The organism is Nitrospiraceae bacterium (assembly GCA_019637075.1).
Lineage (GTDB): Bacteria > Nitrospirota > Nitrospiria > Nitrospirales > Nitrospiraceae > JAHBWI01.
In genome coordinates, this window is the sequence record JAHBWI010000001.1 from 749,731 (window position 1) to 807,401 (window position 57,671).

Annotated in this window: 53 protein-coding genes (2 of these 53 only partly in view); 10 read left to right on the top strand and 43 right to left on the bottom strand. The window is 60.4% G+C overall.

The window, feature by feature from the left end; all coding sequences use genetic code 11:
- The 5 genes in view from KF814_03560 to KF814_03580 are tightly spaced (at most 21 nt apart) and all read right to left on the bottom strand, a layout consistent with a single transcriptional unit that may run on beyond the window.
- Nucleotides 1-244, bottom strand: partial view of a hypothetical protein gene (locus tag KF814_03560; protein ID MBX3235206.1) — the 5' portion only. It extends 1,466 nt beyond the left edge of the window; only the first 244 of its 1,710 coding nucleotides appear in the window; the start codon lies at nucleotides 242-244; the stop codon falls past the left edge of the window.
- A gap of 21 nt (nucleotides 245-265) precedes the next feature.
- Nucleotides 266-1,720 (bottom strand): O-antigen ligase family protein, encoded by a 1,455-nt coding sequence (locus KF814_03565; GenBank protein MBX3235207.1) that lies wholly within the window; start codon nucleotides 1,718-1,720, stop codon nucleotides 266-268.
- 15 nt (nucleotides 1,721-1,735) lie between these two features.
- Nucleotides 1,736-3,691, bottom strand: coding sequence for a hypothetical protein (locus KF814_03570; GenBank protein MBX3235208.1), 1,956 nt, complete (start codon nucleotides 3,689-3,691; stop codon nucleotides 1,736-1,738).
- Nucleotides 3,681-4,832, bottom strand: a complete 1,152-nt coding sequence (locus tag KF814_03575) for a glycosyltransferase family 4 protein (protein MBX3235209.1) — start codon at nucleotides 4,830-4,832, stop codon at nucleotides 3,681-3,683. The genes KF814_03570 and KF814_03575 overlap by 11 nt, the downstream gene beginning before the upstream one ends.
- Nucleotides 4,829-5,947, bottom strand: coding sequence for a glycosyltransferase family 4 protein (locus tag KF814_03580; protein MBX3235210.1), 1,119 nt, complete (start codon nucleotides 5,945-5,947; stop codon nucleotides 4,829-4,831). Before KF814_03580 ends, KF814_03575 begins: the two co-directional genes overlap by 4 nt.
- 69 nt (nucleotides 5,948-6,016) lie before the next feature.
- Here KF814_03580 and KF814_03585 point away from each other — a divergent pair, with 69 nt between their 5' ends.
- A complete protein-coding gene (locus tag KF814_03585) occupies nucleotides 6,017-7,180 on the top strand; it encodes a glycosyltransferase family 9 protein (GenBank protein ID MBX3235211.1) in 1,164 nt (387 codons plus the stop codon).
- On the opposite strand, the gene KF814_03590 is transcribed toward KF814_03585, so the two are convergent.
- From KF814_03590 to KF814_03710, 25 genes are all read right to left on the bottom strand, one after another.
- Nucleotides 7,105-8,388: a glycosyltransferase family 4 protein gene (locus tag KF814_03590; GenBank protein ID MBX3235212.1), complete on the bottom strand. Its 1,284-nt coding sequence runs from the start codon at nucleotides 8,386-8,388 to the stop codon at nucleotides 7,105-7,107. The two genes, KF814_03585 and KF814_03590, sit on opposite strands and share 76 nt — an antisense overlap.
- On the bottom strand, nucleotides 8,385-9,533 hold the full coding sequence (locus tag KF814_03595; GenBank protein ID MBX3235213.1) for a glycosyltransferase family 4 protein: 1,149 nt from the start codon (nucleotides 9,531-9,533) through the stop codon (nucleotides 8,385-8,387). Before KF814_03595 ends, KF814_03590 begins: the two co-directional genes overlap by 4 nt.
- Nucleotides 9,517-10,653: a glycosyltransferase family 4 protein gene (locus KF814_03600; protein ID MBX3235214.1), complete on the bottom strand. Its 1,137-nt coding sequence runs from the start codon at nucleotides 10,651-10,653 to the stop codon at nucleotides 9,517-9,519. Before KF814_03600 ends, KF814_03595 begins: the two co-directional genes overlap by 17 nt.
- Nucleotides 10,631-11,521: a PIG-L family deacetylase gene (locus tag KF814_03605; protein ID MBX3235215.1), complete on the bottom strand. Its 891-nt coding sequence runs from the start codon at nucleotides 11,519-11,521 to the stop codon at nucleotides 10,631-10,633. Before KF814_03605 ends, KF814_03600 begins: the two co-directional genes overlap by 23 nt.
- Nucleotides 11,522-11,535: 14 nt before the next feature.
- Nucleotides 11,536-12,339, bottom strand: a complete 804-nt coding sequence (locus KF814_03610; protein ID MBX3235216.1) for an ABC transporter permease — start codon at nucleotides 12,337-12,339, stop codon at nucleotides 11,536-11,538.
- Nucleotides 12,332-13,348, bottom strand: a complete 1,017-nt coding sequence (locus tag KF814_03615; protein ID MBX3235217.1) for an ABC transporter ATP-binding protein — start codon at nucleotides 13,346-13,348, stop codon at nucleotides 12,332-12,334. The genes KF814_03610 and KF814_03615 overlap by 8 nt, the downstream gene beginning before the upstream one ends.
- Nucleotides 13,345-14,445: a GNAT family N-acetyltransferase gene (locus KF814_03620; GenBank protein MBX3235218.1), complete on the bottom strand. Its 1,101-nt coding sequence runs from the start codon at nucleotides 14,443-14,445 to the stop codon at nucleotides 13,345-13,347. Before KF814_03620 ends, KF814_03615 begins: the two co-directional genes overlap by 4 nt.
- Entirely contained in the window at nucleotides 14,427-15,578 is a 1,152-nt protein-coding gene (locus tag KF814_03625) for a DegT/DnrJ/EryC1/StrS family aminotransferase (protein MBX3235219.1), read from the bottom strand. The genes KF814_03620 and KF814_03625 overlap by 19 nt, the downstream gene beginning before the upstream one ends.
- Entirely contained in the window at nucleotides 15,575-16,690 is a 1,116-nt protein-coding gene (locus KF814_03630) for a GNAT family N-acetyltransferase (GenBank protein ID MBX3235220.1), read from the bottom strand. The genes KF814_03625 and KF814_03630 overlap by 4 nt, the downstream gene beginning before the upstream one ends.
- A gap of 21 nt (nucleotides 16,691-16,711) precedes the next feature.
- The gene (locus KF814_03635; protein MBX3235221.1) at nucleotides 16,712-17,449 is read right to left on the bottom strand and encodes a GNAT family N-acetyltransferase; all 738 of its coding nucleotides are present in this window, start codon (nucleotides 17,447-17,449) and stop codon (nucleotides 16,712-16,714) included.
- Complete coding sequence (locus KF814_03640; protein MBX3235222.1) at nucleotides 17,443-18,006, bottom strand: VOC family protein; 564 nt, start codon at nucleotides 18,004-18,006, stop codon at nucleotides 17,443-17,445. The genes KF814_03635 and KF814_03640 overlap by 7 nt, the downstream gene beginning before the upstream one ends.
- Nucleotides 18,003-19,226 carry a DegT/DnrJ/EryC1/StrS family aminotransferase gene (locus KF814_03645; GenBank protein MBX3235223.1) on the bottom strand — a complete coding sequence of 408 codons (1,224 nt, stop codon included), beginning with the start codon at nucleotides 19,224-19,226 and terminating at the stop codon, nucleotides 18,003-18,005. Before KF814_03645 ends, KF814_03640 begins: the two co-directional genes overlap by 4 nt.
- A complete protein-coding gene (locus tag KF814_03650) occupies nucleotides 19,219-20,337 on the bottom strand; it encodes a GNAT family N-acetyltransferase (GenBank protein ID MBX3235224.1) in 1,119 nt (372 codons plus the stop codon). The genes KF814_03645 and KF814_03650 overlap by 8 nt, the downstream gene beginning before the upstream one ends.
- A 35-nt stretch (nucleotides 20,338-20,372) precedes the next feature.
- Nucleotides 20,373-21,029 (bottom strand): hypothetical protein, encoded by a 657-nt coding sequence (locus tag KF814_03655; protein ID MBX3235225.1) that lies wholly within the window; start codon nucleotides 21,027-21,029, stop codon nucleotides 20,373-20,375.
- Nucleotides 21,030-21,055: 26 nt separating this feature from the next.
- Nucleotides 21,056-21,853 (bottom strand): polysaccharide export protein, encoded by a 798-nt coding sequence (locus KF814_03660; protein ID MBX3235226.1) that lies wholly within the window; start codon nucleotides 21,851-21,853, stop codon nucleotides 21,056-21,058.
- Nucleotides 21,853-23,544, bottom strand: coding sequence for an alkaline phosphatase family protein (locus KF814_03665; protein ID MBX3235227.1), 1,692 nt, complete (start codon nucleotides 23,542-23,544; stop codon nucleotides 21,853-21,855). Before KF814_03665 ends, KF814_03660 begins: the two co-directional genes overlap by 1 nt.
- 60 nt (nucleotides 23,545-23,604) lie before the next feature.
- Complete coding sequence (locus tag KF814_03670; GenBank protein MBX3235228.1) at nucleotides 23,605-24,867, bottom strand: 50S ribosome-binding GTPase; 1,263 nt, start codon at nucleotides 24,865-24,867, stop codon at nucleotides 23,605-23,607.
- Nucleotides 24,864-25,667 (bottom strand): sulfate adenylyltransferase subunit 2, encoded by an 804-nt coding sequence (locus KF814_03675; protein ID MBX3235229.1) that lies wholly within the window; start codon nucleotides 25,665-25,667, stop codon nucleotides 24,864-24,866. Before KF814_03675 ends, KF814_03670 begins: the two co-directional genes overlap by 4 nt.
- An 8-nt stretch (nucleotides 25,668-25,675) precedes the next feature.
- Nucleotides 25,676-27,052 carry an alkaline phosphatase family protein gene (locus KF814_03680; protein ID MBX3235230.1) on the bottom strand — a complete coding sequence of 459 codons (1,377 nt, stop codon included), beginning with the start codon at nucleotides 27,050-27,052 and terminating at the stop codon, nucleotides 25,676-25,678.
- Between the two features lie 121 nt (nucleotides 27,053-27,173).
- Nucleotides 27,174-28,211 (bottom strand): ketopantoate reductase family protein, encoded by a 1,038-nt coding sequence (locus tag KF814_03685; protein ID MBX3235231.1) that lies wholly within the window; start codon nucleotides 28,209-28,211, stop codon nucleotides 27,174-27,176.
- A gap of 20 nt (nucleotides 28,212-28,231) precedes the next feature.
- Nucleotides 28,232-29,851, bottom strand: coding sequence for a long-chain-fatty-acid--CoA ligase (locus tag KF814_03690; GenBank protein MBX3235232.1), 1,620 nt, complete (start codon nucleotides 29,849-29,851; stop codon nucleotides 28,232-28,234).
- Nucleotides 29,852-29,857: 6 nt separating this feature from the next.
- Nucleotides 29,858-31,579, bottom strand: coding sequence for a sugar transferase (locus KF814_03695; GenBank protein MBX3235233.1), 1,722 nt, complete (start codon nucleotides 31,577-31,579; stop codon nucleotides 29,858-29,860).
- 646 nt (nucleotides 31,580-32,225) lie between these two features.
- Nucleotides 32,226-34,613 carry an RNA-binding transcriptional accessory protein gene (locus KF814_03700; GenBank protein ID MBX3235234.1) on the bottom strand — a complete coding sequence of 796 codons (2,388 nt, stop codon included), beginning with the start codon at nucleotides 34,611-34,613 and terminating at the stop codon, nucleotides 32,226-32,228.
- A 170-nt stretch (nucleotides 34,614-34,783) separates the two neighbouring features.
- Nucleotides 34,784-35,248: a tRNA (cytidine(34)-2'-O)-methyltransferase gene (locus tag KF814_03705; GenBank protein ID MBX3235235.1), complete on the bottom strand. Its 465-nt coding sequence runs from the start codon at nucleotides 35,246-35,248 to the stop codon at nucleotides 34,784-34,786.
- Nucleotides 35,249-35,300: 52 nt separating this feature from the next.
- Nucleotides 35,301-35,876, bottom strand: coding sequence for a hypothetical protein (locus KF814_03710; GenBank protein ID MBX3235236.1), 576 nt, complete (start codon nucleotides 35,874-35,876; stop codon nucleotides 35,301-35,303).
- A 130-nt stretch (nucleotides 35,877-36,006) separates the two neighbouring features.
- Between KF814_03710 and KF814_03715 the strand changes: the two genes are divergently transcribed.
- Complete coding sequence (locus tag KF814_03715) at nucleotides 36,007-36,330, top strand: antibiotic biosynthesis monooxygenase (GenBank protein MBX3235237.1); 324 nt, start codon at nucleotides 36,007-36,009, stop codon at nucleotides 36,328-36,330.
- On the opposite strand, the gene KF814_03720 is transcribed toward KF814_03715, so the two are convergent.
- Both KF814_03720 and KF814_03725 read right to left on the bottom strand, forming a co-directional pair.
- Nucleotides 36,327-37,406 carry a glycosyltransferase family 1 protein gene (locus KF814_03720; protein ID MBX3235238.1) on the bottom strand — a complete coding sequence of 360 codons (1,080 nt, stop codon included), beginning with the start codon at nucleotides 37,404-37,406 and terminating at the stop codon, nucleotides 36,327-36,329. The two genes, KF814_03715 and KF814_03720, sit on opposite strands and share 4 nt — an antisense overlap.
- Before the next feature lie 267 nt (nucleotides 37,407-37,673).
- Nucleotides 37,674-38,837 (bottom strand): hypothetical protein, encoded by a 1,164-nt coding sequence (locus tag KF814_03725; GenBank protein ID MBX3235239.1) that lies wholly within the window; start codon nucleotides 38,835-38,837, stop codon nucleotides 37,674-37,676.
- Between the two features lie 136 nt (nucleotides 38,838-38,973).
- Here KF814_03725 and KF814_03730 point away from each other — a divergent pair, with 136 nt between their 5' ends.
- The gene (locus KF814_03730) at nucleotides 38,974-40,653 is read left to right on the top strand and encodes a tetratricopeptide repeat protein (GenBank protein ID MBX3235240.1); all 1,680 of its coding nucleotides are present in this window, start codon (nucleotides 38,974-38,976) and stop codon (nucleotides 40,651-40,653) included.
- An 86-nt stretch (nucleotides 40,654-40,739) separates the two neighbouring features.
- Nucleotides 40,740-41,285, top strand: a complete 546-nt coding sequence (locus tag KF814_03735; protein ID MBX3235241.1) for a GNAT family N-acetyltransferase — start codon at nucleotides 40,740-40,742, stop codon at nucleotides 41,283-41,285.
- 31 nt (nucleotides 41,286-41,316) lie between these two features.
- On the opposite strand, the gene KF814_03740 is transcribed toward KF814_03735, so the two are convergent.
- The 3 genes from KF814_03740 to KF814_03750 all read right to left on the bottom strand — a co-directional run bounded on the left by KF814_03740 (nucleotide 41,317) and on the right by KF814_03750 (nucleotide 43,600).
- The gene (locus KF814_03740) at nucleotides 41,317-41,778 is read right to left on the bottom strand and encodes a DUF2127 domain-containing protein (protein ID MBX3235242.1); all 462 of its coding nucleotides are present in this window, start codon (nucleotides 41,776-41,778) and stop codon (nucleotides 41,317-41,319) included.
- Nucleotides 41,779-41,864: 86 nt separating this feature from the next.
- A complete protein-coding gene (locus tag KF814_03745) occupies nucleotides 41,865-42,842 on the bottom strand; it encodes a hypothetical protein (GenBank protein ID MBX3235243.1) in 978 nt (325 codons plus the stop codon).
- Nucleotides 42,843-42,853: 11 nt separating this feature from the next.
- Nucleotides 42,854-43,600 (bottom strand): hypothetical protein, encoded by a 747-nt coding sequence (locus KF814_03750; GenBank protein ID MBX3235244.1) that lies wholly within the window; start codon nucleotides 43,598-43,600, stop codon nucleotides 42,854-42,856.
- Nucleotides 43,601-43,943: 343 nt separating this feature from the next.
- On the opposite strand from KF814_03750, the gene KF814_03755 reads away from it, so the two are divergent.
- The gene (locus KF814_03755; GenBank protein ID MBX3235245.1) at nucleotides 43,944-44,291 is read left to right on the top strand and encodes a hypothetical protein; all 348 of its coding nucleotides are present in this window, start codon (nucleotides 43,944-43,946) and stop codon (nucleotides 44,289-44,291) included.
- A gap of 77 nt (nucleotides 44,292-44,368) precedes the next feature.
- Here the strand turns inward: KF814_03755 and KF814_03760 are convergent, their stop codons facing one another.
- Complete coding sequence (locus tag KF814_03760) at nucleotides 44,369-44,764, bottom strand: PilZ domain-containing protein (GenBank protein ID MBX3235246.1); 396 nt, start codon at nucleotides 44,762-44,764, stop codon at nucleotides 44,369-44,371.
- Between the two features lie 751 nt (nucleotides 44,765-45,515).
- Here KF814_03760 and KF814_03765 point away from each other — a divergent pair.
- The 5 genes from KF814_03765 to KF814_03785 all read left to right on the top strand — a co-directional run bounded on the left by KF814_03765 (nucleotide 45,516) and on the right by KF814_03785 (nucleotide 52,825).
- Nucleotides 45,516-46,064, top strand: coding sequence for a hypothetical protein (locus KF814_03765; protein ID MBX3235247.1), 549 nt, complete (start codon nucleotides 45,516-45,518; stop codon nucleotides 46,062-46,064).
- Between the two features lie 329 nt (nucleotides 46,065-46,393).
- Nucleotides 46,394-46,831: a response regulator gene (locus KF814_03770; GenBank protein ID MBX3235248.1), complete on the top strand. Its 438-nt coding sequence runs from the start codon at nucleotides 46,394-46,396 to the stop codon at nucleotides 46,829-46,831.
- Nucleotides 46,825-50,088 (top strand): efflux RND transporter permease subunit, encoded by a 3,264-nt coding sequence (locus tag KF814_03775; protein MBX3235249.1) that lies wholly within the window; start codon nucleotides 46,825-46,827, stop codon nucleotides 50,086-50,088. Before KF814_03770 ends, KF814_03775 begins: the two co-directional genes overlap by 7 nt.
- Complete coding sequence (locus tag KF814_03780) at nucleotides 50,088-51,365, top strand: efflux RND transporter periplasmic adaptor subunit (protein MBX3235250.1); 1,278 nt, start codon at nucleotides 50,088-50,090, stop codon at nucleotides 51,363-51,365. The genes KF814_03775 and KF814_03780 overlap by 1 nt, the downstream gene beginning before the upstream one ends.
- The gene (locus KF814_03785; GenBank protein MBX3235251.1) at nucleotides 51,362-52,825 is read left to right on the top strand and encodes a TolC family protein; all 1,464 of its coding nucleotides are present in this window, start codon (nucleotides 51,362-51,364) and stop codon (nucleotides 52,823-52,825) included. Before KF814_03780 ends, KF814_03785 begins: the two co-directional genes overlap by 4 nt.
- Nucleotides 52,826-52,874: 49 nt before the next feature.
- Here the strand turns inward: KF814_03785 and KF814_03790 are convergent, their stop codons facing one another.
- The 7 genes from KF814_03790 to tsaB form a co-directional block, all read right to left on the bottom strand.
- On the bottom strand, nucleotides 52,875-53,600 hold the full coding sequence (locus tag KF814_03790; GenBank protein ID MBX3235252.1) for a hypothetical protein: 726 nt from the start codon (nucleotides 53,598-53,600) through the stop codon (nucleotides 52,875-52,877).
- 15 nt (nucleotides 53,601-53,615) lie between these two features.
- Nucleotides 53,616-54,125, bottom strand: a complete 510-nt coding sequence (locus KF814_03795) for a peptidylprolyl isomerase (protein ID MBX3235253.1) — start codon at nucleotides 54,123-54,125, stop codon at nucleotides 53,616-53,618.
- Between the two features lie 22 nt (nucleotides 54,126-54,147).
- Complete coding sequence (locus tag KF814_03800) at nucleotides 54,148-55,227, bottom strand: hypothetical protein (GenBank protein ID MBX3235254.1); 1,080 nt, start codon at nucleotides 55,225-55,227, stop codon at nucleotides 54,148-54,150.
- Nucleotides 55,228-55,264: 37 nt separating this feature from the next.
- Nucleotides 55,265-56,035, bottom strand: coding sequence for a twin-arginine translocase subunit TatC (gene tatC, locus KF814_03805; protein MBX3235255.1), 771 nt, complete (start codon nucleotides 56,033-56,035; stop codon nucleotides 55,265-55,267).
- 95 nt (nucleotides 56,036-56,130) lie between these two features.
- Nucleotides 56,131-56,346 (bottom strand): YdcH family protein, encoded by a 216-nt coding sequence (locus KF814_03810; GenBank protein ID MBX3235256.1) that lies wholly within the window; start codon nucleotides 56,344-56,346, stop codon nucleotides 56,131-56,133.
- 27 nt (nucleotides 56,347-56,373) lie between these two features.
- The gene (gene rimI / locus KF814_03815; GenBank protein MBX3235257.1) at nucleotides 56,374-56,943 is read right to left on the bottom strand and encodes a ribosomal protein S18-alanine N-acetyltransferase; all 570 of its coding nucleotides are present in this window, start codon (nucleotides 56,941-56,943) and stop codon (nucleotides 56,374-56,376) included.
- 12 nt (nucleotides 56,944-56,955) lie between these two features.
- On the bottom strand, nucleotides 56,956-57,671 hold the 3' portion of the coding sequence (gene tsaB, locus KF814_03820) for a tRNA (adenosine(37)-N6)-threonylcarbamoyltransferase complex dimerization subunit type 1 TsaB (protein ID MBX3235258.1). It continues 94 nt past the right edge of the window; the window shows 716 of its 810 coding nt (coding positions 95-810); the start codon falls outside the window, past its right edge; it ends in the stop codon at nucleotides 56,956-56,958.

Consider the following 57,671-nt stretch of genomic DNA (forward strand, 5'->3'; position numbering starts at 1 on the left):
CGGACTTGACCGCGCACTTGACGCGATGCCCCAGCACCCAATAGCGCCAGGAGACGCCGACGGCGGCCACGTCCTGCAGCGTGATGCCTCCTTCTTTGAGGCAGTAGGCGATCGCTTCTTTCGGAAACCCGGAGACGTGCTTCTTCCGCACGAATCGCTCTTCTTCCGCCGCGGCGACGATCCGGCCGTCACGGACCAGCGCGGCCGACGCATCGTGCATGTTATTGATCCCCAATGTCCACATACTCAGTCCCTCACCAATGTCTTACGCCGAGGCCAAGACCGAAGCCGCCGGTATCGAGGCCGTCTCCTCGCGACGCTGTTTGAACACGATGATGATCGCCCCTTCCATCACGCCCATAATCACCCAAAACGTGCTCTCGTAGGCCATCGGCTCCGTTTGCAAGTGACCCAGCAGAGCCACCCATCCGAGCAACATCCCCTTGAAGATCAACTTCAGCTCCTGATCCAAACGTCCCCACAAGACGATCGCAAGGCGTACCGACATAAGCGCAACCATGAAGACATACGTCACCCCGCCCACGATCCCGAGTTCCGTCGCCATTTGCATGAACGCGTTGTGTACCGGATACTTGAACAGCCACGGTCCTGTCGGAAACAAGTTGCCGGAAAATCGGCCAAAGTTTTGCAGTCCCATCCCGACGAACGGATTCCGTTCGAGCGAGGCCATCGCAAGCTCGAGCAGTTCCACGCGAATGGAGCCGGACGTTTTTCCTCCGAACCCCTTCACGATCTCCAGCACCATTTTGTGAAGCCCGGACAGATAGACCAGGATCCCGCAGAGCAGGAACAACGCCGAGATATGGATACTGAGAGCCGGCCGATACACGAACAGGGCGAGCACGAACATCGCCCCCAGGCAAATCAATGCCCCCGCGCTCCAAGTCAACACCACCGCAATGGCCATAAGCCCGACGGCGGACAGATAGGCCAGTTTCCATCGAAGCCCCTGCGACAGAAACACGAAGGAGAGCGCCAATGCGCAGGCGAATAGGAGATAGGTATTCAACCCGGCCGGGTTCGGGAAAAACGCCATGGCCCTGACGACCATGCCCAGCAGGGTCGGCTTCAACATGGCATGGGCCTTCTCCTCCGATGCGCCGATGGTCCAGACGATCCCCCAAAAGAAAAACAGAACGAACTGCACGATCGCCACCACCGCCGAGAAGACGCCCACCCACACAATGCATCTGGCGGTGATCGTAATCGACTCCCTGGTGCGCATCAGATCGACCAGGATCAGGAACATCAAAATCTTCTCGCCGATCGCGATGTAGCTGGTCACCGGAGGCCGCTGGATGAAATGAAAGATCGCAAGGAACAAAATCCCCATCATCGGGAAAAAGAACGGCGTCACCTGCACCGTCCGGTCGACTTCCACAAACGCGCGGACGAGCCAGAACACGACCAGGACCAGAACGGCAAACTCCAATGCGTCGAGTTTGCCCAGCGCAACCCCGCTGAACTGGGCTGCAAAGATCGTACAGCCGATCGCCCACAGTTCCTTGTGTCTCCACACCCCGTCCATTCCACGAAGGACGACCACGCCCACCAGTCCGCAGGCGGCCAGCCCGGCCGACAGCATGAAGGGAAACCAATCGAGCCCCAACGCCGCACTTACGATCGGGTCGAGACAGGTCCACACGGCCAGCATGGCCCCCACCACGATGGTCTGTACGAGCGGCACCTGTTGCGCCATCTTCCGCTTGGTCCTTTACTTCGTGTGCAGGACGAACAAATTGACCGAGTAGGGATGCACTTGCGCCTCGAACGACACCCCGCCTGACGCACGCGATACCGGGGGAAGCGACTGCTTCACCAGCCCCACCTCCGGCGAGCGATTCAACGCAGCGAGCGTCTCTCCGGCCGTCTGTTGCACGAGCCCCTCGACCGTGCGCCGTTGCTCCCCCGAGAGCTTCGGCAAGACCGACTGAATCTCCCGCGCCTGCCTCGGCGCATCCCACTTCGAAAATTCCCCGCTCGTCAGGCCCCACTGCGTCAGCTGCTCGCCGACCTTGGCCTGAATATTTCCGACCGCCTTGGGTTGCAACGCCGCAATCGCCGAGCCTGCCCGGGCCGCATTCCCTCGCTCATCGTCGACCGCATAGACGTCAAGCGCCGCATTGCCGTCGCCGGGTACCCCGTCCAGGGCAATATGAACGGGCCTCCGGCTGTCGCGCTGGCGATAGAACTCGTCGAGATAGGCAAGTGCTTCGAGTTCTCTCTTCGCCGAATCGGATAGCGCCAAGCTGCCGATCGATCGCTTCCCCGACTCCACTTCCTGCACGACGCCCGGCGTCAAGACCTTCGCCCAGCCGGCCAGTTCCTGCAAGGAATAGCCGTTCGCGATCAGCGTGCGTCCCTTCAGCGCCATCGGAGTTTCGGCCGGCCAATGAAAATTGGCCACGAGTACGTAGACCGCCTCCTCCGTCCTCGACGCCACGACCGACAGGTAGGGATCATTCGTAGTTGCCCGCAACCGCGATCCTTCCAACATACCCATCGCCTTGAACGCGTTGAACACAGGCTTTACGATGCCGCTGCGATTGAAGAGCCCGAATCCCCCGAAAAACTCCTTGCCGCCGAATTCCTTGTCGCGACGGCCCTGCGCCAGGGATTTCCACTGCCAGTTCTCGAAAAGATTGAAAAAGTTATGGTCCGCAATCCCAGCCTGCTCCATCGCCACCACCGCCTGCACCGCGTACGCGGCAGCAAAGCTCTGATCGCGCTCCTGGCTCAATTCGTTGGGATCCTTGCCGAAATTCAGCCAACTGTTCCATGACCCGTTGATGAGCGGCGTCGCCGGATCGTAGCCGCCCTGTTTAAGCCATTCCCGCACAAATCCCACCGGCACCCGGTACAGCAGCGGGTCCCCCTTGGGATCGGTATTGAATTGATGCCAGACCACGAAGTCGAGCGGGAGCTTCTGTAGCCCAACCTCCTGCGCGGAGGTGCGCGAGCAGTAATCGATGAAACTCTTGAGCATCGGCTGCTTGCCGTCCGAGCCGGGGCCCTTGGCCCCCCACCAGGACGTGGCCGGCCCCCCGACCTTCGCGGCCGGATCTGCTCGGCGCGCCCCCACGACAAAGGCGCGGTACAGCGTAAAATAATCCTGCTCGGTCGCATGCTTCCAAAACATCGGGGAATCCGGCTCGTCCCACAAGACGAACAAGGCATCGAGCTTCAATGTCTCGTTGAAGAACCGGACGTTTGCCTCCACGAAGTCTGACCAGCCGCTCAGATCGCGCGGCGGCCGGAGGTATCCGTCCTGGCCGCCTTGCCGCAACCATCGTGGCATCTCCGTGAGCCCCACGATGACCCGCCCCCCTCGAGCGTGAGCCTCCATCGCCCACTTGGTCGAGGGCAGCGAAGGCAACTGGCGTACGTACTCCGCCAGGGACCCGACATCGAAAGCATCCTTCAAGGGCATGACCTGGATCAGCCCCGGCTTCAGTTCTGAAAAGAAGGTCTTGAAGGACTGATCGAGCGGATACTCGTTGAGAAACATGCCTGCCCGGAACAGGGACGGCATCGGACCGGTCGCCTCTTTGGCATTGACGGTGATCGTCGATGTCCCTGCCGGTTCGGCCGCGCGCGTCTCCGGTGGCGAGCCACACCACATGAATGCCATCAACCCCAAGACGGAGAGTCCCCAGCGTTTACAATGCATGGCCACCTCTCTTTTCCATGAGCATCCGGTGGTAGAGCGCGGCATACTGGTCCTGCATCGTGCGTAACGTAAACAGGTCGAGCAACCGCTGCCGCCCGCGTTGTCCCAATTCTGCAGCCCACTCCGGCCGGCGCAGCAGCGTCAACAATCCTTCCGCCAACGCCTCCACATCCCCGGGCGGCACCAACCATCCCGTTTCCCGATTCACGACCGCTTCCGGATTGCCCGCCACGGCGGTCGCCACGATCGGCCTGGCCTGGGCCATGGCCTCGAGCAACGCGACGCTGAATCCCTCCTGCAACGACGGCAGGCAAAACAGGTCGAACAGCCGGAGCAAGGTCGCGGCATCGTTTCGCCACCCGGCGAAGATCACCGACTCCCCCAGGCCCAATCGCCCGACCAACGCTTCCAGCTCCGCGCGCAAGGGACCATCTCCGACCAACACGAGCCGACAGGTGGGGAACTCCCGCAACACGGCCGGCATCGCCTCGACGAGAAAGCGGGTGCCTTTCTGGACCTCATGCAGCCCGACTGTCCCGATGACCGGCGCGGTTTCCGGCACACCGAGTTCCCGCCGCATCCGCACGGTATCGACGGCTTGCGACAGCCGCTCGGGATCCACGCCGTTGTAAATCACGGCGACCCGGTCGGGATCGACCAATTTTCTGCCGCTCCAGGTGTCTTTCACATACTGGCAGATCGCGACATACCCGTCGGTGCAGCGATCCATGAGTTTTTCGATCGTCCAGAACAGCGGCCGCAAGGGCGAGCGGTCGAAATCCAGCGTCGCGTAGCCATGGAGCGTGAACACGACCATCGGCACACCGGCCAGTCTAGCCGCAACCCTCGCCAACACTCCCGCAATCGAACTGTGCGCGTGCACGATGTCGAATCGTTCGCGCCGGAGCAATCGCACCAGGTCCAAGAACCCGAGCAGGTTCATCGGATTCATGCCCCTTCGCATCCGGACGGGGAACACCTCGATCCCACGGGCGCGAAACTGTTGATCCATCGGATAGCCGGGCCCAAACGCCGCCGCCACCTTGAATTCACGACGATCCAATCCGTCCAAGATGGCATACACCACCTGCCCGAGCCCTCCGGCGGTGGTCGTCAGCACATGCAACACGCGCGCGCTCATCCTCCCACCTCTGCATATACATCCAGGGTACGCCTCGCCGACGTCTTCCATGAAAACTGCTTCGCCCGGCAAAGGCCGGCCTCCACCATGAGGCGCGACGCAGCGGCATCGCACAGTACCGCCTTCATTCCTTGCGCCATGTCCTCGGGATCCAACGGATTCACCAATCGAGCCGAACCGGCTGCCACTTCCGGAAGACCGCCCCGATTCGAAGCCACGACCGGCACCCCGGAGGCCATGGCTTCGATGACGGGAATGCCGAACCCTTCGTGGAACGACGGGAGCACGAACAGCGCCGCTCGCCGGTACAGCTCCGGCAATGCCTGATCCGACACATAGCCCGGCAAGGTAACGTATGATTCCAGCCCCAGTTCTCGCACGCGCGGCAGCGGATCGGGGAAACTCGAGTCGCGCTTTCCCGCCACTACAAGCCGAGGTGCGGCAGGCATGATCCGGCGGAGATACGCGTAGGCATCGAGCAACCCCATGATGTTCTTGATGGCAGCGAGCACACCCACATACAGAATGTAGGGATCCCGCGCCGCCGGCCGATCTTGCCCCTGTTGGGCCCCATTCAAGGGAGAGAATTCCTCGCCGACGCCGTTCGGAACGACCAGAATGTCCTCCGCCCTCGCCCGCATCCAAGGGCAAAACGTCAGGATTTTCCCCTTCACGAATTCGGACACCGTGATGATCCGCGTCGCCTTGCGAATGCCGCGTTTGGTCATGGTCTGAAAATACAGTTTGGTCCAACGGGACCGAAAAAACGTCTCTGCCTCGAACCACGCATCATGCACCGTCAAGACCGTCGGCGTGGGAGCCAGCAGCGGCATCCCGTAGTCGAACGTGATATGCAACAGGTCCAATCGAGCGCGCGTCACCTCGTACGAGAGCGACAGGTGTTCACCCAGCAGAAAAGGTGTGCCTGGGATGGCCCTCCATTCGATGTTGCTTCTGCCCTTATAGAGCGCGGTCAAGACGTCGAGGTCGCGGGGCTTCACAAACAGAACAAACGTATGCTCGGGGGCGTAAGCCGAGGCGGCGTCGATCAACTCCCTGGTATAGCGACCGACCCCGGACCGCAGTCCGAGCCGCGCATCAATGCCGATCCGCACGGACCTCGTTCCTTCCTTCGTTTGCGGGACCTTGACAGCGCATCGACCTCACACTACTCTTCGCGCGCCATGTTGGGCCGCACCATCAAAGACGTCGCATTCAAAGCCATCGCCGGAATCGGCACAACGCTGGCCGGCCCATCCAAACCACTGCATGAGTTCCGCTCGCCGCGCCGCATCCTCGTCTTCCAGGCCGGCGGGGTCGGGGACATCATTCGGATTTTTCCGCTCCTCGAATCGCTCAAGGCGACGTTTCCTGCCTCCGAGCTGTGCACCCTTTCTCCCTTCCACACCACCGTCTTCGGACTCTTGCCTGACCCCGCCATCCTTTCGCGATCCTTCGGCTACAACCCCACCAAGGACCATCGCACGCTCGCAGCGAAGCTCGCCCTCGCACGGCAAATCCGAAACGAGCGATTCGATCTCATCGTCAACCCAGCCAGAGGACAAGGCATGCTCCAGCATGCTGTGTTGACATTTTTGTTCGGCGCGCCGATCAGGGTCGGCTTCGACCACTCCGGCGCCGGCTTTGCCAACAACGTCCGAATTCCACTGACCCCGGACGAACCCATCCTGCATCAGAATCTCAATCTCCTTCGCACACTGGGCATCGCACCCCGCGTGAACCAGATTCGCATCCGCGTACCGGAGTCGGAATGCGCCGCTCTGGATACGCTCTTGGGACATCCGATCGACAGACTGTCTCCGCTGATCGCCCTGCACCCCGGCTCCACGTGGGAATCTCGTCTCCAGTGGAATGTCTCGCGCTATGCGGAGCTGCTCTCCTGCCTCCTGCGACGATACGACGGTACGATCCTGTTGCTCGGGACCGCTCCGGAACGGCACATCGGACAGAAGTTGACAGCGCATCTTGCCTCGCCGCGAGTCGTCAATCTCATCGGAACCACCACGCTGCCCCAAGTCACGGCGCTCATTTCTCGCTGCGCACTGTTCATCGGCAATGATTCCGGCCTGCTCCACATCGCCCTCGGGCTTCGCACTCCATCCATCGGGCTCTTCGGCTACACATCGCCGCGCCAAGTCATCTGCCCCGATGGGCCTTGTGTCGCCTTGCATAAGCCGGGGGAATCCCATCTCTACGAACACCAGCCGTTCTTCACCTTGGAGCAGCCGGGACCGAATCCTCTCGATCACATTCAGGTCACGGACGTTCTGGAAGCAGCCGCGTCGCTGTTGGGTGACGAGGCAGCATCTTCTCCAAGCGACTGGTAGGAAGCCTGCCCCGCTTGTCCCTCGCGCCTGGCCCTCGCTTGCCGGTAGACCACCAACGTCTCTCCGGCGATCCTCTCCCAGGAATAGCGCGGCTGACTCACCGCCTGAAAGCCGATCGTTCCCATCTCCGGTAGCCTGCTCCGCGCGGCAATGGCCCGACGAAAAGCTTCCGTCAGGGCCCCGGCATCGCCCGCTGCTGCAACGAAACCGGTTTTCCCTTCGACGACCAGATCGCGGAAGCACGGCAGGTCGGACGCAATCACCGGCCGTTCGAACGCATAGGCCAAGTGCACCGCCCCGCTGGTCGTGCCCTTGATGTAGGGCAGCGCAACGATGTCGTGCCGCCGGTACTGTCGCTCGATCTCCCCGTTCGGAACATAGCCGGCCTCCAATCGCACATTGGGCAATTCCTTGATACGGTCCAGCAAATCCTCGTCACCGGTGTTGACACGGCCGATGATCGTCGCCGTGACGGCCTCGCCGGCGGCGAGCAAGCGACGCATGGCCTCCAGAAAGGCCTCGATCCCCTTATGTCGCTTCACGCCCATGAACAACACCCGCAGCGGCGCGCCAGAGTCGTCAGGAACCGACTCCTCGCACGCCGCACCGGAGCGAAAGCAGAGATAATTGCCGTGAGGCACCACCGCGGCATCTTTGGTGCCAAGAAGCGGGGCCAGGCGCAGGCGTTGCTCCTGGTCATGCACGATGGCCACGTCCGCCAGCTTGAGTTGCACCGCACCCAACGCCTGCTCGATAGCCGTCGGTGCCCCAACCCGTTCGGCCGTCGTCAATTCATGGACCGTGCGGACGACCGGGATGCGCAGCACACGATACGCGAGCAGCAACGCCGTATCGAACCAAGGCCAGCCCGTGCCCGTATGCAAATGGACGATACCCTGCCCTGCTCGGCGAATCTCGCGAAGGTGCCGCCGCCAGTTCGTAAAGAATTGCCGATACCGCCGTAGCCTCGACCCACCCGCCGGCCCCAATACTTGAAACTCGAGGCCTGGTGCGAACAACCGCCGCTCATCGTCGGGAACCGTCGGGTTGCTTCGGTCCTCAAACAGCGCCACGAGCCTCACGGCACATTGGCCCGTCCCCACCAGCGCATTACCGAGTTGCACGCAGTAATGCAAATACGCGCCGATCGGCATATCGATAACGAGAAAGACCGTGGGATGCGGTTGTATGCTCGCACTGCTCGTCATGCCAGCTCCTGATAAAGCGCCATCGTTTCGCGGGCCATTTTCCTCCACGAAAACCGCTGCGCATGACGCAGGCCCGCCTCTCGCATCGCTGTTCGACGCGTCGCGTCAGTGAGGACGATCGACAATCCATCCGCGATTGAATCGGTCTCCGCCGGATCGACAAGGAGCGCGGCGGGACCGACGATTTCCGGCAAGGCGGCAGCCTTCGAGGCAATGACCGGCACGCCGCAGGCCATGGCCTCGAGGGGCGGAATTCCGAACCCCTCGTGCAACGACGGAAACGCGAAGGCCCTGGCACCCGCGTAGACTGCCGGCAGATCGCTTGCGGTAATCACCCCCGGAAGACACACCGCATTGCCCATCCGTAGCTCGGCGATCCGACGGCGCAGGGCCGGAGTCACAGGCCCGAACGGGCCTGCCAAGACGAGTTGATGCGGCTCGGACACCCGCCCCTGCAGCAAGGCAAAGGCATCGAGGAGACGGAGGAGGTTTTTCTTTTCCTCATGGAACCCCACGAACAAGACATAGGGAGCCCGCAACCCATACCGCGTCGCCGTCTCACGAATCGAATCGACCTGTTGGTCGGGATGGAACTCGTCGCCGATTCCCGGATAGATCACGCGAATGCGCTCCTTCGGACAATTCAGGCGCTCGGCCAGATCATTCTGGGTAAAGCACGACACCGCGACCACAACATCGGCCCTCTCCAGCGCATCGACCGTATGCCGCCGGAACTGCTCCGCACCGGCTCGGTCTCCGGGTGAATAGAGGTCCGGATCCAAGAACTTCAGATCATGCACGGTGACCATCGAACGCTTCGCATAACGCCCCGGCGGTAACCGGAACGTGGGGCCGTGAAACACATCGAACCGGCCGACGAATCGATCGACCGGAAAGGAACAGGCATCGAGGGCGCTCAACAGGCGGAAGGGCACACGGCACAGCCGCTTCTGCACGTTGGCTGCAACGGAGTAGCGATGGATGGTCTCCTCTATGGTCTGACTACGCCAGTTGAAAAACAGCAATGAATAGCTGTGCGACCCGCCCGCCTCGCTCAGTCCGTGCACGAGCCGATGCGTATACTGGTAGAGACCCGCCTGATAAGACGGGCTCTGTAACGCCACCCCGTCAATTCCGATACGCATAGGCCTCCGGCACCGCCCCCATCGAACCGTTTCGGGCGGCCTTCTCATAGACGCGCAGGAGCGAGTGGATGTGAGGCGCTACGCGGAAACGTTCCTCCACCAGTCGTTGCCCCGCCTCCCCCATGGCCCGAGCCCGCTCCGGATGCTGCAGCACCTCGTCGATCCGCGTAGCCAAATCGGACGGATCCCCCTGCCTCACCAGATAGCCGGTTTTGCCGTCCTGGAGCCATTCGCGGATTCCGCCGGCATCGAACGCGACTACCGGCTTGCCGAATGCCATGGCCTCGATTCCCACCAGACCGAACGCTTCCTTCACCGTCGAGGGCACCGCCAACACCGCCGCCCGCTCATACTCACGATCCAGATCGGCCCCGGACAACCACCCGGCAAATCGGACGCGATCTGCCAGTCCTTCCTGCACGACACGCTGTTTCGCCGGCGCCTCCAATGGTCCCTCCCCGATGACGACGGCGCGCCAGGATTGCGCGCGAAGCAGCGGCAGCGCATCAAGGAAGACTTCGATGCCCTTCTCGGCGCTGAGTCGTCCCACGAAGAGAATGGTCTCTCCCTCGGTCCGATCATCCCGACTCGACGGCCGCTTGTCCGTGAAGTGCGGTACGACCGTGACCCGCTGATAACCTTCCCCTCGAATTTCCTCCGCGAAGGCCTCGCTGGGAGCGATCCAACTCGCCAACCGCCGAAGCGCCGGTCGCATGACCCGCCGAAGCAACCGCTCGTACTGCCCCAGAGCCGTCATGGGCTCGCATCCGCTTCTCCGAGGGAGCAGATGCAGACTATGCAACGTAAACACTGTCGGCACCCGTTTGCACAACCACGCCAGGCTGACCGGACTGAATAAACAGTGGCAATGCACCACATCCGGCTTGATGGTCTCGAGCAGTGGTTCAAGCCATCGGCGCATGCCAAATCCACTGAACAGGCCGTGGGGCTTCCGCTCGCACCACATCTCCTCCCCCGGATCGCATTCCGACCCGGTCGGGGTGAGATACAAGACGGGGCACTGATGGCCCTGCAGTCTGAGTCCGGCGCGCAGCTGAGCCAGGTAGACTTCTCCGCCTCCATAGCGCCCTGCGCGATCATGAATATGTAGAATCGTCACGGATCTCCTGCAGTCCTGCGTGCCGTCGATACAGGCCTAGAAACTCCGCCGCACGGCCCATCCAATAGGCCTCGGCGAAACCGGTACCGCCCAATGCCATATGCCGATATGCGTTGAGACCGAATACGCCGGACACCAGATCGTTGTCTTTCAACTGGCTTCGATAGGCCTGCAGCGCCTCTCGCTTCGTCGCCGCGGTGTCCGATATGTCCACCAACACGTTTGGAAACAGCGGCGTCCAGACCTCGTAGGCGAGGCACATGAACGCCGGCCGCCGCTCCGCGATCAGGTCGAGCAGGATGGCCGCCGTCGCCTTATGATCCGCGTGCTCGTCCGTAAAGAACGGGGTCAGGACAAGATCGGGGTTCACGTCATCCAGCAACGCGGAGACCGCCTGTCTTACCGTCTCGGTCGAACGCAAGCGTGCATCCTCCTCATCCAAAAAATACTCCGCCGACACACCCAAGACACGGCATGCGCGCTTGGCCTCTTCTTTTCGCGTCGCGACCAATTCCGCCTGATGGGCAACCTGTTCCGCCCCGGACAACTCCGCCAACCGGCGGTCACCCTGCCGCCCGTCCGTCATGAAGAGGACGCGGACATCCTTGCGGGACTCCGTCATCTTCCGGATGAGGCCGCCACAGCCGACGGTTTCATCATCCATGTGCGGCGCCAATACGACCACCCTGGAACCGGGCACCTCCGTCAACAACTCCACCCCCCGATCCCACCGGCTCCCCATGGTGGCCGCACCCAGGTACCGCGCAAGTCGCTCCGTGTAGTTCACGCCGCGCAGCCAAGCTCCGACCTGCTGTCGGACGCTGCGCTTCGCTTCTCCCCCTGCGTGATCCGCTTCCCGCCCGTTCATCTCGTTGTCCAGCTCTAGTACTGCCCCAACGTACCGGTCGCTTTGGTCCAATTCACGGCGTAGGAGAATACCGCCAAGCCGAGAGGGAAGAGCACCAGGCCGAACAACGCCAGCGCCGCGATCTGCGGTATCAGTTGCTCGATCGAAGCTCCCCGCATCAAGGCTTCTCGCATCCCCTGCACGGAATGGGTGATCGGGAGCAAGGCCGAGAGCGGCCTGGTCCACGACGGCAACACCTCGGGTGGAAAGACCACGCCGCCGAGAAATACGGAGGCAAGGCTCATCACCACACTGATATCCGCCTTCTTGAACACCATGACGAACGCCGCCATGAGAATCCCCACGGCTGCAAAGGACAGGATCGAAAAGAACAAGATCAGACCCGCACCGGTCAGATTCGGATTCTCCAATCGAAAACCGTAAAACGCTCCGCCCACGGCAAGGATGAATAGAAATCGGAGCAACGCCAGCATATAGCTCCAGAGCGAGGAGTAGATCAGCAACGCCGGTACTTTGACTGGCGAGAGCAAGATCATCTCCAGCGTTCCCATCATTTGGTTGTCCCGGATACTCACGTTGAACGTCGCCAAGCTGACGTTCAGAAAGTCGACGAAGGCCACGCCGACCAACAAGAACGCAAAATAGTTGCCGCCGTAGTTCTTGAGCAGAGGGCTTTGGCTCAGTCCCAACACCTGTCCCGCGTAGTACAGCACCGACACGCCCCCGAAGAGCAGCAGCATCTGCGAAAGAAACGCGGTTCGATAGCTGGTGGCCATGAGACAGTCGCGCTTGAGAAATGCCCACGCCGTGCTATTCATGCTCCTCGCGGCCTCCTTCTCGGATCAAATCGCAGAACACTTCTTCGAACTTCGATTCTTCGGCCGTACAAGCCAACACGCGTCCTCGACGCCCCACGATGAATTCGATCACTTCGGGAAACACCGCCCGATCGCGAGGAAACGTCACCTCGAGGGTCCTGATGCCGTTCATGCGCACCGCCTCGGCGCAGTCCACGATCCCGTCGATCGCCGCCAAATCCCGCACATCCTGTTCGGAAAGCCCACCGATTTTGAGGAGATACCGTTGTAGGCTGTGGACCGACTCACGGATTTCACCGATGGTCCCGCAGGCCAGCAGTCGCCCGCGATTCATCACCGCCACCCGATTACAAATCTCCTCCGCTTCCGTCAGAATATGGGTCGTCATCAGCACGGTCTTCTTAAACGTACCCGCCACCCGTTCCCGGATCAGCCCGAGCAAGATTTGCGCATTGATCGGATCGACGCCCTTGGTCGGCTCATCCAGGAAGAGGACCTGCGGCTCGTTCAACAGCCCGCGCGCGATGGCCAGACGCTGCCGCATACCGGTGGAGTAGGAATCGAACCGTTGTTCAACGGCGTCTTTCAACCCCAACGCGTCCACCAGCTCATCGATTCTCCGGTCCACCTCTTTCCCGAAGATGCCGTGGAGCGCCCCGAAGAAACGCAAGTTCTCTCGCCCGCTCAATCGCCAATAGAAACTCCGCTCGTCGCTGGCCACGAGGCCGATCAGGGTCCGCACCTTGGCGCCCTCGGCTACCACATCATGCCCACAGATGGCGGCCCGCCCCGACGAAGGCCGAAGCATCGTGCTGAGCATCTTCACCAGCGTGGTTTTTCCTGCCCCGTTCGGGCCAAGCAAACCGAAAATCTCTCCCGCTTCGATCGAGAGCGAGACGCCCGCCACCGCCGTCTTCTGACGTTGAGAGCCCCCCGACAGCCACTGTCGTAACCCCAGGCGTGACGTGAAGTGCTTGGTCAGCTCAACGGCTTCGATCGTCATGCTCATGACGCGCCCCTTTGTCTCGTTGCCACGGCACCGGTCAGCAAGTGCCGAACGCCCCGACTACGCTCCACAATTTGCACCCGCCAGCTCGGTCTGTGCAGGTGGAGGGCATACTGTGTCCTGGCACCGGTCGCCCAATGTGCCTTGTAGGCTTCCTCCCCGCGCAAAAAGTTGTATTCGCTGATCCCTTGGAAGATCGCGTGCTCCAGAACCCGTGCCTGCATGATCAGCGTCGTGCCCTCGCGCGACCACTCGACGTCGTAGCAGGAGTTGTACGCATACAGCGTGGTCCCGCCTCGCAGACACAGTTCCGCCGCCACGGTGAGTCCGTTGAGCTTCAGCACGAACAGGATCAGCCAGCCGTTCTTCGCAAACAGCCGCGCCATCTCGCTGCGAAACGCCCGATACTCCTTCGACGTCAGCAGCGGATAGTCGGCAAAGCGTTTGGCGTAGAGATCCAGGAATGTCGGGAACTCGCGCTCGATATCGTCGGGATCGGTCAGAGGCAGGAATTCCAGACTGTGCTTCTTCGAGAGGCGGTTGCCGTAGTATTTCACGTTCCGTTGGGTGCTCGTCCCCCGAGTCGCCAAGAACTCCGACCAACCCTTCGGCAAGGCTACGAACGGCAACTTGCCGGTGGGGCCTTCACTCAAACCACGCAGGGTGCGCAGGGATGCCCGATAGGTGCGCAGAGGCGACTCGTCCGGCAATTCCGGCAGATCGAGATAGTCGATTCCCTGTTCAGCGATCGCGGCGGTGATCAAGTCGACGACTTCCGCCTCGTAGCCTGGTCGCGCCAGAATGTCCTGCATATCGGTCAGCGGCGCGCCCAGCAGCGTCGCGCGCGACACGAAGGCCAGGCCTACGGCCCCCATGACTCGGATTTGCAGTGGGCAGGCTCCGACGAGCCGCCCGCCCTCCGCGCGCACCAGCAGCACGCACAAACGCGTGGAACCGCCATAGTGCGTCCAATAGGTGCTCAACCACTCGTGAGTACTGAACGGCGACTTCCCCGCGTCGCGAACGAGGGCGTTCCATTCGTCCCGCAGCCCAGCGAAGGCCGAAGCCTCGTGCAAGACGGTTACGCCGAAGGTTGCCATTGCTCGATTTCCTTCGCCATCCACTGCATATGCTCCACGGTCAAGTCTTGATGGATGGGCAACGCGACCGCCCGCTGTTTCAACCACCCCGCCGAAGGGAATCGCTCGGCGGGCCACTGTGCGTGCGTCTCGCGCCACAAGGGAGCGGCTTCAATCCCGCGACGGCGCAAATAGTCGATCAAACCGTCGGCATCGTCCACGACGACTGGACAGAGCCACGGGCAGGCTCCGTCCGGCAAGGCGGTGAACAGTGGCCGGACCAGCCCGGTGGAACCGATTCGCCCGATCAACTCCGCGAAGTTGGCCCGGCGACGCCGAACGACCGCGGCGTGATCCGTTCGTTCGACGATCCAGCGTGAAAGTGTCGACATGCCCCAGTCGGCGCCCGCAACTCCAAAATCGAGCGAAGGATCATTGGCCCTCGGATGCCTTCGCCGACCGGTCAGCCTGTTCCAGAAGGCGAATGGAATGCCTGCCGTTCCCGCCGCCCGCGCCATCACTCGACGCCGCATCGGGATGCCGACGCGATGCGCGCTCCGTTGGGCCTCGAACCGCAACATGCTGAATGTTTCTTCAGCCGGGGGTGGAACGGCGCTGTCGGACACGGAGGCCGATCGCAGGGCTCCGCCCTCCGGAACCGGAAGAAACTTCCTCAGGCTATAGACCGCCATCGCTCCCGACTGGCCGCAGGCTTGATTGCGGAGATCCCGGCTGTACAGCGCGTGCGCGCAGTCTTCAATCAAGGCCAGCCCATGTTCCCGGCACAACGCGTGCGCGGGCTCCAGTTCGACGGGAAATCCAAAATAATGGATCACGAACAGCGCGCGCGTCCGGGCATCCACCAGCCGATGCAGGGCCGTCCAATCGATCGACAGGCTGGGATCGACATCGTAAAACGCGATGTTCAATTCGGCTTTCACACAGACATCCAGTTCGGCTCCGCAGTGGTAGGCAGGAAACAGCACCCGGTCGCCTGGTTTCAGCCCCAACTGCCGAAGGCCTTGCCACAGGGCATTGCTGGCGCTGAACTGCAGGCTGATCGCGCGGTCCAATAACACTGGGGGCATCCCCATGGCCACGGACGACCACGTTTCGCCGAACAGCACTGGAGCGGCCTGCACCTTCAACGTCACGATTCCGCTCCCGTCCCGCGCCGGCCCCTCCACAGACGCACCAGCCGTTTCAGGCCCAATAAGGTTCGCGAATAGGCCGAAGAATTGAACACTTCCACATGGTGGTGCCGACGTGTATGGGTCTGCCAGCGACTGGTGAAGTGGGTTTGCTGATCGAGATCGATCTCCTTGGCGAGACCTTCGCGGAATGACTGCTCGATCGCGTGACGAATCACCCCGCTTCCTGGAGACGCCTTGTCTACTCCGGCCACATAGGTGGTCTTTTCCGCATAGAGCGTTCCCTCGTAAAGCAGACCGAAAATCGTCGCCATCGGCCGATCGTCGATCTTAAGCACCCACGCACGCCAAGCCTGACGCTCCGCATGTCGTCGAATGATCTCCCGGTAGAAGGCCTTGAATTCATCCCGCTCCGACAGCGACTCTCCATGCCGCACTTTCCAACTCTGCGCCTCGATGCCAAGGAAGTGATCCAGATAGGCCTCCACCTGTTCCGGTGCGTCATAACGGTCGAAGGCCAACCTGCCCAGACTCTCCAGGATTTGCAGTTCCTTTTTGGCGCGTTTGCGATGGTGCCCCGTTTTGGCGGCGAAGTACGCATCCCATCCGCCTCCGAGGTCAACAATGGCATTCTCCCAGGTCGCGATCGGCAAGACCGACCAGCCTCTCCTATGGTTGGCGAACGACAGTCGCATGAGTGTCTCCGAAACGCCCGATGAATCCGACATGCCGTAGAGCGAGAGGATATCCCACTCCGCTCTGGCATCGGCCAGGTGGTCTAGGATGGCGGAGACGCACTCATCCGCTTGCTCCGGGGCTATGACGAAGTTTCCCCGGACATTGCAACGGTTCAGCAAGAATCCCAATTGCCGCACCGGCAAGCCCTTCACTGTCTTGGTAGTCCGCATGAGCGGGGCGACGCCGACGAGTCGGTGCCCGTCCCGAACCAGCAGCACACATAACTCGCCGTCCTTGACGAAGTGCTCGCACCAGAGGCTGACCCATTCATGGGTTACGTAGAGATCGGGGTTGAGTGAGTGCGCGACGAGACGATCCCACTCCTCCTTGAGAGGAATGAGATCGCGCACCGCCGTCACTCGTTCAATCTGCAGCATGTCAGACCTTGAGCCGCTCGATTAGGAACCCGGCACGTGCGGGGACACCGATGCGCCGACTTCAACGACCGCCGCCGGTTTCAGGCGCTCGTCCCGCTTGGGGCGCTTCCGACTCTCGAAGGAGGGATCCGGTTCGATATACAGCAGTCTCGGACGGCGCCGAATCATCGCGGTTCGCCGCGATGTGATTCGCTGAATCTCACGAAATCCAAAATGGGCAGACATGTTCAGCGAGGAGACATTCGTGGTTTGCGTAATCGTGATGCATTTTCTGTAGCCTTGCTCCTTGAAGGAGAGAAACGCGTACTCGAGCAACGCTCCCGTCACCATAGACTTGCGATACTCCGGGTCGACTACCAATCCGTTCCCGTAGACGGTCGTGGGCCCCAGATCAAATTCGAGGCCGATCTGCCGGAGGTGATACCGCTCCACCCCCATTCCCAGGTGCCCGACAAGGCGGCCCCCGTCGAAGGCTCCGAAACCGATCTCGTGGGCTCCCCGGAACAGAAAGTAGTAGAGCTTTTGTTCGAGGCTCATCCGCGGCGCCAATATCGGATAGTCGGCCTCCGTCAGTCGACGAATCGTGTAGCGGGAACGAGCCGTGTAGCGCGGTAGGATGGTGGTCAAATCCAACTCCAAACACAGAAACTCTTCATTCAACCGCACAAACCGTCGCATCCGCCAGGCGACTCGATCGACAAGCCCCTGCCAGCCTTCGTTAGCCAGCACCTCGCCCAATTTCTTCACCCGTCTCAACATCGGCAATGATCTCTTTTCCCGTCGGCGGAAACCCGATCGTAGGTCACCGGAGTCTCGGCCAATTCGAGGAGGACTCGTTCTCGGGTGTAACAGAATGCGATCCGTGCCCCGTGAAAGCCGCAGGCTTCGACAGGGGGGCACACCACGCGCGCGCCCTCCGATTTAAGCCGCACCATCTCAGCATCCAGGTCATCGGTCTTGAAGCACAGGTGGTGGACGCCCCCGCCGGTTTTTTGGAGAAAGCGTGTGATCGGCGAGGCGGCACCCACCGGTTCAATGAGTTCGATGCGACGACCCAAGGACGGCTGAAACAAAAACAGGGCCGACACTTTCTGCAGGGGATCGGTCAGCACGGGTGAGTCCACTTCCGCCCCGATCGAACGGGCGATCGCTTCATAGACCGCGTGGATCGACGGCACCGCGATGCCGACGTGATGAAGGGCACCGCCCGACACACCCGACACACCCCGCGCTCCGACATCGAGCACTCTGTCCAGTTCCCGTGCCCATTCGCTGTTCATCTCGTCGGGCGCGTCGATCCCATTGATGCCGCTCATACGCATTGTTCCGCCGTAACGGTTTGTGGCGAGCCGAGGGTGTGAGACTCACGACCCCGATCCCAGGCCGTCAATGCTTCCCTCGTCACCGACCAAGCCGGCGAATCGAGGTGTTGATGCACGGGAAGCGCCACGACATGCGCACGGAGAGAGGCTTCCTCAGAAAACTTCTCCGCGGGAAACAGAGGATGAAGCTCCCGCCACATCATGAAAGTCTCCAGCCCCCTTGCGCGGAGGAAGCGCCGAAAGGCTACCGGATCCTCCACGGTCACGGGGTAGTACAGGGGGCACGCACCCGCTGGAAGGTCACTCAAGAGCGGAGCCACGCAAGAAAGCGTGCGAACGAATGAATCCATCGTGAGATAGTTGCGCCGGCGCGCCATTCGAATCGCCTCATGATCCGCGGTCAAGAATAAATGCCTGGAGACCGCCGTCATGCCCCATTCGCCGCGCTCAACCGCGAATAGGGGCACCCACAAGGGTTGCTTCCGCCAGGAATCATGCGAGGTCTTCGCACTCACGCCGCGTGCCGCCCGCGCCAAGGGCTCCAGACATTTGCGCACCCCCTCGAACCACCCGGTCCCTCGAAACTCCATTTCCAGCAATTGCTTGGTTGCCCGCAGGACCTCATACCCGCTTGGAGGCTGCCCAGGCTCGGGCATTTGCAGATCCGGATTGTTCACCACCAGAGCGCCGCCGAACGGCATAGCTACGCTCTTCCAGAGGCTGAATACGGCCACATCGCCATCGCCTCCGACAGGCCTACCCTCACGTCGGCTATAGAGGGCCATGGCGCAATCCTCGATGAGCGCGAGGCGGTGACGGCGGCAGAGGGCCAGAATCTCGGTGAGGTCCTGCGGGATTCCGTAGTAGTGAATAACGTACAAGGCTCGCGTTTCCGGCCCCACCTGCTGTTCGATGGTCCGTGCGTCGAGCGTCAGGCCCCGTCCCACACCATAGAATGAAATGCCCATGCCGGCAGCCGACAACACGTCGAGTTCGATCCCGCAATGATAGGCCGGAAAAAGCACCTGGCTGCCGGCTTCCAATCTGAGAGCTTTGAGCGCATGCCACAGGGCGTTGCTTCCCCGAAAATAGAAGCGGGTCCGCTCCGGCGTAAACGGTTCGGGCCACAGGCGCGGCCGAAGGGCGGACTGAACCGCCTGCTTCGTCAAGCGCGGGAGCGGATGGGCATGAATGGGCGGATTCGAGTCAGTCATATACCCCGGCTTCTTGCGTGGGCGTCGCTCTCGGCCGGAGCAAGTCACGCACGACGCGGGCGCCGCGCAGCAACCTCGAGCGGGCTCCCTCGTGAAAACATTCGATCTTGAGATACCGTTCCGCGTGCGATGTCCACCGTTGAACGTAGGGCCACGTCATCAAACAGTCGATTCTGTCCGCACCGCTGCGCCAGGTGTCGCGCAGATACTCCTGCATCATCACCATTCCCGGCGAATGTTTCGCGAACTGGACGTTGTGTTTCGTGACAAGGGCGAACGAGGTGCGCCCCAGGTCCACGGAAAACCAGCCGGCTACGGGCTTGCCGTCCACCGTCATGAGTCTCACTTCGGCCGCGCCGCTCCTGGAGAATTCCTTCCCGAGAAACAAACCCGCTTCGGCCGAGACCCGGTCGCTCTCCGGCGACTGCTCCTGTTTGTGCCGGTGATTGTCCTCCTGAAGGCTGTAGACGATCCGAAGCTGCCGATCGACTTCGGCGGGTTCCCTCGTACAGTGAAACTCCAGGGCACCGGCCCGCCGCAAACGGTTCTCGTTATTGCGCAGATGCTTGCGGAAGTGCACCCCGCAAGAATGCAGAAAATCTTCCCACTCCCTTTGGATCGGCATCACCGAAGCTTGATTGAACGATTCCCACGCGCCTAGGGACAGTCCGTTCGGAAGACCGAGCCGGGGCAACGCCGCCACCGTACGCGATTGTTCGGCCACCCCCTCGAACCGGGCAAGATCCCAATCCTGCCGATGCTCGGACAGGTACGCCAACATGGCCGCAAGCACCTGATCCGACTCGTCCGCCACCACGAAATCGCCTCGATACCAGGGCAGGCTTTCGTGCAAAAAGCACAATTGCCTCAGTGTGATGCCGCAACGCATTACTCGGCGAATCTGGAGGGGTGCGAACCCGACGAGGCGACCGTCCTGCCGGACGATCAGGACGTACAGCTCGTGCTCCGAGCAAAACCACCGCCGGCACATCGTGAACCACTCATGCGTCAGCAACAGATCATGCTGCTTCGAGTCCCGCAGCAATGCGTTCCACTCATTGCCGACCGCAGAGAACTCTCCGTCAGTCGCGAGGCGCGTGACCGTCAGCATATCTGGCCTGCTTCCTAACTCTTCGAACCGGAACCCTACACCTGTGCGTGTGTCCGCCTCGGCGCGCGTTGCCCCCGTTCCCGCTGAATCGGCCCCTGGTGCTCCGCGTCCAAGACGGTTACCCAACGCATCCCCAAGACCTTCTGCACGCGAACGCGACGTACCTGCCGAAACTCGAAGTGCCGCGCCAGAGCCAACGAACTATGGTTGAGGGTCTCGATCCCCCCCAGAACACGTTTGAACCCTTCGTCTTTCAGACGCAACATGACGGTTTCTTTCAAGAACCCCGCCGCTTTTCCGCCCCTGTAGCGGGGCTCGACCTCGATGGCAAGATTGACGATGTGTCGGTCGTCCGGCGGAATCGGGTAACAAAATTCACGATTCACCGGTGAGTATTGTCTCCCGACCAGCATCCACCCCGCCCAGGCCATCCCGTCATACAGCGCAAACACCCGGCAGCCCTCCCCGATCGCATCCAGGAGCACCTGCCGATCCGCTTCGGGCAATGGGCAGGCCTGCGAACCGAGGTCCGTCGCGCCGACTTCCCGAACCGTAAATGAGGGATGTTTCGTATAGCGCGGCAAGAGCGTATCCAGGGACCGCTCGACATGGATCAACTCCTTGGAGTCATACATCAGCTCGAACAGTCGGCTCATCCGCCGCCGTACTGCTCCCCATAACTCTTGCCCCACGCCGCCGCTCCTCCCGGTCCCAGTCGCTACCGCACCGCCGGAGTGATAATGACCGTCTGCGTAGTCTTCCCGCTCGCGCCGGTCAAGGCGTCGCGCACCTGCGGACCCAGCACGATGGCCTGTTCGAAGAACACCAGCGGGAACAAGGCCTGCAGGACATGGCCGAAGAACTTGTCCATGTCGGCCACGAAGCTCCTCGGGACGAATATCACGTCGCCCGGCTGCAGCTGCACGTTGGGCGTGAGCTTGTTCCCCTCGAAAAACTCGTCCATGTTCAGCCGCTGCAAATCCGGTTTGCCCGCCTTGTTGCGGACGAGCACGACACTCGTCCGGTCGGCTCCGTCGGTAAACCCGCCGGCTTTGGAAATGACCTCCGCCGCCCGCATCGAACTCTCCAGCGTAAAGACCGACGGCGCTTTGACTTCGCCGAGCACGTAGACTTTATGGCTCTTGATCGAACGTACCGAGAGGCTGACCTGTGGATCGACAATGCGATCCTTGAGCCGATCCTGGATCACCCGCCGCAATTCCGTGACGCCCAGCGTCTTCACGTCGATCTCGCCGACGAGGGGATAGAAGATGATCCCCGACCCAGGGACCGTGATCTTTCTGGTGAGATCGTCGTACTGATACACCTCGACTTCTACTTCGTCGCCGGGCCCGAGGGAGAACTCGCTGAACTCAAAGGCGGGCTGTCCTCCGGGCGGCTCTTCCGGCTCATGCGCCATCTCCACCACCTTGCTGGCGCACCCGATCCCGAACTGAGTACAAAACACCGCGATCACCAGCCACACCGCCGCCCGCATCCGCCACGTATTGCGCATCAGAAGTATCCCAGCCCCTTTAGACTCGCCATGATCTTTTCCGCATCTTCAGTCAGCATGTCCTCGCCCTTGGCCTCGAATGGCTCGGCGGCCTCGCTCCACTGCACCGACCGGTTGGCCAGGCACGCGTCGGTGAATACGTCCTCCAACACCCTCCCATCGAGGTCGGCCGGTACCGGCACGTCGAGGGCGTACAGCATCGTGGGGAAGAGATCGATCAGCCTCGCGTCCGTCATTCGCCGATGTCGAATGTTGGTCCCATGCGCGACCAAGACGCCATCCATTCGATGGTGTGCCGAGAACCACGGCCACTTCGGCTTGGCCCAGAGCCCCCGACGAAAGACCCCGAATCCCAGCACCCCGACCCCGTACGTTTCGAAATCGTTGAAGCACAAGATGATGTCCGGCGCCGCTTCGACGAACGGACCGTCATAGACCTCTTCGCGTCGTTTCGCATAGGTCAACAACGGCTGCCCGGTGCGCGGGTGAACGACCTTCCGCAGCGCGGCGATGACGCGATCCCTCACCTGCTCGTACTGCTCGGGCGGCACACTGCCGTGCGGCTCCCGGCCTCGCAGGTTGATATAGATTCCCTGCTGATCGTCCAAGTCCATGAACGCGACCGTCCGATCCCAATCCACGCACTCGATGAGATGTGTCTCGGATTCGGCATTGCACTCCGCCGACGCGCGGTCTTCTTCCGCCGCAGCCGATCTGCGTACACCGATTCGCTCCAAGACCCGCCCCGCCTTCTGTACGACCCGATGGCTGCGGATCTGGTCCTGAATGAGATTCGACAGATAGACGCCTTCCTTCACCGTCAGGAATCCTTCTTGAGCCAGCCACCGGTTGGTCAGGAAAAAATCGGTGGTCGGGCCAAAGCCGTGATCCGACACGATGAACAGGGAAGTCTCCGGCCCGGCGGCCTCGCGCAGGGCACCCAGATGTTGATCCATACGGACGAAAAATTCGTCGAGCAACCGCCGCACTTCCGCGGCATTCGGCTCGCGGTCCGCTTCGGGATCGTTGAACAGGAAATTGCCGAAGGCATGTTGCAGCCGATCGGTCTCGGTGATCGTGGTCATGAAGAACTCCCAGGGCTTTTCCCGCATGAGATACAGGGAGATCTCCTGACGCCGATCCATGCAAGCGATCATGTCCCGCAGAATTTGCGGCTTCTCGTTCGCCCGGTAATTGGTCCACCACACGTCGGTGGAAAAGGTCCCGAAGCGCGCCGTGAGCTCCTTGTACAGTTCAGGCGGATGCGCCTGACGAGCCTCGGCATCCGGCGGGGTAAGCATCCCCGTCAGCATGAACCCGTCGACGGGGTATGGGGGAAAGGTGATCGGCACGTTGATGGCGCCCACCTTTTTCCCGTGTGTCGTGAGAACTTCCCACAGGCTGCGCGCATGGATGTCACGAAAGCTGATGATGCGCTTGCCTTTCCGGCCCGGCGCAAACTTGTAGAAGTCGTAGATCCCGTGACGGCCCGGATCTTTCCCCGTCATGAACGACACCCACGCGGGCCCCGACACGGGCGGCACGACGGAACGCAACGGCCCGCTCACGCCTTCGCCGATCAGCTTCGCAAGATGAGGCAACAATCCGCGATGCATCATGGGGGTGAGCACATCGAACGTCGCCCCATCGAGCCCGACCACCAACACCTTCTGTGTCCCTGTCTCGACCATAGGCCCCCTTTCTCTGCTCCTCCCGGCGGATTTCCGCCCTGTCCCGACCGTCCCCTATAGTCAGGTCGAGGCGAGTACAATTCCACCTGCGATAGGTTCTCCGTGATGCTCCAACGTGAACCGCCCCATAGCCGCAATGGCTCCGAACGCATCGGCCACGACCGGTGCGTCCAGTTCGAGCTCGACCTCCGCCACCTCGGAGGCTTGGATCTCTCCGGCATCCGCCTCCACAAGCGCCAACTCCGCCGGATCGAATCGCTTGGCGATCCTGGCAATGCGCGCCGTCGTTTCCTGCGTCGTGCCTTTCCAGGTGGCCCGATCGCCGAGCCGGCCCGGTCGATCCGACAGCCACAGCAAGGAGGCTCGCAGGCGATCGCGACAGACGACGGGCCCCTGATCGACGAGCACCTGTCCACGGCGCCACTCCTGCTCCGGCGCCTCGATACCGACGCAATCTCCTTCAGGCGCCTCGGTCACATTGGGCGCGAGAAATTTTCTGATGCCCCATGTGTCCGGCAGGCGCAACCCCTCGGGCATCACCCACAGCGGGCACCCCGTGCGCAATACGCCGGACTCGACTCGACCCACCCCGATGCGGCATCCCTCAACGTCGTAGGAGTCCTGGATCGGCAATCGCAAGGCCTCGCTCATCCGCTGGGCCCGCTGAAACCCACCGAGCGTCTCCACCACCGTCGGCCCCTGGTACCAAGGCATCTCTTCCGAACGGGTGACCAGGTTGTCCCCCAACCGCGCGGCGATCGGAATCACCTCTGCCGCGCAGACACCGCAGGCCCGCAACACGCGCTCGACTTCGCTCTTCATCTCGGCAAACGCGCGTTGCGAATAACCCACCAGATCCATCTTGTTGACGACGACGGCAATCGACTTGATCCCGAGCAGTCCGAGGATGTAGCAGTGCCGCCAGGTTTGCTCCTTGATCCCTTGCGTGATGTCCACCAACACCAGCGCCGCTTCCGCCTGAGACGATCCCGTGACCATGTTCTTCAGGAACTCCCGGTGCCCCGGGGCGTCGATGATCACATAGCGACGGCCTCCGTGCTGGAATTGCATTTGCGCCGAATCGATCGTGATCCCCTTCTCGCGCTCCTCGGCAAAGTGATCGAGGATGTGCGCATATTCCCACTGAACGCCTTGGCGTTCGGCCGCAGCTTGAATTTCCTCGAGCTTGCCGATGGGCAAGGAATCGGTATCGTGGAGCAGGCGGCCGATCAGGGTGCTCTTTCCGTGGTCGATATGGCCGACGATGACGACGTGAAGCGCTTGCTCGCTGAGCTGGTGAGGAGTCTGGTGATCGGTCATCACATGTACCCCAGCGCGCGAAGTTTCTGCATCGTAAACGCGTCCTCTTTGTCTTGCGCCCGTCCCGCTCGTTCGGCCGTCGTAGTCGTCTGCAGCTCGATCAGAATATCGGCGACGCTCGCGGCGTCGGAATCGACCGGGGTGCAGCAGTGGGTACACCCGATGCTCCGATACCGCTTGCCGCCGTCGCTCATGTAGAGGGAGGTCATGGGGATGCGTTCCCGTTCGATGTAACGCCAGATGTCCAATTCGGTCATGTGCAGGATCGGATGGACCCGCACATGGCCGCCCTCGTCCGAGACCGAGCGGTATTGGTCCCACAACTCGGCGGGCTGATTGACGTAATCCCAGGTGAATTTGTCGTTCCGTGGCGAGAAGACCCGTTCCTTGGCGCGGATGCCGTGCTCGTCGCGGCGAATGCCCAGCAACAGCGCCTCGAATCCGTATTTCGCAATGGTCATCTTCAACGCGTCGGTCTTCAACGCCGAGCAGCAATCGAGCTTGGCACCCTTCCACGGAGCCATGCCGGCGTCGATCGCCTCTTCATTGCGCCCCACGATGAGATTGAGGTTCCACTTCCGGGCGTACTCATCCCGAAATCGATAGATCTCCGGAAACTTGTAGCCGGTGTCGATATGAATGACCGGAAACGGAATACGCCCGAAGAACGCCTTGCGGCACAGCCAGAGCATGGTCGTGGAATCTTTACCGATCGACCACAACATGGCCATGTTCTTGAATTGGGCGTAAGCTTCCCGAATGATGTAGATACTTTTATTTTCCAGAGCGGTCAGATGATCCATTCGGCCTCCTAACAAGACACTCCACAGGGTTTGGTGAGGCACTCGAGAATCGTGCCCGCCAACTGCTCGATGTGCAGTCGGCCGTCGACGGCAAGCGCCTCGGGCAACAGGCAATGGCCGTCGTATTGGGTATGCATGCCGGTCATCGGGCCCTTGCGGAAAATCACCGGCTGGGTGACGTTCGCTTTCAGATCAAACCCGTCCTGAGGCACACACACCAAGTCCGGCGCCGTCGAGGTGGCTTGACCGTGGTACAGCGCGTCACCGAGATAGATGTCCCGCACGACCGGCCGCCCGTCCGGCGCCCGCAATCCCGCCAACGCACCGGCCAACTCCTCGAGCACGGACTGCTTGTCGATAGCCGACACCGTGCCCCGAGGATACCGGCCCTCGACATGCACGAAGAATCTCCCAGGGTCCATCGCAAACACCCGCGTCTCGTCCGCAATGCGATCGAACCATTGCCCCTGTTCGCGCAACCGCAGCCACCCTTCCTGCTGCAGCCAGGCATTGAGATTGACCTCTTGGTCCAAAACCGTGAATCCATGATCCGACAACGTCAGGAACAGCCCCTCCCCATCCGTCATGTCCATGAAGCGATGGAACAACCGGTTCACGACGGCATCGACATGCCGGTACAGCTCGAGAAACGGTTCGTGGTGGGGATGAGCCGGATTCCGCGCCGCGTCGAAGAAAAAGTGCTGCAGCCGGTCCGTTTCGGTGATAACGCCGAGGAAGAGGTCCCAGGGTTCACGCTCCAGGAAATGGAGAAACGCTTCCTCTCGTTTCTGCAGGGCGTAGCGGATATCCTTCAGGAAGGCCGGCTTATCGGTGACGGCCTTCCCCGCATCGACGTCGGCCACGTAGTCGATCGATTTCAGGTACTCGTAGGCCGCCTCCGGATAGGTGCCCTTCTGAAGATCAGGACAGACGAATCCCGCTGTCATGATCCCGTTGATCGGCCGTGCCGGATAGGTCTGAGGAATGTTCAGCACGATCGATCGCAAAGGTTCGGGAAACGCCCCTTCGAGCCGCGCGGCCAAAGAGGAGGTTCGCCCTCCCGCCGTTCCCCCGACGATGTCCCACATCGTCGGCGCCTGCACGTCTCGCGCACTGGGGAAAAAGAGCTGGTAGCTGCGGGGCCGGAGATCCATGAACCCATAGATGCCGTGTTCGCCGGGATTGACCCCGGTCATGAACGACGTCCAGCAGGTGGAGCTGATTTCCGGAATGGATACCTGCATCTGGTGCAACCGATAGCCCCGCCCGGTGATCTCCCGGAAACCGGGGAGAATGCCTTGATCCATATATTCCTGCAGCAGCGACGAGGGCACCCCATCGAGACCGATGCCCATGACCTTTCTGCGCGTGGTTTGTTCCGACATGTCCGCTGATTCTCCTATCCGCTGACGTATACGAAAACAGTTCTCTCTGGAAGCGGCACAGCAGGCGTTCAGCCGAGACAACCGTCGGCCTGGTCGATAGCCCAACCGAGGATCACGGTCCTCAGCGCTTGGCTTCGGCGTCGACTCGCTGAGTGCTCGGCGGGCGCATGGCGGGAACCGCGTACGAGGACGACGTTCCGGCCCCCCCACTCGATGAGTGGGGGGCCTGTGTCAGCAGGGTGCGGCGTTCGAGCGATTGCACTAAGTGAAACAGAAGCCGGTTGACCGGCACGGACAATCCCAACCGATCCGCTTCGCGAATGACAGCGCCGTTGATGGAATCGATCTCCGTTTTGCCGCGACGCTCCAAATCCTGAAGCATCGTGGTCTTATTCGGTCCGATCCCCTGGAGAGCCCGAAACAACGGCCGGACCGGGTCGTTGGCTTCATCGATGGCCAAACCCTTGGCGCTGGCGACCGCCGCCACCTCGCGCACCGCCAGGCTCATGATTTCCTGGAGATGCTGATCTTCCAGCATTTCCCGGCAAGACAGGCCGGTGATCGCCGAAAGCGGATTGGCCGCCGCGTTCATCAGAAGCTTATTCCAAAGAGACGCCTCGGAATCCTTCACCACCTCGACCGGAAAACCCGTCTGCTTGAAGACTTCGGCCACTTCGAGGAATCCCGGCTCGTTCACATTGTCGAACTTGGCCAGCCGCAAGGCTCCGCTTCCGCCGGAAAACCGAATTCGATTCTCGGCCAGCGGCATCGAACTGTAGGGCAGGGATCCGCAGAAGATGCGCTCCTTTGCCACGACCTCTCCGATCACTTCCATGTTTCCCACACCGTTTTGGAAGGACCCTACGTAAGTCTCAGGCCCGACGACGTGATTAGTACAGTTCACGGCGGCCCTGGTGTCATACGTCTTCACGAACAACAGGAGCACATCGACGGCTCCCTCGAGCCGCGGCCCGAGCGTAATCGGCACCCGGACGTTTCGCTCCACGCCCTCCGGGTCCACCAGCCAGATCCCCTTGGAGCGGATAACACGAATCGTCTTTCGATTACGCTCCACCAGAGTCACATCTTGGCCGCTTTCCTTGAGCAAACAGGCGAACAAGCTCCCGAGGGCGCCCGCTCCGACGATGGCGATTCTCATCTTGTCACCTGCCCTTTCGATTACGCATCCGCGACCGACGACCGCTGCGTTTCTTCGAACCGGCGCAACAATTCGGCCCGCACAATCTTGCCGCTTGGATTCCGGGGCAACGAGTCGACCGCCTGCACATGCCTGGGGACCTTGAAGCTGGCCAACCGCTCCGAACAAAACCGGCGAATTTTCACGAATTCCATGGGCGCTCCCGCTTTGGGCACGACGAACGCAGCCACCACTTGGCCGCGCACCGGATGCGGCACACCGACGACTGCAGCGTCCTGAATATCCGGATGCGCGTACAGCACCTCTTCCACTTCCTGTGGATACAAATTCTCCCCGCCCGTGATGATGAGGTCGTCTTTCCGGCTCACGAGGAAAAGAAAACCTTCGTCGTCGAGATACCCCATGTCTCCGGTATGGAGCCATCCATTCACGATCTTCAGTACCGTCTTTTCCGGATCGCGATGGTACCCCTTCATGACATGCGCTCCTCGGCAGCAGATCTCGCCCACGGTCATCGGCCGAAGCGGACGGTGGTCCTCGTCAAGAATGGCGATCTCTACGCCACGGACAGCCTTCCCAACCGACCCGGCTTTACTGAGCGCATAGTGTGGTTCCAAAAAGCTGATTGCGGGGCAGGTTTCCGACTGTGCGTATGCGTTATAGAGAGCGGCGCCTGGGCAGACCTGGCTCAAACGCTTGATCACCTCCACCGGCATCGGCGCGGCGCCGTAGACCAAGGTGGTCAACGAGTTCAAATCGGATGGATCAGCCCCCTCGAGCAGGGTGATATAGATGGACGGAGTGGCGAACATCAGGGTGGGCCGGCATGCGGCGATGGCGGCCACCAGAGATTTCATTTGAAACGACTCCACCAGGACCGAGCTGCCCCCCGCCCGAAACAGAGTGACCACGAATGCATTGAAGGCATTGTGGAAAAACGGTGTGACCATCAAGGAGCGACTTTCGGAATCGATCCGCAGCGCCTCGATCCATCCGTCGATCGCGGCAAGGCAATTCCGGTGCGTACAGACGGCGCCTTTCGGTTTTCCCGTTGTCCCCGATGTATAAAACATCAGGGCCTCGTCTTCCGCCCGCACCACCACTCCGGGTTCCGTACGCGGATGACGCCCCAGCAACTGTCCGTATCGCGAGTCCTCCCCGTGGTCGAAGTCCGTCCGCATTCCAGGCCTCGGCGGCATGGACTCGACCCATATCACCCGTTCGAGGCCGAGAAGCTCCTGCTTGACAGGCGCAAGCACGTCCCGAAACTCCTCACCGAGAACCAACACCGCGGCATCCGAATGGTCGACGACGTAGCGCAACTCCTCCGCCTTGTATTTCACGTTAACCGGGACACAGACCGCGCCGGTCTTCAGGACGCCGAAAAAACACACAACAAACTCGACCCGGTTGCCGATGAGCAGCGCAACTTTGTCGCCGGGCTTTAGCCCGCCCGCCAAAAGACCGTTGGCGAACGCATTCGAGGCTTGATTGAGTTCCCGGTAGGTATACTGGGAATCTTTCGTCACGATGCAGGGGGTTTCGGGATAGGCAGCGGCGCTTTCAGGCAAGATCCCCGCCAACGTCGTTGCGGTACGTGAGATCTCAACCCGGTCGAGCACGCTCGGCTTCTCCTGCATCACGCCTCAGTGCGCGCCGATCCGGCGCGCGACTACCAGCACGGTTTTAGCCAACACCTTCACATCCAGCCGCAGGGAAAAGTTGCGGACGTAATGCATGTCGTAACGAATCCAGTCGTGAAAGGCCGCCTCGCTCCGGCCGTTCACCTGCCACAGCCCGGTAATGCCCGGCTTGACGCTCAGACGCGCATCGCGCCAACTGGGGGAGAATCGCATCTCTCCCATGGCAAGGGGGCGCGGCCCCACCAGGCTCATTTCGGAGCGCAGCACGTTGATCAACTGAGGCAATTCGTCCAGGCTCGAGGATCGTAAAAATCCGCCGACGCGGGTGACCCGAGGGTCTCGAGCCATCTTGAACATCGGCCCATCCACGCTCTTCTGCGCCCAGAGTTCGGCCTGCCGCGCTTCGGCATCCATCCGCATTGTTCGAAACTTGATCATGTCGAATTCCCGTCCCCCCAGCCCAGAGCGGCGCTGGCGGAAAAAGACGGGACCGCACGAATCCAGTTTGATGGCCAGGGCAATCAACAACAGGAGGGGCGAGACGGCCAACAAAATCAGTGCCGACACAACGACGTCAAAACTGCGTTTGCAACTCTTCCGGTAGTTACAGGTCACCGTCGCGGGCAACACACGTCGTCGCCGGGGCCAGGGATGCGCATTGTCGGCAATCGTCAACTTGGAGGCCGGTTGATCGCAGGTCACGACGCAGTCGCGAGTCCTTCCGTGCTCCTCGGTTCGATAGCCATCACCCACGACCGAGTACTCGATTTTGGACGCTCTCGCGACCACCACGGACTGTCCGAGAATACTTTCCCGGACCAAACTCCCCTCCGACACCCGCACTCCGTCCCCGATCACGGCCGGCCCAATCACATACGCGTCATCGGCGATCACACAATTTCGGCCAAGCACGACCGGTCCGATGACGTGCGCACTGGGTGACACCTGAGCATCCTTGTCGCACCACACGCGATCTCCGAGTGGGATGAAGCGGCTCTCGTCGAAGAGAGACTGATGCAGAACGATCTGATGCACTTTGAGGTATTCGCTCAGTCCATTGATCTCGGAATGAAAGCCGCGGATCGGCCGGAGATTGACCGCCAAGCCTTTGCCGGCGAGAGCCGGCAACAGTTGTTCCTTGATATCGACGTAACCTCGCGCCGCAATGTGTTCGAAAATTTCAGGCCGAAAGGCGTAAATCCCCGCAAACCGGTGCTGTTTTCGGCGATCACGAGAGGGGTGCAAGATTTCGAATCCCCTGATCAGCCCTTCCTCGTTAGAGAGCACATTCTCCAGCGGTTTAGGCTCCGGAACTTCGCGACCAAGGACCCCCAACGTGGCGATCCCCCCGACGGCAAGATGACTGCGCAGAAAACCCTTCAGATCAATCGAATTCAGGTAGAGATTCCCGTTCACGACGCAAAACGACTCTTTCCCGACGAACTCTTCACACTGTTTGATGCACCCGGCGGGACCGCGAGGAACGGTATCCACCACGTAATGAATACGGAGGTCCGAGCTCGATTCCTCGGACGCGAGAATCGCCTTCACGGAATCGACCTCCTGAGCCGCGATCGCAATCGCTACTTCAGAGATACCGTTCCGGCACAGCACATCGAGTTGATACGTGATGAGCGGGCGGTTCAAGAACGGGAGACAGGGCATCGAATGCTGAATGGGAAAGCAGTGTCGACTATGCCAACCAGCCAGCAAGATCGCCTTCATAGCACCGCAACTCTCAATCGTCGCACCCAACAAGACCTACGGTTTATACGTATACTTACATATATAGAACAAACCATGACGTAATCAGGCGCAGGATATTACCTAATGAACAGAAAGTAATGCTAGGGAAAAGTGGCTCTGGGCAACATCTTTTCGGTCACCGCCTTCAGCCACTTATCCACAGACTGCAAATCCATACAGTACATGTCGTAGCAGACACGATGACGATAAGACTTGTGTCAGATGACATCCATGAAGAACCATCGCCACAAGCTACCCTCAATTGTTTGTTACGTAGCAGGTGGCGGAACTGCCCTGAGACGAGCCAGGCGGCACGCAATCGTCGTGCCGTCGAGCATCGCAGCAGAGAAACTCCGCGGTGGCAGGGCACGCAGCTGTGCATCGTCCGTGGACAGCGCGGCGAAAAATCCCCGTCGCACTGTATGCTTTTGTGCTAACAGCTATCCGAATGGATACAGAAGAGAATTGCTCATGAGATCTGAGTCGTGAGCGGAAACAGAGGGATGTCACCACGTCCCGGCGAATCGGCCACGTGCATCCGGCCGGATCAGTCCGAGGTTCAGAGACGAACGGATGGAGACGGATGTCTGAAGCGAATCCGAATTCCGGAAGCCTTGGTCACCGATTATTGTTTGGCCCTGGCCTTTGCGAGTGCAAGGGCCATCGCGCCAACCGGCTTGGGAACGGCGCCAGACTGGCGAGGCGCGCTAGGAGCGCCAGACCGCTGCGCACCGGCAGCAGCCGCCGGCTGCAGTGCAGCACCGGCTGGTTCGGTCAACCGCATCGTCAAGGAGATGCGCTGGCGCTTTTGATCGACGTCCAGGACCTTCACCTTCACAACCTGACCGGGCTTCACTACTGAGTGCGGATCTTTCACGAAGGTGTTGGCCAGCGCAGAGACATGGACCAACCCATCTTGATGGACACCGATATCCACGAAGGCACCGAAGGCAGCGACATTCGTCACTACCCCCTCGAGCACCATGCCGGGTTTGAGGTCCGAGAGGGACTCCACCCCCTCTTGGAACGTGGCGGTCTTGAATTCCGGCCTCGGATCCCGGCCGGGCTTTTCCAACTCCGTCAGAATGTCGCGCACGGTCGGGAGCCCGAAGCTCTCGTCCACAAACTCCTCGGGCGCCAGGCCGTGCAACATCGCCGGCCTACCCATGATTTCGCCGATATCCTTTCCAAGACGCGAGAGGATGCGCTGCACGACCGGATAGGCCTCGGGGTGCACGGCCGACCGATCGAGTGGATTGTCGCCGTGGTTGATGCGCAAAAATCCAGCCGCCTGCTCGAAGGTCTTCTCTCCCACCCGCGGCACCTTCCGCAGCAAGGTGCGGTTGGCAAACGGGCCGTTGGCATCGCGGTAGTCCACGATATTCTTGGCCAGCACGCGATTGAGGCCCGACACTCGCGCCAGCAAAGCCGATGAGGCCGTGTTCACGTCCACTCCCACCGCGTTGACGCAATCTTCGACCGTGGCATCCAGCGACCTGGCGAGCGCACGCTGATTGACGTCATGCTGGTATTGCCCGACCCCGATCGACTTGGGATCGATCTTTACCAATTCAGCGAGGGGATCCTGCAACCGCCGAGCGATCGACACGGCCCCGCGCAGACTCACGTCCAACTCCGGAAACTCAGCCGCAGCAAGGGCCGAGGCGGAATACACCGATGCGCCTGCTTCGCTCACGACGATTTTGGCAAGCGTTCGCTCCGGCTGCTGATCGGCTACCAGCTTTACCAACTCGGCGGCCAGTTTATCCGTCTCCCGGCTGGCGGTGCCGTTGCCGATCGCGATCAATGCCACGCCATGCTGGACGACCAGACGGTTCAACGTCGCGAGAGCCCCTTGCCAATCGTTTCGAGGGAGATGCGGATAAATCGTGGTCGTCTCCAACAACTTGCCGGTCGCATCCACCACGGCCACCTTGCAGCCGGTGCGCAACCCAGGGTCCAAACCCAGGACGGCCTTGGGACCCGCCGGCGCTGCAAGCAGCAGGTCGTGCAAATTGCGGGCAAAAATCTTGATCGCCTCCGCTTCCGCAGCCTCGCGGACCTGAAGCAAGAGCTCCGTGCTCAAATGCAAGTGCGCCTTGACCCGCCAAGTCCAGAGACAGACGTCCGAGAGCCACTTGTCGGCCCGGCGGCCGCGCTGTTCGATTCCAAAATGCGCGGCAATCATCGCGACGCAGGGATGCGGCACCAGAGCCTCGCGTTCTTCGCCCAATCCCAGATCGATGGCCAGGACCCCCAGGGCTCGACCGCGAAACAGAGCGAGGGCACGGTGCGAAGGGATCATGCGGAGCGGCTCGGCGTGCTGATAATAGTCCCGGAATTTTTCCTCTTCCGCGCTCTCCTGGCCCTTCACCACGGTGGAAGAAATGACGCCCTGTTCCCATAGGTGGGTTCGCAGCTTCGTCAGCAGGTCGGCAGTCTCCGCGAATCGCTCGACCAGGATGTCTCGAGCCCCCTCCAGTGCGGTCTTGGCGTCCGGCAGATTGATCCCCTCGCCCCCCTCGGTCGCCGGCTGAACACGGATGTACTTACTCGCTTCCTCTTGGGGATCGAGCGTCGGATCGGTGAGCAGCGAATCGGCCAATGGTTCGAGCCCCGCCTCTCGCGCAATCTGGGCTTTGGTCCGGCGCTTCGGCTTATAGGGAAGATACAGGTCCTCCAACTCAGCCTTCGTAGGCGCCGCCTCGACCGCCGTGCGCAAGGCATCCGTCAACTTGCCTTGTTCTTCAATCGAGGAGAGAATCGCCGTCCGCCGTTCCTCGAGTTCACGCAGATAGAGTAATCGTTCCTCCAACGTGCGCAGTTGCGTATCATCGAGATTTCCGGTCACTTCTTTGCGATAGCGCGCAATGAACGGCACTGTCGCGCCTTCATCGAGCAAGGTGACGGCTGCACCGACCTGCGCAGGCACCACCGCCAGTTCCTTGGCAATCACCTGAACGATCTTCATCTTGGCAGTTTCGTTGGCAGGGACAGAAGATGAGGTGGTCATGCTGGTCGTCGAAGCCTTTCCGCACGGGAACCGACAGGCAATAGCCGTCCGATCGCCGTCTCATAATTTGTATCTGGATAAATCGAATGTCGTGAGTGGTCGAGACAAAACGGGAATCTACCAGAAGCCTCGCGGCAGGTCCAGATTGCCCTTCGCTCTATACAACGCCGTCATCCGCCGCGGGAGAATCCCACTTGCCGCCAAGCTTCATAGACCACGACCGCAACCGCGTTGGAAAGGTTCAAGCTGCGGCTCCCGTGAACCATCGGGAGCCGGATGCATTGCGCATCAGGCACACTTGCCAATAGCTCGGCCGGGAGCCCGCGGGTTTCCGGACCGAAGAGAAATGCGTCCTCCACCCCATAGGCATTGGCATCGTAGCAACGACAGCCTTTGGTCGAGACGGCAAAGATGCGGCGGCCGGCAAATCGGATGGCGCAGGCCTCCCAGGTTTCATGCACCGTGACGGCCGCGAATTCGTGATAGTCGAGCCCGGCGCGCCTGAGAAGCCGATTCTCCAAGGAAAAGCCCAACGGTTTGACGAGATGGAGCGCCATCCCCGTATTCGCACAGAGCCGTATGATGTTGCCGGTGTTTGCGGGAATCTCCGGCTGATAGAGGATGATATCGAACATGAACAATGAATGCGGTCGAGGTCAGCAACGCCCCGGCGATAAGACTCCCCTGCTACAGGCGAGCCATGACGACGCGACCGAAGCCTTCGAAAATCTTGAGGGCCGCGGCCCGTTCCCGCTCGGCCAACTCCGGGGCATTGATCAGGATGAGGCGAGATCCCCGCTGCATTACGAGAAACGCTACGTTGCCCAGCACTCCCCTCAGTTGGTCGCCGGGCTCCACCACCGCAATGGCCTGCTCCCCAACTGAGGAGAGGGCTTCATATCGCAGCGCCTCGCGCGCCCCGGCCTTGCTCGAGTCAATCGCCACCTGCCCGAATCCACGCGCCTCACGGTCGACCGAGTGCGGAGCGCCGTCATAGACGACCAGGTGCAGAATGACCAGCCCTTTGCCGTTGCGCCACTGGCAACCGCTTGCACCATCTTTCTCCACGCGCTGGTTCCGCTCGCCCGGCTTCGCTTCTGGAAAAGCGCGGCGGACGTCGTCGTCACGGAGCAGTGAGCAGGCATCGGGGGGCTTCTGGGATGCTTGGCTCAAGCCCGATTCTGGCTGCGCTTCTGTCATTCCGGGACGAACGAGCCACAGCGCCGCCCCCACGAGCCCTATGGTGACAACGATCCGTGTCATGTCACCGCTACGATACGCTTCCTTATCAGCCGGCGCAACGGTCTCCCGGATTGGAGCGGCTCTTCGCGACCAATCCAAAACCCATGGTCTGCCGTAGAACCAGCAAGGAATCCAACGAAGGAGGATATGTATGGAACGGGGAAACATTCGAGTCGTCGCAAGGGTCACGGCAAGACCGGACAAGGTCGAGGAACTGAAGCATCTGCTGGCAACCTTGGTCGAACCGACCAGGCAAGAGTCCGGTTGCCTGTCTTACGACCTACTGCAGGGTACCGCAGACGACAGAGACTTTACCTTTGTGGAGCAGTGGATCGATCAGACCGCCATCGATCGCCATATGCAATCGGCCCATGTTCAGGAGGTGTTGGCGCTGGTGTCGGAGTTGACCGCGGCGCAGCCGGATATCCGCTGCTATAGATGTATCGAACAGGAAATGCCGACGGCCAGACGTTAGGCGGCGAGGAGCGGGGCCAGTTGCCGACGGATCGTCGTGGCGAGGAATTGGTACTGTTCGGCAACTCCGCAGAAATACCGTCGTTTGGATTCCTCGGTCATCCGTTGAGCGGCCTGTAGGAACTTTCGCGCGGAGCTTTCATAGACCGATGCAAGAGACCATTGAATCTGCAGCTGTCGGCCGGCGCGTTTCGAGACTGCAACGGAGATCGTCCCGCTGACCACGGCATCCACAATCGCCTGGGCCCGGTGCAGACTGGTATGGGCCGCCATCACAGCCTGGTAGCCTCGCTCAGCCACGGCCGCGCGCTCGTCGGCATGACTGCGGTAATGCTCGGTCAGTTCGATCACCTGCTCGACATTGCCTGAATCGTAGAGGGCACAGTGTACGCCATCTTGGAACAGCGCTCCAAAACCATTCTCCACTCGCTCGCTCAACAGAAGCGCACCACAGGCCATGGCCTGAAACGTCCTGAAGTTCACATCGCCGGCTGCTGATTGGTTAAGTACGACCATCGAACGATTGAAGGTCGTGAGATAGCTGCCGGACTCGATCACGATCGGATATCGAGCTTGGATCTGTTGAATCAACTCCACGCGCCGGGGATTCCAAGACTGGTTCAACGTCCCAATGAATGAAAGCGGAAGGTCGCGTACCAAACCCAACCGATAGTCATCCTGGGAGCGACAGAAGAGCGGCTGCCACATCACGGTTTGCCGATCCGGGTCGGCCCGATACAACCGCTCCCAATCTCTTTGCGCAACGAAGATGACGTCGAATACCGACGCATAATGTTGGTGCCAATTGGCATGGAGATGGGAATCGATCGCGTACCAGACCAGCGGAACCGGAAGCGATTCCAACTTCAGCACCACCGGCTGCGTACTGTCGTCGCCCAACAAGACGAAGTCCGGAGACCAAGCCGGCTCGATCCGAGACAGCAGCTCCTGCACCGATTCCAACGGCCGCCTCAAGGGAAGATCAGCCGCCCGGTCGTGCGCGGCCCATTTCACATCGTGCCCGAGCTGACGCAGTTCCTGCACGAAATAGGGATTGCCGAGATGCAGAATTCTCACCGTGGGCCTCTCCGACCTGGGATCACCTACTCGGTATCGGCAATCTATGGTAAGGACTTGAGGACGAACTGGGACGCAGGCTCGGCGTTGGCCGAGAGAATTCGGTCCCGCGAACGACAGCAGAGGATCAAACAGGCCGACGGCAGCCGCAGCCGGGGCATTTCACTCAGCCGCACCTGCCAACCATAGCTGCTGAAGAATTGACCAACCCCGATAGGAGAGACGAGAACACATTCGCCGGAGCCTCGTTGTCCGGCGAACCGAGCGTTACTTCGGCGCAGTCTGCGCATCCTGCAGGACATGGCCGGTCATAGACTTCTCGACGATGTTCTGTTGGATTTCGAGGGCGATGACCTTCGCCAATTGTTCGGACGAAAGTGCTCCCATCGGCAGACCTTTGGTTTCTGCCGCAAAGGGGTCGTCAGCAGCCGCGCGCCGGTGCAGGTTGATGAGGACGGTGGCCGGTTGGATTCTCCTTTCGGCGGAGCCGACGACCACAGCCTTTTCCTCGGACAGAACCCTCGTACGTGTGGCCCAGTCCCGTTGATCGATCTTCGCGAAGGCAACGGTCCAGATTTTCCCATTCAGGAGGCTCCTCACCGCCTGCGGCGTCCGCTCAACAAACCAGGGATCCTGCATGATCGTGTGTAGGGCCTTGCGAACCAGCAGATCATATCGTTTCACCGTTGAATCCGGTTGCGCCGGTCGCACCACCGTCGTCGTTCCTTCCTCGTAATAGGCCTCCGCCTCCAAACTCTTTTGTTCATCGACCGTCTTGAGATAGGTTTCGATTAAACCCTGCAGGGCCTGACCCCGTTCCTCGCGGGACATGGCCGCAATCTCAGCGTCGTTGCGAATGGGCGCGCCTTTCAGGTCCCGCTCGACAATGCTCGTTTTCACCTTCGGCGCCGTATCGGCCTTACTCACCACCCACTGAAACTCACCGGCCAGCGCGGTCGCCAAACGATCGGGGTGGTGCAAATAATCCTTCGCCTGAAGGGCGGCCGCATTGATGAGCAGCTTGACCCGGCCTGGCGTCGTCGTGCGCGCCACCAGGAACGTAAACTCCTGCCCGTCACGGTTGAGCACGCGCGGCTCGATCACGACCTGCCGAAGTAAGTTCCTGTTGAGGCTCTCGTCGAAGCGAGGAAAATCCGCGCGATGCTGCAGTAAGAGGGTGAACGCGTCCGAGACCGTCCGGACCGCGGCATCGGCAAGATCCGGCTGCCAGCCTGCTCCAGCCAAAACCAGTGGAACGGTCATTCCTGGAATTACGTGAGGGGTACCGGTCGAGTCATCGGCCGCATCCTTCCCTGGTGCGGCATGCCCCGAATGGTCCGCATGGGCAATGGACAGAGCGCCGGACCAAGGCTCCGTGCACAGCAACCCCAGGACGAGGAGAATTCGGCAAAATCCCATGCTCCTACGCATATCAATATTCTACACAGATCCGGTCTCCCTGCGCCGAGATTCTTCGGCCGTCCCCTGGTAAACAGCCGGCCATATGTTATGGTAAACGAAAGGGGCCGTGGCGCCCCAGAGACTGGGGAATGAATCGGCCTCCCGTATGAGTACCCGCCTACGGTCAGCTCTACTCGCACTCTGCGGCACCTTGGCTGCGGTCCAGCCGTCGATCGCCGATCCCTTGTCGAACCGCTCCGAGGCACAGGTTCTTGAAGAGGCCAAAGCCATCTGGGACAGCGGTTCCCCGAGCCGCGCGCTCGACCTCCTGGATGAAGGGCTGCAAGACCACCCAAATGCACTGATGCTGCACAAGCTCCGTGGCGACATCCTTACGGCATCACGCCGTCCCAAGGATGCCGTGCGGGCCTACGACTCGGCTCTTGCCGAGCAGCCCTCTGCCCTGAATGCGCGTTGGGCAAAATGGAGCACCTTGTTACGCTGGGGGCAGCAGGCAGATGCCGCCGCCGAACTTCAGCGGATCGCAGACATCGACCACCAGAATCCACTGACGCATCTGCGACTGGCACAGGAACTCCGCCGACTTGACCGTCTCGAAGAATCGCTGGAGTCCTACCAAAAGGCCGTCGACTTGGTTCCGGATGTGCTGAGTTGGCGCCTCGCAATGGCGAGAGCCCGCTTCGACGTCTTGGATATCGAAGGTGCAGACCGAGATGTTCGTCATGTCCTTCAGCACGTCCCCCCGGGATCACCGCTGGAATCACCGGCCCGCAACCTGCTGGCGGTTCTCTACGGACCGGAGCGAGGCCGCCGGTTCATCCGTAGCTTTGCAGCCGACGGCACGCCGGCGCAGCGGAAGGAATGGGCCGCGATCCGCGCCGATGCTTGGAACCTCTTTTCCATCGGCCGCTTCGCCGAAGCCGAACCGATCTATCGCCGCATCCTTGCGCTCAACCCGATGGATGCGAACGCCGTGCATCAGCTCGGCCTCAGCCTGATGAAACTCGGCCGCTGCAGCGAGGCAATCACGGTGTTTCGCAGCGTGGCAAATCTCGAGATCGGTGACGAGGAATACGCCGACACGGTCTTCCGAATGGGGCAATGCTTGGTTGAACTTCAGCGGTGGGAGGATGCCTTCGTCCATTTCCAAATTCTGTACGACGCGGCCGTAGAGTTTGAAACGAACAATAAGAACATCGACTTACCTCCCGGCATGCGGGTCCTGAGCAAAGACAAGCTGGGAGAGTGGCTGGCCAAGGTAAAACCCCATGTACCGGATGCCGATAGCATGGTGGCCAAAGAGCAGCCCTTTGCCAAGACCGTATCGGAAGACGAGCTCTACGCGAAGATCGCTGCGATGCGGTTGACCCACAAACCGCTGGAGACTCGCGCCTCGCTCATGGGACGCGACTCCGACTTTAGCTGGTTTCGCTATGTCATTCCTGCAACCAAGGTACTGCGGGATGATTTTCCAACCGGTGCCCACGATTTCGTGCCGATCAACCCAAGTGACACCTTCCCTGCCGCCCAATCGGAAATATTCCTGGTGTTCGGATTGGTGTCGGATTCATACGATGCGGTGCCGCTTTCGACGAGCTGCTACCTCGAGCGATCAGAAACGACAGGGGAACAGCAACCAGCCGCGCAAGACCGGGTCGTAATGGCGATGAGCGATCAATCCGGCTATTTTCGATTATCCCGTCCTCAGGGGGGATGGTTGCCGGGCCTCTACCGCTGCGGCCTCTTCGAGGGAGAGTATACCTCCGCGTACGACCAGGTAGATGAGACTCGTTTTCGCATCGTGATGCAGGATCAGTCCTCGTAGTCCTCCTCCGAGCCATTGCCGCCTTCCCTGCTCATCGTGACTGAGCAGCATTGAGTCCCCCCTCGTGGATGTGCTTTGATGGCGCCATGCCCTCATTTCCCATCCTTACGACACAGCGGCTGTCCCTCAGACAGTTCACCCAGGCGGACGCCGGAGATATCCAGCATCTCGTGTCCTCGAAGGAAGTCGCAGCAGGCACCTTTCTCCCCCATCCCTATGAAACGGGATTTGCGGAGCAATGGTTGGCGGAACGGCAGACCGCCTACGAGCAAGGCATCGCAATTTCATTCGCCATCGTCCTGGCAAGTCCGCAACGCCTCATCGGGTCGATCAGTCTCGACATCGTCTCGCCGCACCAGCACGCACGGATGGGTTACTGGCTGGGCATCGCCTATTGGAATCAAGGGTACTGTACCGAAGCCGTCAAGGCCGTGCTGCAGTACGGATTCACGGGACGCCAACTGCACAGGATTTATGCTCCGCACTTCAAGGGAAACGAAGCCTCGGGCCGCGTGCTGCAAAAGGTCGGCATGACCTACGAGGGGCGGATGCGCGAACACTATGTCCGGTTCGGACAGTATGTGGATCTCGAACTATACGGGATGCTGCGGCGAGAGTTCGGATTGCTGTAATCAACAGACGTCGAGTCGCGCAGTCAGGAGCTCACACTCGGTTCGTGTGAGCTTTTCCCTCACGCAGGGTATGGGCCCGCAGCTGGCCGATCAAATAGAAGACGATGCCCACATTCACGAACAGGACCGCTACGCGCACAACAGAAGGCCGTTCGACGAGTTCATACAGCTCAACCGGTACCAACAGACTCGTCGAGAGCACCGTGAGGTAGGCGGCCCAGCCGAACTCCAGCCACAGCCCGACCCCCTCGACTGTGAGTAGCGCGGCATAAGCCAGGCTGACCAGTGCGGCGACTTGCAGGCTGTGGGGTTGGAGCGCGTCGACTCTCAGCACCATTCCATGAATGAAGCGCGAATCCGCATCGAGGTGGAGCGCTTCTATCAGCAGCGAAAATACCGTGGCGACTTCGACATGAACCAGCTTCAAGAGCCCCAAGCCGAGGGCCAGCAGCAGACCGCCCTTCAGAAGTTTGAACAGGGCGATCGCGGCCATCCCAGGATGCTGTCGCCGGGAATTCATGTTGAGGTTTGCCGAAGGTATCGAGAGAGAGGGCGTCACCCCCTGCACCGATTGCCCGTCTAAAATCCGAGCTCCTTCTCGAGATCCCCCTTCTTCTTGTCGAACTGCCGCTGCTCGGCCTGGCTTTGTTCCTTGATCGCGCCCTTTACCTGCTCGCCGGATTTTTCCATGGCATGACGCGAGGCATCGATCTTCTTCTGAAGCTGAGCTGCCTTCTCGTTCGCCTTCGACGACCCGGCAAATTTGTAGTATCCGGCAGCATTGGCTTGGGTAAACGTCGAGTCGGATCGCGCAATAATCGTATCACCACGTTGTTCGGCCCGCTCTCGAGCAGACTTGTCGCCCCCAGGCAAGAACGCCATCCATTGCGCAGCGGTCCGCAGTTTTTCAAGTGACTTGGCAGCGGCCATCCCGACTTCCACGCCGCTGCCTGAGAGGCCCTTGGCATCCTGTTCTTCAGCCTTCATGAGTCGATCCGCCGCGGAGGAAGCCATTCGTTGCAACTCTTGTCGATAAGCAGGAGGCGAGGCAAAGGGTTGGCGCTGCCCGGTCTTCGAATCCGGGGCGTTCCATCGGTTGTGATCCACACTTGAGGCGACCTTGAACAGAGCGAGATCGTCCGCCTTCGCCTGCAACGCCTTCAGCATCACCCGGTTGGCTTCGCCATACTCACCGATCGCCTCGAAGTATTGAAACGCCGAGGCCTGGCCGTCTGAGCGCACCGGGTCGGACGAATACCACAGGCCTTTTGCCTCGGCCGCCTTGGCCAGCTCACGCCCCAACTTGGGCACGTTCGCCTTCGCCCGATCCCACGCACTCTTGTCATACTGGTCGATACAGTCATTCCCCAGGATCGAACGATAGACCACGAACAATTCACCCGGCTTTCCGGCCTGTTCAGCCCTCTTCAGTGCGGCGGCCGCCGCCTTGGCGTTTTTCTGTTCTTCATCGCCCAGACAGGGGTCGTCCGCTCGCGCCGCAGACAGGGGCAGCGCGACCAGCAATGAAACACAAACCATGATTCCGGTGAGTCTCATTGTGTTCCTCCCTATCGTCCGAACAACCCCTTCAACATCTTGTTCATATCGACGGGAGCCTCCTCTTCACTTGTCTTCCTCTCGCTGCGCTCCCGCGACGGCCGGCGTTCTCTCGGCTGCTCCTCGCGCGCCCCTTTCATCATCTCTTCGAGGTTGGGCATGCCGCTTTGGCCCATCATCGCACCCATATCATTTTTCGTGAGCCCGGGTGGGATTTCGAACAATGCCGGGTCCTGCTTCTCGATTTTGACATTCGACAGCTCCAACGCAATCCGTACCTTTCGATCGCCCTCCTTCGAGAGCATATCGGTCTTGACGACGACTCCCTCTTTCGTCGTCCAGAAGAATCCTCCGAACTTCGACCCATCCTTCTTGACTGCAATCACCTTCGTCTTCGTCGTCTTCATGCCGTTGATGACTTCCTGGCCGACCTCGGTTTGCTCCTGAATATCGAACCCCTCGAGCCCGGAAGACTTCGACTGGTCGAACGGCATTTCCATGTACATATCGCCGATGAGCTGCCACATGACTTGCTTATCTTTGCGGATGATGGTGACACCCCCCTCCGCCCCACCCATTTCCATCCGCTGTTTCCCAGGCGCCTGATAGAGGCGAGACTTCACCGTCATACCACCCTCGGTCTCCATCACACTGTCGGCCGAATACTCGACCGTAGACTCCACAGGCGGCATAGCCCAGCTCGTCAGGGGGACAAGCAACAATGCAACAATCGCGGCGGCGAGACCAGACAATTTCATGGCAAATCCTCCTTCAAGCAAGGTTCGGTGCGTCGCACGGAGAAAGGCTACGTGGGTTCACGTGACGAGTCAATATGGCGAGCCGAGGCCTGCTTGGCTGCCGTCGGATCCACGCTGCAAGGCAATCCGGCAGACAGGCGTTGACGAGCATTATTGGACAGGGTGACTGCAATTGTCTCCGCTGAGCGAGTAAGCGGCGGGAGCGCCAATCAAATACCCCATCGTAAATACTCGTTTCCTTGGGGTTGGACAGAGTGGGCATGGGCACGAGGATTGCTCTCTCCCAGACCATTGGGGGCGGCACTGCCGAATCGGCGCCGCCCGTTATAGAGGAGGGACACTCATGGTAGTGACCGGAACAACTCGTTTGACGGCAGCGACACTGACCTTCGGCTTGGCAGCACTGCTTGTTGTCAACATCGCCAAGGCGGAATCACCGCAGGCATCAGAGCAAATGGACACGGCCCCGGGGCCGGCATATGCGATGGTGGACGGGAAGGTCACCAAAATCGACGGTGACGTGTACACCGTGGAAAGCGGCGGGGCTGCCTATCTCGACAGTGGAATCAAACCAACGGAGATGCGCATTTACGTGGGCCAGCAGACCCAGAAAATAAGGGGCGAGAAAAAGGTGGGAGACAAGATTCGCGCCGAAGTTACGCGTGGGGGCTTCGCAAACTTCATTCAGTAACCGCTGACTGAGGCCCGAGGCGGCCGCAGCGCCGGCTCGGGCCTCACGACCACACGCCTCAGAACCCCTTTCAGCCATCAATATTCCGACAACTGCTCGACGGCATCGGAGAGGCCTCGAAATGCAGCAATCGTGTTGCGCATCTTCAACCATTCGATGAGTTCGAGGCGAAGCGTCCGATTCAGGCGCTGCTGAGCCTCGAGAGGAAGCCGAACAAATTCGACCCCGAAGTGATGGCCGTTGACCCAGGTGATCCTGCCACGCTCGATTGGGAGCGCGGCTGCCTGATCATCCATCAACAGGCTCACGCGAACCTCACTGCCACACAACACCTCGCGATCGCAGCTGACCGAACAACCTTTGAACGACAGGTTCATCAGGATCCCTTCACCGACGAAGGGGGCCCCGCCGAAGATCACCGGATAGTGCAGGGGAAAGCGGTAGTAGTTTCGAACGTAGCCACGCGGAGCCATCTCCACCTCCAGACGACGGATGGTATCGGCAGCGGAGGTCCCGCGGTATCCTACCTTAGAAGGGACAAACCCGTTTCCATTCAACCGAACCGGTCAAACGGATCGCTAGAACAAAAACCCCATCATGGTCCTCGTTTGCCATTCAGCCCTCAGGTCGGAATGGACGACGTGGTAGTAAGCCTGCACGGAGACGCTCATCGACTGACGATCCCATACAAACGCGCGCCCGACTTCTCCTCCCACGGGCGCGATCCACCTGTTTCGCGCAGCCCCCTCCCAATCTGCCGTGATGATTGGGGCGGATGTGAGGAACCAGCCCTGCGCGAGGTTGTAGTTCGCAAACGGCTGCAGGAGGAACTGGCTGACTCCGGAATGACGGGCCCCGCCGGAAAAAGACCACCGTTCACGGGACTCATCCTGACCATCAGGACCGCCGAGTCCGGTCGCCGTGCCGGCACCGGTGCCGGTCCACTCCTCTTGCTATTCGCCGATGTGGGAATGTTGGTTCATTGCGGAGATCCCAGCCTAGTAGCGAACCATACGGAACGCGGGGATCGGTGTGGCCCGGCCGGCGCATTGCCTACCTTCTCTTCTTGTCACGCAATGGACTGAGGGTGCAGATTGACGCATAGGCGAAGTCCGCCCGACCGTCCCGGTTGCGATGTCGGACGGATCTCAGTAGGCTGCGAACCATCTCATCATCGAGGTCATGAAATCGACGCCCCCTAGACAACCAGAGAAAGGGATGAGCATGGGCAAGATCAACGCACGGAACGTAGCAGGCCGATTTTCAGCATTAGGGTACTGGCCTCAAATCCTCCTGTCCGTCCTACTGATCACTCTCCAGGGCTGCGTAGGGCTCGGGGCCTGGACCCTCGGCACTCGCACCAGCATGGAGGACAACCAGGCCATTCAGCCGACGAGAGGCACGGTTGCTCCACGTAAGACAACGCCCGAACCAATCATCGTTTCTGCGACTGATCTCCAAACCCATTGGGGCAAGCCGGATGAGATAACGACCCGGAAGGACGGCAGCGAAGAGTGGATCTATAAAATCGATGGGCTGCGCTGGTCCGGAATGGTGCTCTATGTCGTCATCATTCCCCTCCCCGCGATGGTCCCAGTCGGTTCACAATACCTTTCTGTTCTCATGGATCACGGACAAATCGTACGAGTCACAAGAGTCGACTGGGCATTCAAAGGGGGAGCCTACTGCGGGTACTTCGGCATGATGTATGGGCACCTTGGCTGCGGCACCGGCTCTTTCGAGGAATCACAGGCGTCAGGACATGAGTCATAGCCGAATAATCACCTGCCATGGACGGCGGGCAAATGTGGCTCTTTCATAAGCCGGCTCAGGACCGGATGCTCCATCGAACGCATTCCCCCAATTCCACCACCGGTCGATCCGCTCTCTCTTGAATATCCAAGCGATCGGCCGATCGAAACATCCTCCTGTGGAGTTTTTCCATGCCGCTCTGGAAATTCTCCCCACTCCATCAGGCACGCACGGCTTATCACTTTACCTACTTCATTACATATAGCTCGCAATACATGGATTATATTGACAACTATAAATCATCACCTCAAAGATTCTCCAGGCATGCTCCGTGCTGATGCTGTTACTTGATGACACTTCATCCCTGCATACTGCTGGTCGACGACAGTCCCGGCGAATGCGAACTCTTCGGTCGAGCCCTTGTCCAGGCCGGGGTCCAGGCCGAACTGGTGGTCACCGACGGCAACCGCTCCGCCATGAAATACCTCAACGATCACATCAACGGAGATGAGCCAACCCTCGTATTGCTTGATCTGAAACTGAGAGGAGAATTGGGACTGGATACCTTGCGGCAGATCAAACAAGACATCCGCTTTTTGCACATCCCGGTCGTCATCCTGACCAGCTCCGACGATGCTCGAGACCTGCAATCCTGTTATCGCGCCGGGGCCAATGGCTATGTGATCAAACCCAGCACCTTCGACGAATTGGTTCAGTGCACCGGAGATCTCTGCCGATACTGGATAAATCGAAACCGTACCCCTGACATAACGGAAGCCCGATGTTGACACGTGCTGCACTCAAAAACCCCTACGCCGTTTTCGCGCTCTGCATGATCGCCCTCATTCTCGGGGGCGTCTCCTATCAAAAGATGCGCATCGACATCTTCCCGGAGATCCGTCTTCCCTCGATCTTAGTCACCACTTTCTACCGCGGTATGAGTCCAAGCGAGATGGAAGGCGGCATCACGCTGAAGATGGAACAGCGGTTCGTCGAGGCCAGTTATGTGGAACATATCGAATCCCAGTCGCTGGCAGGAATGAGCTACATCAAGGTCTTCTTCCAGCCGGAGTATGGGATCGACAGCGCCCAGTCCGAGTTGACGAGTCTGGCCTACAGCATCATCCGGTTGCTGCCGCCCGGAGTTTACCCACCCTCTGTGTTCAAATTCGGCGTGTCGAGCCTGCCGATCGGCTACCTGTCGATCAACAGCGATACGCTCGGCCCAAAGGAAATCCGGGACCTCGCCTACTTTACGATACGACAACAGATTGCCACGATCCCCGGCGTCTCTTTCGGCCCACCATTGGGCGGTAAGGTCCGCCAAGTCACGATATTCCTCGACCAACAACGATTGCTGGCCCGCGGTATTTCCCCCTCGGAAGTGGTCAAGGCCATCAATGCCCAAAGTGCCATTATCCCCGCCGGCGACATCAAGATCGGAGACCTTGACTATTACGTGTACTCCAACAGCCTGATCGACGCGGTCGAGAAGATCAACGATATCCCCATCAAGGTCGTGAACGGCACCCCGGTACTGGTGCGCGATATCGGGACGGCGGCGGACAGCGCCGCCATCCAAACCTCCATCGTCCGCGTGAACGGCCGCGAGGCGACCTACATTCCGATCACCCGGCAAGAAGGTGCCAACACGCTCGAGGTCACGGACGGCATCCGCGCCAAACTGCCGCATCTCACGGAGATTCCCGCCGATACCGCGGTGAAGTTTCTCTACGACCAATCGCTGTATATCCGGCAGGCGATCGCGAATCTCCAAAAGGAAGGGTTGCTCGGAGCAGGACTGGCCGGCATCATGATCTTCCTATTCCTGCAAAGCGTGAAGGCTGCCCTGGTCGTCGGCCTGGCCATTCCCCTCTCGCTGACCGCGGCGCTTGTATGCCTGTACCTGACGGGACAGAGCGTGAACATCATGACCCTCGGAGGGTTGGCGCTCGTCATCGGCACCCTGCTCGACAACAACATCGTGGTGCAGGAAAACCTCCATCGCCACCTCGAGATGGGCAAGGATGGCCGGTCTGCGGCCGAGGATAGTGCGACCGAGCTGACCCTGCCGATCTTCGTGGCTACGGTCTGCATCCTGATTGTGTACCTGCCGATCATGTTTTTCACCGGCATCATCAAGTATCTCTTCGTCCCGATGGCCATGACCGTTGCCTTCGCCATGCTGGCGGACTACGTGGTATCGATGTCGGTCACACCAGTCATCTTGGCCCGGCTGTATCAGACGGGAAACGGAAAGTCTTCCCACGACGACTCCGCAGACGAAGGTTGGTTCAGATATGTGCTGGCGATCTATGAACCGACCCTCCGCACAGCCGTGCGGTTCAGGGCCCTGGTGGCCGTAGCTGCGTTGCTGGCCTTGATCGGCGTGGGAGCGCTATTCATCCCTCGGCTGCATACTGAGTTCTTTCCCAAAGTGGACGCGGGTAACTTCACCCTCCTCGTCAGCGCACCGGAGGGCTCGCGTATCGAAAAGACCTCCGCCATCGTGGGGCAGATCGAGCAATTGATCCACGACGTGATCCCCAAGGAAGACCTGGAAGAGGTCATTTCCAACACGGGCCTCTATTTTGGAGATGCCGCCCGGTTCGCACCCAACACCGGCAACCACACGGCCTTCGTGCTGGTGAACCTGGTGGGGGGCCATCACGGTAAGACGGATGACTACATCGCCGAGTTGAGGAAACAGTTACGCGCCTCGCTGCCCGGCGTCGAAATCGCGTTTCAGACCGGCGGCATCATCAGCGATGTCCTGAACTTCGGGCTCAAGGCGCCGATCGACATTCAGGTCAAGGGACCGAGCCTGGACGTGATCCGGCCCGTGGCCGAGCGCATCCAGCAACAGGTTGCCCAGGTGCCCAACACCGTCGACGTCCGTATCAAACAAGGGAAAAGCTATCCGGAGCTGCACATCGATGTCGATCGCACCAAAGCAGCCTATTACGGCATTACCCAAGACAAGGTGATTGTCGACGTCATTACGGGCATCAGCTCGAACATTGCGCTCTCGCCCAACTATTGGCTCGATCCCAAGACAGCCAACGGGTATTTCCTCCTGGCACAGTACCCGGAGCAATCGTTGACCAAGACGGAAGACTTACTCAACATCCCGATCATCGGGGCCCGGACCCCCTTGCTCCCGACGGCAAGTCTGACCAGCGGCATGGCCGGCTCTACCTTAGCCCTACAGAACACGCCGTTTGCCGGTCGGAACCTCGATCTGTCCGCTGGGTTTTATGCCTCGGGAGACGAACGCCGTGGTCCACCCGTGCTTCTGCGCGACGTGGCCAGCTTGCGGTTCAAGACAGGTCCCGACTCGGTCGACCACTACGATCTCTCCCGGCTGATCAACGTGCTGGTGACTCCGGTCGGCAATGATTTGGGGCGAGTGGCTAGAGATATCGAAAAGGTCCTCGCCGGCATCCACCTGCCGAAGGATGTGACCGTGCAGTTGCGCGGCGAAGTGGCCAACATGCGGAATGCCATTCAAAACTTCGCCCTGGCGCTCCCTCTGGCTGTACTCTTGATCTATCTCGTCATGGTCGGACTGTTCCGGTCGTTCGTCGATCCGACAATCATCCTCGTGGCGGTACCGCTCGGCTGGATCGGCACCGTCCTCATGCTGCAGCTGACCGATACCTCCGTAAACGTCGAATCGATGATCGGCACCCTGATGATGATGGGGATCGTGGTTTCGAACAGCATCTTACTGGTGGATTTCGCCAACCGCATGGTCTCACACGGTGCCTCGGCCGAACGAGCCGTACTCGAGGCGGGCAAGCGCCGCATTCGGCCGATTCTCATGACGGCGCTGGCCACGATCTTGGGACTGTTGCCGCTGGCCCTTGGATTCGGCGAAGGGAACGAAACGATGGTGCCGCTTGCCCGCGCGGTCGTCGGCGGCCTGGCGGTCAGTACGATCATGACGCTCGTGGTGGTGCCCGTCATGCATTGCATGGTCTTGCATCGTCGAGAAAGGCCGCCGATATCGGCGACGCCCGGTGCGACTGCGGAGGAGATTTGATGGACGACATACAGCCCCCACCATTCGATCGACGATCGGCTCAACCTTGGAAGGCCTTCGTGTGGATCGGCCTTGCTGCCTTTGCCGTCGGCTTTGGGCTCTATGTCTTTGTGCAGGAGACGCCTTCGCCGGAACATGGGCAACAGGCCAAAACCGCAACCGCCTCCACGGCGGAACATGATGCAGGGCCCGCGAAGCCTGAGATAGATCCGACGCCGGTCGATGTGCAGGTCACGAAACCCACCAGACGCGACCTCACGTACACGGTCACCCTTCCCGCCAATATCGCGCCGCTGTACCAGACGACGCTCTACGCGAAGGTGTCCGGGTATTTGAAATGGATCGGGCCGGACAAAGGCGACGTGGTGAAGAAAGATCAGGTCGTTGCGATCATCGATGCCCCGGAGGTCGAGGAGCAGTATCACCAAGCGCTGTCGGACTACAAAATCAAGAAGGTTACCTACGAGCGGCTCGCAAAGGTTTGGAATGAATCGCCGGACGTGATCGCCAAACAGGACGTCGATGTCGCCGAAGCGGCCTACCAGGGAGCCAAACACCTGATGGAACAGCGAGTCGTGATGCGCGACTACACAAAGGTTCGTGCCCCATACGATGGCATCATCACGGCGCGCTTTGCCGATCCCGGGGCCTTGATCCAAGTCGCCACATCCTCGGCCACCAGCGCGATTCCCCTCTTCACGATCATGGATCTCAATACGGTCCGCGTGTATACGAACGTGCCGCAAGACGACAGTCCCTGGATCGCGCCGGGAAAAACCAAATCCACGGTCACGGTCAAAGAACTTCCCGGACACTCGTTCTCAGGGACGGTCACCCGCTCCACGCTTGCGCTGGATCCCTCCACCCGCAGCCTCTTGGTCGAGATTGATCTCCCCAACGGGGACCACGCACTCCGCCCCGGCACCTTTGCGGAGGTCGGGCTGGGCCTCCGCGAAATCCCCCAAGCCTTAGTCCTCCCTCCGCAAGCGATCGTCGCTGGCCCCAAAGGCAAGTCGGTCTTCATCATCGACCAGGGCAAGGCCAAGTCCGTCGCAGTCCAAACCGGCATCACCGACGGTCGCTGGATGGAGATTACTTCGGGTTTAAACGGCGACGAGGACGTGGTCGTCGTGGGCAAGCGCAAACTGCTCGAAGGGGCTACCGTTCAAGCCTCCCCCTTCAAGCTCCCCGAGGCCAAGCCTTCGCAACAGAAATTCGAACGCAAATCACCGGGACCGCCGCCCTCGGCCCCACCCGGGAATGGAGCTCAATCATGACCGGCTCGAGAGGAGACACTATGCGCATCCCGACTCCACATCAGCTGTTTGCCGGCTTCGCCGTCCTCCTGTACAGCCTCGGCTCTTGGATCTCTTCCACGGCCGCAGAGAGCGCTTCTGCGCCTAGCCTCAACAACGGCGGATTTCTCAGCGTGCAGCAAGCCGTGGATCTGGCCATGAAGTACCATCCGTTCGTCGCCGAAGGGACGGCAAATTTGAAAGCCTCCCAGGCTCGAACGGAACAGGCTCGTTCGCTGTACTTCCCACAGGTCTACGCCAACGCCAACACCGTGGCCGGGGCGGGAGTGACGAACCCACGCTTCCTCATCGGAGGCGGCCTGCTGCGTGAGAATCAGACGACGTTTACGGGCGGCGTCATCGCCAACCAACGCGTGTACGACTTTGGGTACACCAGCAACCTGGTCGAGTCCAATCAGCTGGCGGCCCGGTCGGTGGAACAGGACGTGAACGCGCGGCGGGCCCTCGTGTTCGTGCAGGTCGAGCGGGCATATCTGACGAGTTTGAAACGCAAGCGCCTCGTCCAGATCGCCGAGGAAACCGTTCGGGAACGGGGACAGATCGCCGGACAAATCGAGACCCTGTACCGGCAACAGTTGAAATCCAAGCTGGATTTCGACTTGGCTCACGTCGAACTGGTGAACGCGCAATCCCTTTTGGTGAAAAGCCGTAACGATCTCAAGGCCAGCTTCGCGGATTTGAATCGAACGATGGGCATCGCCGGGGCGGAAGACTATGTGCTCGAAGACGTTTCCGTTGAGGTACGGCCGCCCCAAGCGCTCAATAACCTGATCAACCAGAGTCTGTCGCACCCGGAGGTCAAACGCGCCAGGGAACAAACCGCAGCCGCGGACGCCAAGTTGACCGCCGCAAAACGGCAGTATCTCCCGACGGTTTCGGCTATCGCGAGCGGCGGCACCTTCGATCCGTTTGACCCTCGGCAAAATCAGCAAACGGGCGGATGGTGGATGGCCGGAGCCATGGTCTCGATGCCGTTGTTCACCGGATTTCTGATCGAGAACCAGGTGGCTGAGGCCAGTGCGCAGCGAGAAGCCGCCTCCGCCGCCACCACGGGAATCGAGCAGGCCCTGACCCAGCAAGTCACCAACGCCTACCTGGATACGATCACCCTGGCCCAACAGATCAAGCTGGCGGAGGAGCAGGTCAAGACGGCGCAAGAGGCGCTGCAACTCTCGAAGCAGCGCTACAAATTGGGTCTCGGCACCGTCGTCGAAGTCACGCAGTCGGAAGTGGCGTTGACGGCCGCGCAAACCAGGCTGGCAGACACCCAATTCGACTACAAGATTGCGGAGGTCACGCTGGCCTACTCGGCTCGCGGTTATGACCCCGACCTCAAACCGCTGTTGATCAGGCACGATTCGACGGGCAAGGTGTCCGAAGGCCCTGCCGTATTGGAAGGCAGCTCAGAAAGAAAATACTAGGCAACCACGAGAGCGGCTGCAGGGGATATCGGCCGCGAGCAAAGAGATTTCAGACCGCCTGACCGGGAAACACCTTGGTGAGATCGATGACGAGTTCGTCTTTGGAGTTGGCCAGCAGCCAATCCCAGAAACTGGATTCCTGCTGGACGATGGCGGGATCGAAGTCAAAGTGGAGATCAAATCCCTTCGAGACTGTCGGGTTCATGGGATAACGACGGTCATAGATCATGCCGTAGGCCGGAATCCCGTACACGATCTGCCAATTCCCGACGATCACGTGGAGATCGGTCCCTTTCACATAGAACCCGCCTGATGTGATGACACGCTTCACCGACGTCTGCGGTTGACTCAGGTAAAAGGTCACCCGCTCGTTCTCCCTGGCCTGTGCCAACGCCTGAACCAAGTGCGGAACGAGCAGCTCGATCTCGTCGTCACGGAACACCGGCACCCGGCGGGCTTCGCCTTGCAGCCAGCGCTGCAGAGCCACACGGTGTTCCTGAACCGTGAACCCTCGCAACAACCGCCTCCATTGTTCCTGGGTGAACAACGCCGGGTGGGTGAGATAACTCGGCTGCCACTCCGGCAGGACCGTCGAATCCAACTCCAAGCGCACGAAGTTGACCGGGTCTTCATAGACCGTGCGCGAGGGCACCTGGGGAATGGCACAAGCCGTGGCAACGAGGCACAGCAGCGCGCTTCGAAAGACGCGAGACGCGAGACGCGAGACGGCCATCCGAACGGGCAATGAGTTCGCCTTCACGATCTTACGTCCCACCTTTCCCGTCTCACACTATTCGGCGACCGTCACCGTCATTTCCACACGCTCCAACGGATTGTCCCGACCGTCGCGCTTCGCGCTCACCACGCGATCAGCGACGTCCATGCCGCTTTCGACCTCGCCGAACACCGTGTATTGCCAGTCGAGGAAGTTCGCGGCGTTCACGCAAATGAAAAACTGTGAGCCGGCGCTGTCGGGATCGTTCGCACGCGCCATCGACAGCGTCCCCCGCTTGTGCGGCTTGCTGTTGAATTCGGCCTTGACCCGATGGCCCGGTCCGCCCATGCCGTGGGACGCCCGGTCGGCACTCTTGCTGTTGGGATCACCCCCCTGGATCATGAAACCAGGGATGACCCGATGAAAGGTCGTACCGTTATAGAATCCCTGCTTGGCCAACGTCGTGAAATTCTGCACATGATTGGGTGCCACCTCCGGGAAAAAACGGAGGACGATTTGTCCCCAGGGCTCCCCCTTCGATGTGATATTGATGATTGCCTTCGGTCCGTTGCCTTGTCCGCTCATGATCAGTCTTCTCCCTCCCGAATCAAAATTTGAAGGGGGCCACCGTGCCCCCTTCCAAGCCCTGGCTCATCGCCATCCATGACGCGCCATCGTCATCGCTCCGGAACACACCCGAACTCGTGCCGGCATACAACACACCCTTCTCCCCCTCGATGAACACCTGGATCGAGAGATTGCTGAGTCCCTTGTTCAGCGGCATCCATTGCTTTCCCTGGTTCTCGCTTTTGAAAATGCCACGGCCGGTTGCGACGTATACTCCCCGCTCATTGCTGATGACGCCGCGAATCGAATCGTTCGGCAGTGCCCGGCTGATCGGCAACCAACTCTTGCCGCCGTCGCCGCTGCGAAACACCCCGCCGTCGAATGTGCCGGCGAAGATGCCGTTTTCCTTCTTGTCCACCGTGAGGACTCGAATGAAGTTTTCCACCAGCCCTTCATGATCGCGAAGCCCCTGCCTGAGCCTCACCCATCCCGCCGGCTGCTCCTTCTCCTTGTACCGCATGACGCCCTTCCCGGACGTCCCGGCATAGAGGGCCCCATCGGGGGTACGGGCGAGGGCATGCACCAGAATATCGTCGAGACCGGTGGTCACCACCGTCCAGTTATCCTTGGCACTGTTCAGCACGTAGACGCCATCCCCGGTCCCGGCATAGAGTCCCTTGCCGTCCGCCATCAAGGCCTTGACTTCCAGGCGCTTCAAACCGCCATTGACTGCCTGCCAAGTTTTTCCGGCGTCACGGGAACGGAACACACCGCCGCGGAAAGTGCCGGCATAGACCGTTCCATCCTTGGCCGTGGTTAAACACAACACGAACAGATCAGTCAGACCGTCGTTGGCCGACACCCAGGTACGGCCGCGGTCGCTGCTCCGGAAAATTCCCATGCCGAACGACCCCGCGTAGACCGTCCCATCCAGAGTCGCTGTCAAGGCCTGGATGCTGGCGGTGCCACCTTCTATGGGTCCTCCCGGTGCCTGTTCGGGATGGCCCTGTTGAATGCCTGGCACATTTTGTATGGGGAAGGCCGTTGGTTCGACGGCCCAAAGTACGCCGCTCCACAGGGTCAGCGCGAGCACCGCAAGAACAACTGTGCGCGAAGCCATCACCACGCCCTACCTTTCTGGATCGATGTGTGAGGGATCAACGAACTCGATGTCCAGCTGTCTCAATCGGTATATCAGGATCGAGCGGCAAATTCACGCCCGAGGTGGGCCCCCCGCCGCGCCCGAAAATCTTGGCGCCCAAAATCCCGATCTCGTAGAGCACCATCAAGGGCACCGCCATGAGCAACATCGTAAACATGGTCGCGTCCGGTGTGACGATCGCCGACACGATCAGAGCCGCCATGATCGCGTGTTTTCGATAGGCGGCCAAGACGGTGGACGTCACGACTCCGACTCTGGCCAGGAGGGTCAGCACGAGCGGGAGCTCGAAGGCGCATCCGAAGATGAGCAGGAATTTCACGTTGAAGTCGATGTAAGTGCCCACCCCCAATGCCGGGGTAATATCGCGGTCCATACCGAAGCTGACGAAGAAGTCGATGACGAGAGGAAGAATTACGAGATTACAGAAAACGAGTCCGAGGCCGAACAGGAATCCCGCCAACAGAAACAGGGGAATCGCCCAGCGCTGCTCCTTGGGGAGCAGCGCTGGTTCGATGAACTTCCAGAAGTGGTAAAAAATAATCGGCAGGCTGAGCACGATGCCCGCCAGAAACGACACCTTGATCGAGGCGAAGAGCGCCTCGGTCGGTCCATAGAACACGAGTTGGTTCGGAAACGGCCGGTTGAGCCAGGCGACCATTTCGGCCGAATAGGCAAACGCGGCGGCGAACGCCGCGCAGAGCGTGACCGCGACGATGATCAGACGCCGTTTCAGCGTTTGGATATGTGTAGCAAGCGGGGCGAGCATCCCATTCCTTGATCACCGCACTGACTCTCCGCTGTTTCGAACAGCCTTCGTAACCGTCTCCCTCTGCGGGTCGGTCCACTGCGCCGAGAAGGTCGCTAGCGGAAGGTTCGAATCAGTTCGGCCATTCGGTCTTTCTTGGCCAGTTTTTCCTTTTGCAGTTGGCGCTTGGTCAGTTCTTCAGCCGGCGTCAGGACGTGACGCCGTTGCAGTTCCGCCAATTCAATGTCCAACTGGTGGTGAGTGGCTTCCAATTCGCGGAACTCCGTGTTGGATTGGCGCAACCGGTCTGCGATCGCTGTCTCCGTCAGCATGAGGCACCTCCTGGTTGAATGAATGAGCTAGATGGCGACGACCGTACTGCCTGGCGCTGTATGACTTCCCTGCCCCGCGAGGCAAGGCGCGTCCAGTCGTAAAGGAATCAAATCCATCAATACTGCATCTTCTTCCGGGCTGACATAGTATCGCACTCGCGTTGAGGTTTGACGGAAACCCACTTTCCGGTACAGGGCCTGGGCCTCCTGATTCGATGCACGAACTTCCAACATGGCTCTGGTCGCTCCCTTTGCCAACCCCATCCGCAGGGCTGCGCAGACCAGCTGCCTCGCCACTCCGCGGCGGCGAAACTCCGGTACCACGGCCAGGTTCATGAGCCGAAGCTCCTCGAACACGATCCAAAAACAGAAATACCCGGCGATGACCGCCGGTGTACTTGGGAAACCGACGGTACGCGCCACCAAAAAGTTCGCGAATGGATTGCCGGACAATTCGGCAGAGAGCATTTTGCGCGTCCAGGGGGAGGAGAAGCAAGCCTGTTCGATCACCAACAATTCATCCAGCATGTCCATCGTCGCCGGTTCGATGACGATCGCGGTGGGACCGGAATCCTGACCCGATTGAGCCTGTGTCATTGCTTCCGTTCCTTATGCGCGCGACGCGGACTCGGTCCCGCCTCGTCCGGCCTTGTATCGCCTGGGCTGCGTGAGCTTCTTCGCCACCCGCTCCCGCCGCCGTTCTGACGAGGACTGCCCCTGGCGCCGATCGAACTGAACCTCCGCCTCCGTCCGCTGCACGTAGCGCGGCGTGACGCCAGTTCCTGCGATCTCCTGCCGTTGGAAGCGACTCTCTGCCGCCTTTGCAACTGCCAAGGCCGAGGGGCGGTGGAGGTCCACTTCACGGACAGATACCGCCTTCGCCCCCATGAGGCACCTCGTTTCCGACCCGTACGCCAACCATCCATCTCCGTAGACCGTAACCTCCCCGGCTTCGAGCAGGGATTTTGCCAGCGATTCCAGTGGGCCAACCTGCTCTGCGCCCCAGGGTTTCAAGCCGCCTCCCGGCAACCATTCATATACAGCCCAATAGACCTCGTTCTTTCGACTCTTGAGCACGGGAACAACCAGTCCAGCACAATCTTTTCGCCGCCAGGCCATCCCCTCCAATGTCGGCACGAGTGCAACAGGAATCTCCAACACCGATCGGAAGCCGAGGACGGTCGCGAGTCCGACCCGCAGACCTGTGAACGACCCAGGGCCGATTGAGACGGCCAAGCCTCCAAGGTCCCGAAGACCGATACCTGCCTCTTTCAATGCGCGATCGATCGCCGGCATGAGCAGCCTGGTATGGGAGCCGTCGGCAT

What these genes read in the sequence shown, in the direction of transcription:
- KF814_03760 (MBX3235246.1), bottom strand. Translation starts at nt 44,764, where the DNA reads ATGGCTCCGCGTGGCTACGTTCGAAACTACTACCGCTTTCCCCTGCAC.
- KF814_03610 (MBX3235216.1), bottom strand. Translation starts at nt 12,339, where the DNA reads ATGAATAGCACGGCGTGGGCATTTCTCAAGCGCGACTGTCTCATGGCC.
- KF814_03765 (MBX3235247.1), top strand. Translation starts at nt 45,516, where the DNA reads ATGGGCAAGATCAACGCACGGAACGTAGCAGGCCGATTTTCAGCATTA.
- KF814_03685 (MBX3235231.1), bottom strand. Translation starts at nt 28,211, where the DNA reads ATGAGAATCGCCATCGTCGGAGCGGGCGCCCTCGGGAGCTTGTTCGCC.
- KF814_03715 (MBX3235237.1), top strand. Translation starts at nt 36,007, where the DNA reads ATGGAACGGGGAAACATTCGAGTCGTCGCAAGGGTCACGGCAAGACCG.
- KF814_03585 (MBX3235211.1), top strand. Translation starts at nt 6,017, where the DNA reads ATGTTGGGCCGCACCATCAAAGACGTCGCATTCAAAGCCATCGCCGGA.
- KF814_03735 (MBX3235241.1), top strand. Translation starts at nt 40,740, where the DNA reads ATGCCCTCATTTCCCATCCTTACGACACAGCGGCTGTCCCTCAGACAG.
- KF814_03725 (MBX3235239.1), bottom strand. Translation starts at nt 38,837, where the DNA reads ATGCGTAGGAGCATGGGATTTTGCCGAATTCTCCTCGTCCTGGGGTTG.
- KF814_03675 (MBX3235229.1), bottom strand. Translation starts at nt 25,667, where the DNA reads ATGGATCATCTGACCGCTCTGGAAAATAAAAGTATCTACATCATTCGG.
- KF814_03700 (MBX3235234.1), bottom strand. Translation starts at nt 34,613, where the DNA reads ATGACCACCTCATCTTCTGTCCCTGCCAACGAAACTGCCAAGATGAAG.
- KF814_03660 (MBX3235226.1), bottom strand. Translation starts at nt 21,853, where the DNA reads ATGCGCAATACGTGGCGGATGCGGGCGGCGGTGTGGCTGGTGATCGCG.
- KF814_03565 (MBX3235207.1), bottom strand. Translation starts at nt 1,720, where the DNA reads ATGGCGCAACAGGTGCCGCTCGTACAGACCATCGTGGTGGGGGCCATG.
- KF814_03705 (MBX3235235.1), bottom strand. Translation starts at nt 35,248, where the DNA reads ATGTTCGATATCATCCTCTATCAGCCGGAGATTCCCGCAAACACCGGC.
- KF814_03640 (MBX3235222.1), bottom strand. Translation starts at nt 18,006, where the DNA reads ATGAGCGGCATCAATGGGATCGACGCGCCCGACGAGATGAACAGCGAA.
- KF814_03605 (MBX3235215.1), bottom strand. Translation starts at nt 11,521, where the DNA reads ATGAACGGGCGGGAAGCGGATCACGCAGGGGGAGAAGCGAAGCGCAGC.
- KF814_03770 (MBX3235248.1), top strand. Translation starts at nt 46,394, where the DNA reads ATGACACTTCATCCCTGCATACTGCTGGTCGACGACAGTCCCGGCGAA.
- rimI (MBX3235257.1), bottom strand. Translation starts at nt 56,943, where the DNA reads ATGACACAGGCTCAATCGGGTCAGGATTCCGGTCCCACCGCGATCGTC.
- KF814_03620 (MBX3235218.1), bottom strand. Translation starts at nt 14,445, where the DNA reads ATGGCAACCTTCGGCGTAACCGTCTTGCACGAGGCTTCGGCCTTCGCT.
- KF814_03570 (MBX3235208.1), bottom strand. Translation starts at nt 3,691, where the DNA reads ATGCATTGTAAACGCTGGGGACTCTCCGTCTTGGGGTTGATGGCATTC.
- KF814_03785 (MBX3235251.1), top strand. Translation starts at nt 51,362, where the DNA reads ATGACCGGCTCGAGAGGAGACACTATGCGCATCCCGACTCCACATCAG.
- KF814_03730 (MBX3235240.1), top strand. Translation starts at nt 38,974, where the DNA reads ATGAGTACCCGCCTACGGTCAGCTCTACTCGCACTCTGCGGCACCTTG.
- KF814_03800 (MBX3235254.1), bottom strand. Translation starts at nt 55,227, where the DNA reads ATGGCTTCGCGCACAGTTGTTCTTGCGGTGCTCGCGCTGACCCTGTGG.
- KF814_03595 (MBX3235213.1), bottom strand. Translation starts at nt 9,533, where the DNA reads ATGCGTATCGGAATTGACGGGGTGGCGTTACAGAGCCCGTCTTATCAG.
- KF814_03630 (MBX3235220.1), bottom strand. Translation starts at nt 16,690, where the DNA reads ATGCTGCAGATTGAACGAGTGACGGCGGTGCGCGATCTCATTCCTCTC.
- KF814_03690 (MBX3235232.1), bottom strand. Translation starts at nt 29,851, where the DNA reads ATGCAGGAGAAGCCGAGCGTGCTCGACCGGGTTGAGATCTCACGTACC.
- KF814_03780 (MBX3235250.1), top strand. Translation starts at nt 50,088, where the DNA reads ATGGACGACATACAGCCCCCACCATTCGATCGACGATCGGCTCAACCT.
- KF814_03745 (MBX3235243.1), bottom strand. Translation starts at nt 42,842, where the DNA reads ATGAGACTCACCGGAATCATGGTTTGTGTTTCATTGCTGGTCGCGCTG.
- KF814_03695 (MBX3235233.1), bottom strand. Translation starts at nt 31,579, where the DNA reads ATGAAGGCGATCTTGCTGGCTGGTTGGCATAGTCGACACTGCTTTCCC.
- KF814_03810 (MBX3235256.1), bottom strand. Translation starts at nt 56,346, where the DNA reads ATGCTGACGGAGACAGCGATCGCAGACCGGTTGCGCCAATCCAACACG.
- tatC (MBX3235255.1), bottom strand. Translation starts at nt 56,035, where the DNA reads ATGCTCGCCCCGCTTGCTACACATATCCAAACGCTGAAACGGCGTCTG.
- KF814_03795 (MBX3235253.1), bottom strand. Translation starts at nt 54,125, where the DNA reads ATGAGCGGACAAGGCAACGGACCGAAGGCAATCATCAATATCACATCG.
- KF814_03635 (MBX3235221.1), bottom strand. Translation starts at nt 17,449, where the DNA reads ATGTTGAGACGGGTGAAGAAATTGGGCGAGGTGCTGGCTAACGAAGGC.
- KF814_03645 (MBX3235223.1), bottom strand. Translation starts at nt 19,226, where the DNA reads ATGACTGACTCGAATCCGCCCATTCATGCCCATCCGCTCCCGCGCTTG.
- KF814_03680 (MBX3235230.1), bottom strand. Translation starts at nt 27,052, where the DNA reads ATGTCGGAACAAACCACGCGCAGAAAGGTCATGGGCATCGGTCTCGAT.
- KF814_03575 (MBX3235209.1), bottom strand. Translation starts at nt 4,832, where the DNA reads ATGAGCGCGCGCGTGTTGCATGTGCTGACGACCACCGCCGGAGGGCTC.
- KF814_03740 (MBX3235242.1), bottom strand. Translation starts at nt 41,778, where the DNA reads ATGGCCGCGATCGCCCTGTTCAAACTTCTGAAGGGCGGTCTGCTGCTG.
- KF814_03590 (MBX3235212.1), bottom strand. Translation starts at nt 8,388, where the DNA reads ATGACGAGCAGTGCGAGCATACAACCGCATCCCACGGTCTTTCTCGTT.
- KF814_03650 (MBX3235224.1), bottom strand. Translation starts at nt 20,337, where the DNA reads ATGCTGACGGTCACGCGCCTCGCGACTGACGGAGAGTTCTCTGCGGTC.
- KF814_03615 (MBX3235217.1), bottom strand. Translation starts at nt 13,348, where the DNA reads ATGAGCATGACGATCGAAGCCGTTGAGCTGACCAAGCACTTCACGTCA.
- KF814_03710 (MBX3235236.1), bottom strand. Translation starts at nt 35,876, where the DNA reads ATGACACGGATCGTTGTCACCATAGGGCTCGTGGGGGCGGCGCTGTGG.
- KF814_03750 (MBX3235244.1), bottom strand. Translation starts at nt 43,600, where the DNA reads ATGAAATTGTCTGGTCTCGCCGCCGCGATTGTTGCATTGTTGCTTGTC.
- KF814_03665 (MBX3235227.1), bottom strand. Translation starts at nt 23,544, where the DNA reads ATGGTCGAGACAGGGACACAGAAGGTGTTGGTGGTCGGGCTCGATGGG.
- KF814_03775 (MBX3235249.1), top strand. Translation starts at nt 46,825, where the DNA reads ATGTTGACACGTGCTGCACTCAAAAACCCCTACGCCGTTTTCGCGCTC.
- KF814_03755 (MBX3235245.1), top strand. Translation starts at nt 43,944, where the DNA reads ATGGTAGTGACCGGAACAACTCGTTTGACGGCAGCGACACTGACCTTC.